The following is a 57,671-nucleotide window of genomic DNA, read 5'->3' on the forward strand; positions in this document are numbered from 1 at the left end:
ATTCTCTTTCCCGTTTTCACAACCTGCTCATTCAGCTCAAAAATGGGATTTAACATTAACCGCAACGAAGCGCGGCGTGTTTCAAATTGAACAGTTCGAATGTGTATTGAAAGACCCTTTTCACTTGTTAACTGTACATTTACCTGTTTTTGATAAATTACGAACTGAAATAATTGTATACCCTTCTCTTAAAGAAGTAGCTGGTTTGCAAGAACTTCAGCAACTTTTAACTGGGTCCTATCGAACGAATTTTTCTTTTTACAATGATGAAACATCTATTATCGGTGTGAAACGATATGAACGTGAATCATTCCGCTCTATACATTGGAAAGCATCTGCTAAAATGCAGGAATTACAAGCGAAACAGTATGAACCTGTAAAAAATTATAGTTGGACGATTTGTCTTTCTTTAGCTGCTGATCGCGGGTTTGGTTGGAGAGATAATGTAGAAGAACTTATTTCATATGCAACATACATTTGCCAATACGCAACAAAGCATCAAATTCCATTCGAATTGTTTATTAGTCTATTAGCAGAAGGCGGTGCATTACATGTACCGTTAAATGAAGGTCAAATGCAATACGCAAAAGCTTTAGAAGAATTAGCGCGTATTTCAGATGATAGTACGTTACTTCCGAAACAAGGATTCCTTCATTATGTAATGAAAAAAAGAGAGCGATCATCAACTATGATCTTTCTCGGTTTGCCCAAAAAGGAACTCCCTCTTTTAACACAACCGACATTTGTTATTCATGATGAAGGGATGGTGGAACCAGTTGAAAACTTGGCTATATCACATTCATGATTTCATTCTGCTCCTCCTGCTTTCATTATTAACAGAAAGAGATGAACTAATTGGCATTGCTATATTTTTAACAACAGGCTATATAGGAGTATTTCTTATTCATAAATTTATGAATAAAAAAATGACAGGATTTGTAATACTATTAGTTCTTCAAATAGTTGCTTTCTCTATATTTTTACCTTTTTCTCTATTTGGCACAATCATATTACCACTATTTTTCTTTATCGTACACGCGGTTGGACCAGGATATCCAGTTGAAAAATCATTAGGCGGTATTGTATGGTTTGTTGTTTCAGCAATATTTTATGCACCCTTTCCGCCGTTATGGAAATTATTAATGTTAGCCTTACACTTAATGATTACATTTTGGCTTACTGGTGCAAATCGAAAACAACAACTATTACGTTTTGCTTCTATCATTACAATTGGCATAATGAGTATATTAATTATTCAAGTATTCCCTTTCATTAGGCTTATGTTTGGTTTTATAACGGAAGTAATCGCATTAGGCGTCGGCTATGCTTTAATGCCATTAATTAAAGCAGCGGAATTAAAAGATACTGAAGGTGTTTGGGCAAATAAAGGACATCTCTTAAAACCACAAATTGAAGACGGGAAAAAACTTCCTGATTTTGACCCAATACTCATAAATAGCGTTACAATACTAGTCTGTACAGTCATTGCTATTTATGTCGTAAGGAAAATAATAAAAAATCGAAAACAATTAAGTTTACCAAATATACCTATCTTCGAATCTACTATCATTACTGATAAAGAAGGAATGAATCAAAAACGTTTTAAACGAAACAAACCACCACATAATGAAATACGAAAAGAAATCTTCAAACTAGAAAGTAAGTTATCCCCTCCTTTAAACCGGGAACGAGGAGAAACAGTTGAAGCTTGGCTAGAGAGAATTAATGATGATGAAGGTGTAGATATAGAGAGGCATATTATTATAGATGCGTATAATACAGTACGTTATTCAAACGAAGAAAACACTGTACTTCTAAATGAATTTAAAGAAGAGATTCATAAACTTTATGCGTATCAGAAGAGTTTGAAGAAGCGGAGAAAATAATGTATACAAAAATCCTCCTATTAATTTAGGAGGATTTTTGCTCTATAATTCCACGTTACTTTTTAAAACTTAAGCATTCTTCCCTGCTTCAATTTCTAAAGATTCTTCATGCCACCAAAGTGTTTCTTCAGGATCTTCTTTAGAGATTAGGTGTGCTTCTTTTTTCGTTTCTACTGTAGGATACGAACCTTTTAGTGCACGTCCTGATGTTGTAACGAATAGTACACTAAATGCAATTAATCCAATAATACTTACACCTGTTAAATAAAATGCCGGTGCGAGCGGATTACCAGTCGCATGAACTAAGTATGAACATACGAGCGGTGTTGTTCCACCGAATATCGATACAGAAATATTAAAGGAGATCGAAAGTGCTCGATAACGCACATCGGTGAAAAAGAGCGATGGTAATAATGAAGGTAATGTTCCTTCATATACACTTAGGAAGAAACCTAATACGAAAATACCTGCAAATATAGCCGCAATATGTCCGTTACCTATTAGTAAAAATGCCGGAATGGAACATACTGTTAAACCAAGTAAACCAATTTGCACTACGCGTTTATTACCAACTTTATCACTTAATTTACCGAAATAAAGTGCCAGTGGAATCATAAGTGCCATCGTAATTGAAATAATTAATAAGCCAGTTGTTTCTTTGACTTTAAGTACTTGAGTTAGATAAGAAGGAATATATGATAGGATCATATAGTTTGTAATGTTAAAGAAGGCAACAATTACTGTGCTTAATAAGAAGTCTTTTTTGTGATATTTTAATATATCCATAAATGAAAATTGTTCGTTGTCTTCAGATTCCTCTTGTGCTTTTTCCATCTCTTCAAAGATGGGAGATTCATCTAAATGACGTCGTAAATATAAACCGACCAAACCAATTGGTGCAGCTATTAAGAAAGGAATACGCCATCCCCAGCTGAGCATTTGCTCATCTGTTAACAATAACGTCAAAATGGTAACAATTACCGAAGCAGCAATGTAACCTGAGAGTGTTCCAATTTCAAGACCACTACCGAGTATACCACGCTTTTTATCTGGAGAAGATTCTGCGATATAAACCATTGCTCCTGAATATTCGCCGCCTGTAGAGAAGCCTTGAATCATTCGGGCAACTAAAAGTAGTATTGGTGCCCATACACCAATTTGTTCATAGGTTGGTAGTAATGCGATGAATAATGTAGAAAGTGCCATTAAAATAATAGTTGTGCTTAAAACAATCTTTCGGCCATACTTATCTCCTATTCTACCAAAGAAAATACCTCCGATTGGTCGAACGAGAAAGGCCGCTGCAAATGTACCAAATGTAAGTACAAGTTGCAAACCACTATTATCCACACCTGAGAAGAATATTTGACTTAAAATAACCGCTAAATACGCGTATAATCCAAAGTCAAACCACTCCATTGCATTCCCAATGCCAGTAGCAACCACTGCTTTCCTAGCTTGTTTAGAATTGACAATATTAACGTCTTGAGGTTCAAAGTTTAAATCATTATTTTGTTGCATATAGTAAAACAGCTCCTTATTTAATTTAACTTCTTTAAGCACACCTTCTCTTACTAGAATAAATTCAATACGAAGCACTTAAGGAAAAGCAACGTCTCCTTATCTGTTATTATTGTTTCACATAATTAATTATTTGTCCAATAAGATGCTTCCTTAGTTAAGTAATTAAGTATTTTAAAAAGCTGAAGAAGGCGCTGTATGAGTGCCTTCTTCAGCTTTTTATTTTAATACGTAAATTTATTTTTCCACCACCATTTTCTTCCTGCGCGAATTAAAAATAAGGTACTTTTTATATTTGTAGTTTCATAAAGATTTTTAAACATTTGCTATAGCTGCCACACTATGAATAGCGGATATAAATTTGTTAATAAACGCATCAATTTCCTTTTCTGTAATAATATACGGCGGTAGCAAACGAATAATATTCCCTTGTGTAACATCTACTAACATCCCTTTATCCATTAATGCTGATTGTAATTTCTTCACATTGTCATTCGTATCATTCACACTAATACCAAACATCATCCCTGCATGGCGTACTTCCTTAATATAATAAGAGTTTTCTATTTGAATTTCTTGCAGTTTGTCATTTAAATATAGTGACGTTTCATAAGCTTCTTGCATTAATCCATCATCAAGTAATGTATTTAATACCGTTAAACCAAGAGCTGTTCCCATTGATGAATGTGCAAATGTCGTCCCATGATCTCCTGGTGAAAATACATCACATAACTTTTCACCTACAATGATTCCTCCAAGCGGTATCCCGCCTCCTGCTCCTTTACCAATTTGAATAATATCCGGTGTAATATTGAAATTTTGATAAGCAAATAGCTTTCCAGTTCTGCCCATTCCACTTTGTACTTCATCGACAATAAGAAGTACATTATACTTTTCACACAGAAGCTGAACTCCTTCCAAATATTCACTTGATAAAGGATAGATCCCCCCGCTGCCTAAAACAGGCTCAAGCATAATTGCAATAGGCTTTTCATTTATGATTGTTTCTTCTAATTGTTCTATATTTTCACGTTCCACTTCATATACAGGAATAGATGTTTTAGGAAAATTTTGATATACATTTTCTTGTCTCGTAAAATGAAGTGCCCCTAACGTACGACCGTGAAAACTATCTTTCAGCACAACAACTCCATCACGTTCTTCATTCGTAATAGATCTATACTTATCAATTAATTTTAAAGTCGTTTCTGTCGCCTCCGTACCTGAGTTTGTGTAGAAGACCTTACCATTTCCTAAAGTATTATCAACTAATTTCTTTGCATACTCAATCGCAACCGGGTTTAAAAAATGAAATGGCAGATGCAATGATTTCGTAACTTGCTCCATTGTCGTTTGCACGATTTTAGGATGATTGTACCCTAATACGTTTACTCCTACACCAGAAAACAAGTCTAAATACTCCTTACCATCCACATCATACAGTTTACAACCTTCTCCTCTTTCTATCGCAACCTCCGTACGACAATACGTAGTCATCATATATTCTTTATCTAATTGAAACCAATCCGACATGATAAATTCCTCCTAATTTTTCCCCTGGTTTTAATTTCTATTAACAAAAACTATTTATATAGATACGCTTTAAAGTTTCATTTTAAGTATTTCTTTCACGATATTCATTTTTTCATAATTCCCTCTATTGCAACAGGTCCACTACATGTGCGTTTTTTTCATCTAGCGGTATGTTTCTAATTTGAACTTTGTATGTAATACATAATCATCGCTAAAAAATCATATTTAGTAACAATCGACGAAAAAAATTTGGAGGCTATATTAATGAATGAAAAACATGATATACAGAGGCAATCTTTATTAGAAGCAGACTTTGATAAAAATCGAGAACCTAATGAGCCCGCTAAACTTCACTCTCAAACAGTTGGTTCACGTGGACCTGTTCTAAAGCAAGATAGTGTACTGCACGAAGCGTTACAAGAATTTATTCATGAAAAAATTTTAGAAAGACCTGTTCATGTAAAAGGATATGGTGCATTCGGTTACTTTCAAACGATTTATCCGATGTCTCAACATACAAAGTTGAACTTTTTACAAAATTCTAATGAGAAAGTTCCTGTTATGGTACGATTTTCATTCGCTGTTAGTACGAAAGGAACACCTGATACTTCTAGAAATGTACGCGGTTTTGCGACAAAATTTTATACAAATGATGGTGTTTTTGATCTTTTATGTAACCACATTCCTGTCTTTTCTGTTCGTGATCCGATGCGTTTCCCTGAAACTATTAAAGCACTCTTACCTTCACCTAAAAACAACTTAATAGACCCGAATAGTTTTTGGAACTTTGTCGCTAGAGCACCCGAATCCATTCATTTTGTTGTCCGTTTATTCTCCGATACTGGTACGGCAAAAAGTTTTCGTCACATATCAGGACATAGTGTAAATACGTACGTTTGGAGAAATGCTGAAGGTCATCGAAAGTACGTAAAGTATCATTGGTATCCATTTGAAGGTGTACAATACATTAATAGTGCGGAAGCAAATAAACTCGCTGCCGAAAACCCTGATTATAGCGGGAAAGATTTATATGATGCAATTGCAAATGGTAAACCAGTGGAATATGGATTATATGTCCAACTCATGGATCCGAAAGATGAAGCGCATCTTTCATATGATCCTTTAGATGATACAAAAGTATGGGATGAAAAGACTTATCCTCTAATACCAGTCGGTAAAATGATATTAAATAAAAATCCTGAAAATTATATGGAGCAAGTAGAAAAAGTAGCTTTCTCCCCTTCTAATTTACTAGACGGTGCAGAACTATCAGATGATAAAATGTTGCAAGGTCGCGCTAATATTTATAGTGATTCACAAAGAAGAAGAATTGGTCCTGAATTTCGTAAATTAACAATTAACCAACAGCAAAATTGGACACCTGCTAATCAAATAACAAGCGGTGACGGAAGATATGTTGAAGGTAAACTTGAAAGGACTTCTATAACTAAGCAAGATGACTTTGGGCAGGCTGGTGAATTTTATGCTGAGTTAAAACCGATAGAAAAAGAACATCTTGCTGAGAACTTAGCTAGTGATTTGAAAGTTATATCGGATGATATTAGAAAGGTAGTTTTGGCGTATTTCGATAAGGTTTCAACAGATTTAAAAAATAGAATTGAGAAAGAGATGAAAAAACATTAAGAAGACTAAAATGATCGTTTAATCTTGAAACGTGAGTTCCAAAGTTTGAATGCATCCATATATTTCATAACTAATTGTACCTTTCTTTTTTAAAGCCCTTACAGTCGTATTTTTCAAATTATAAGTACATTTATCAGTAAGTAATTTGCTATATACAACATTCCGAATGTTAAAAATCCCAAAAAAAGAAGGAAAGTATATATAATACTTCCCTTCTTTTTCAGCGAATAAAAATAACATCATTTCATATTATGATACTCATTTCTCTTTTTCAAATAATCCTTTTCACATTGTAACGGCCTGTATTCTACTATCTTCCCTGGCTTCCTTTTCGTTTCTGTAACGATCCATTCCCCTTTTTCAAGTTCAAGATGTTTTATAACATTTGTATCGTCTATTTCTTTATAAAGTAAAAATGCTTCAAGCGGCTTTACAAACAACCTAGGCTCTCCTCTATATCCACCGCTTTCAAAAGCTCTAGTTAACGAATTATAATACGTATCCTTTTCCCGACCACCATACATTAAGTGTGCAGCTTCTAAATCTTTTTTACTTACTTCCCAAAAGCCATTTTCATCAAAATTTAAATGAAACGTAGTTTTAATGTCCTTCATTATATGTTCCACATACTTATCATCACGCATTTTACTTTTTTCTAGACAATCCGGAGATAACCTTGGTGCATCTGATTCAGAATGTACAATATGTTGAATTGATACACAAAAAACGAATACGCTTAAAACATACAATAATTTTTTCATATTTACGTATCACCTCAAATAATTTAGATACTATATTATTTGAGGCTTAGGATATTCTTATGCTAGGAATGAAAAAATCCTATAAAATAGACTTTTTATAGGATCTTTCCTTTTAATATTGCTTTATCAAATTCACCGGTGGAGCAACTACCTTACTACTTTTCACATCATATAATCCTATAGGCGTTACTCGTATAAACGGCAAGTGCGTCGCAGAAAAGAACAAAATCGTAAATGCTGGGTCGTTATAGGCGTAGCCTCTCTCTTGCAGTAAATTCACCATCTTTTTCTCTTCCTGTATTAAATCACTCATCTTTACATCAGACATAATCCCGAGTAACGGTAATGCAATTTCATGTAACACTTCATTATTTTCAGCTATCACCATTCCCCCGCCGAGTTCTTTTACTCTATGAAAAGCTGTAAGCATATCTTCTTTACTCTTTCCAATAAGAATGATGTCACCTGTGCCGGAATAAGAGCTTGCAAGACCACCTAACGCTTTCGCAAAACCTTTCACAACTGTATTCACCCGCCAAGTACCATCACGCGCAATCATCATTAGGAAACACTCATCATGGTCAATGGACAGTTCATCGCTATGTAAGTCAATTTCACTTACATATGGTTTTGTTATAACGTTATTCAATACGTATATACCCGTTTTATTAGAAAAAAGCATATCCTCTTTTTCTATGGTCCAGTCTAATGATAATGGAGTTACTTTGAACTTACTCCACTCTATAAGTAATGATTCATGTTTGTTTACTCCGTCACGCTTCACCCATTGTCCCTTTGCAATTACACTAATTGGAACCGGGTTTTCTTTACTTTCTAAAATATTAATATTCGCAATTCTACCTGTCGCAATTGAACCATGTAAATGCTCCATATTATAATAGCTAGCAATATTATAACTGGCCATATTATATGCATCTATAACTGGTATCCCTTGTTCGATTGCTATTTCTATCATTCTATTCGTCATTCCATTTTCATAAAATGACGGATGTGAACCATCTGTTGTGAAAATGAATCTATCAAATTGCTCAATTCCTAGTTCCAGTAATTCTTTTAGTAAAACTTCTAAATCCGGTCTAATTGAAGAATTTCTAAGAGAAACGGTGTAACCTTGCATAAGGCGAGCTAACGCTTCCTGCCCTGTCATCGCTTCATGATCGCAATCCGTACCTAATAACTTTAACTTTGCTAAAGTCGTTTCAGACGCTCCAGGAAAATGACCTTCTACTTTCTTCCGTAATCGTTTTGTTTCCTGTACCCAATTTAACATTTCCTCATCGCCATGTAATAGTTTTGGCCATGCTGTTAACTCGCCGCCTTGAAGAATCGCTTCCTGCTTTAACCACTCTATTATTTCTTCACTATTAAATAAAGATTCTCCGTTTTGCAGCTCAGTCTGTCCATCAAAACGGCACCACCAATACATACTTGCAGGAATCTTTTTAAATTCATCTAATAAACGAAATGCTTCTTCACGCTGTAATGTGAAAAATAGAGTTAAATTATCATTGATTAATGTAGTTGTACCATATTGCATCACATGATTCGCTAAAGTCTCTGGATTATATAATTGATATGGATGTGCATGCGGTTCTATGTAGCCAGGTACCACATACTTTCCTTCACAATCAATAACTTCACAATGGGTAACTTGCTCTGGCAGTTTTTCTCCTACATATACAATGCGGTCATCATATACCCAAATATTTGCCACTGTCCAATCACGCAAGTATGAATTTAAATACGTTGCGTTCTTTAATACAATGTGCGGACTTCTCTTACCATCTAATACTTCAACATGTTCTCGTAATTGTTTATTACTCCAATTAAAATGATTTTGTCTCAATGTACTCAACTCCAAATCTATTAACTTTTATATTGGTTAAAATGAGAAATAGTTAATCAACTAAAGTATTTTCCATTCATAACTCCCCTGTATACATCCCTATAACCTTTATTATATTTAATAGTTGTAAAAATAACAATTTTCAGAACTAACAACGTGCCTCTTTGCTCCAATATAAAAAGGATGTCATGCAACGACATCCTTTTTGTTTTTTACTAAGCTAATAGATATACAATTATTTTAGCTCGGTGTTGATGTGGTAGTCCCCTTTTGAATCGGTAAGTTTTTTGAAGCTATGCTTACAATAATAGTCATTACGATATTAATAAATAAGGCTATTGCTCCTGTACTAATGTCATTAATAGTGTGTGGGACTGTTGGAAAGAAGGTTGCGATTTTTATATTGAAAATCGTAGCATACAATACAACGAGCACTCCCGTAATGATTCCAGTCATTGCGCCATATTTATTTATATAATTTTTTTGGGAAAAACTAAGGAATAAAGCAGGTGCCAATTGTGCGATAAGACTGTATGACATAATATTTAACAGTGCAAGTGCTGTTCCACCAAATATGGTGAAGATTAAAGCAGTCAGAGAAAGGATAATGATGAATAGTTTTGAGGCTACTAATTGTTGTTTTTCAGTAGCTTTTGGAAAAACAACATTGTAAATCCCTTTTGTTAATCCAACAGATGCAGACATTAACATAACAGAAGCTGGTACTAAAGCTGTTAATAAACCAGCTGCTCCAACTATTCCAACCACCCAAGGATCAAATGTTTGAATAGTCAATCTTAAAAGAGAAAGATCCCCATCAGCTCCTTGTAAACCAGGTATTTTTACGATAGCTGAAAAGCCAATAAAGAAAACAAACAGTAATAATATCGTGTATAAAGGTAGAGTAATTGCATTTTTGCGAAGTGCTTTTTCACCATTTGCTGAAAAGACCACAGTGAAAGAAGTCGGTAATAAATAAAAAGATATTGCATTTAAAAGGATTGTAGAGATAAACCACGGTACACTTAGTCCCTGATCGGCTAACGTTAACAATTCCGGTTTTACAGCCTCAACAGACTTAAACATTTGCTCAATTCCACCAAAATAATGGATAGGGATGTATAGGCCTAAAAAAATAACTACTCCCAAAATCATAATATCTTTAATTACAGCTGTCCAAGCTGAGCCGTGAATACCAGAGAATATTACATATGTTGTAATAACTATTGCACCTATAATACTTGCAACTATTGGTGAAATAGCTCCAAAAGAAGCCTCTGAAACAATGATTCCTAATCCTTTCATTTGTATACAAATATATGGTATAAGTGCTAAACTTCCTACAATAGCTACTATAACCCCCATTGCACGACTATCGTATTTAGATGCGAAATAGTCAGGTTGTGAAATAATACCATGTTCTTTACCGTATCTCCAAATTTTAGGTGCAATCCAATAAGATATTATATATGCTAGAAATATATATGTGGGCACATAATATGCAGCCGCACCCTTGGAATACGCCCAACCACTTCCGCCTAGAAAAGTAAAAGTCGTATAAACCTCTCCAGCTATTAATAGGAATATGAATAAGGTTCCAAAGCCTCTGCCACCAACTGAAAATTGCTGCAAATTCATCTTTTTTCCTCTTCTTGCTGCTATCCCTAAATAAAGAGATAGGATTAAGAAAATAAAAATAATAAATAATGATATATTCATTCTGCCTCACTCCCTTTATTATCAGGATCAAGCTTATAAACAATTGTTAAAATAATTGAGGAGAGTACCATCCAAAAAACAATCCAAAATAAAAGAAAAGGCATTCCTAATACGTAAGGCTCAATTTTATTTACAAATGGCAAGAATCCAACACATCCTATAAAAGGAATTAAGAGTAAGAGTTTAATATATTTCAAAATATGCTCAACCTCCTATTTCATAGTTTGAATTTTTATGGATTAAGAGCCAATATCATAAAAAGATATATTAATATATAAATCCTCTTTAATTTTCTAGCATCTAAATCCCTGATGTGCAAAATAAAGCGAAACTTTAATCAACGTTTTTTTCCATCCCCTACTAATTATTAGCCCGCAAATAGCGGGCTAATGGTAACGAATAATACGAGGTAATATCATTGCAATACCTCATTTTTTCCTAAATCTAATTTTTCACCATTAAATCATTCTCCTTTTGATAGACAATTTCTCCATCAATAATCGTTGTCTCCACTTTCAAATCCTTAATACGGTCTGGTTTAGCTTTTAAAATACTTTCATTTAAAATAACGAAATCAGCTAATTTCCCTACCTCTAGGCTCCCTTTTATATCCTCTTCAAAACTTGCATAAGCGCCATTCCATGTGTAAAGTTTAATAGCTTCTAGTACACTAATGGATTGGTTCGTACCAATTTCGGCTCCAAATTGGCTCTTTCTATTAACTGCAGTATGAATTCCTAATAAAGGATTATAATCAGTAACCGGTGCATCTGAACTACCTGCTGCAATAATACCTTTATCTATATAATCACGAGCAGCGTACATATAATTAACACGTTCACCATAATTGTGAGCATATATCTCGCCATATTCATATGGAAATGGTGGATTTGGAATAGGAATGACTTCAAGTTGTTTCATTCTTTCTTGTAAATCTGGGGTTGAAACTCCTGCATGCTCGATTCGATGACGATGATTTTTCCTTGGTGCTTCATTTAACGCTCTTTCTATGCAATTTAAATACATTTCAATGGCTTTATCACCTTGAGCATGTACTGTAACTTGATAGCCTTTTTTATGGGCTTCACCTAGAACTTTATATATTTCTTCCTCACTATAATAAAGAATCCCGAAATTGTTAGGATCGCTGGAGTAAGGTTCTCGAGTTGCAATCGTTGGACCAGAGCTACTCCCATCTAAAAATATTTTGGCCGGCCCAACTCTAAATCTCTCATCCCCTGTACCGGTTACTATCCCTGCATTCATCATTTTATTTACAAATTTATCCGATTCATTAATGGTACCAATTATTGCATATATCCGAACACCGATGTCTTTGGTTTTTATAGCTGTTTGTAACAAACGATAACAATTAGAATCAAAAGTAGCTGCTTCATGAATACTCGTGATTCCCCCTGAAATGAAATGATCCGACGCAATTTTAACAGCTTTCATAAGTTCAGCGTCTGTATAGCTTGCTACATCATTCATCTTCATATTTGCAGCTTCAAATAATTTCCCTGTAATTTCCCCCTTCTCATTTTTTTCAATTACTCCACCTTGAGGGTTCGGTGTCTTTTCGTCATATCCAGCCTTCTCTAGTGCCGATGTGTTTACGATACAAATATGTCCACATGTACGAGAAATGATGATTGGATGCTCCGTTGAAATGGCATCTAGCTCAGCAATCGTTGGATATCGCTTCTCCTTTATGGTGGTTTCATTAAACCCCCAAGCTCTTATCCACTCACCCTTTGGAGTTTCCGACGCTTTTTTCTTAAGCTCGTTCAACACAGCTGCAACAGAGTCGATGTGACTTTCTTTACAACTGATATTCAACTGAAACACCCCATATAAAACCAGGTGTGTGTGTGCATCAATAAATCCAGGAAGAAGAGATTTGCCTGCTAAGTCAATGACTTCAGTCTTCTCCCCAATGAATTTATTCATTTCTAAATTTGACCCGACCCCAATTATTCGATTATCCTTTATTGCTACAGATTCCACTATTGAGTTTTGTCTGTCCGATGTAATAACTTCACCATTGATAAATACTAGATTTGCATTCATACATACACCATCCTTTTTATATAAGTACAAATTGAAAAATTGGCATAAAATCCGCCTTTTTAGGTGGGAGAGAAAATCCGGTCATTCATAGAAGCAGTCAGATCCTTTTCCCTGCCCCATGCCAAGTGAAAACAAAGTGAGAAAACGAGTGCAGATCACCTTTTGTTCTTCATAACCGTGACTTGTATGTCCGTATATATTTAGTGATTTTATCTATCATCCTATTAATTGTAATAATGTATCATTAAACAACTTTACTAGGATAAGCTGTTTTTCTCTGTTAGTAAAAATGACGATCCCCTATCATTCCAATACAAGGGGACATTCCTATTAAATACCTCCCTCTATAAATTAATAATTCCGCACTGTACACTTTTACATTGCAAAAATCATGCCATCAATTTGGAATGAAAATACGAAAAATAGACAGAAAATTATAAAAAATAACTTTAAATCTAGCTATTGTGAGATATAATGAATTAAATTCGTTTCAATAGATTCATAAACGGTTCATTCTTTTCACTAATTCCCATCTACTTTGAACCACTTCCGGTTCAAAGTAGATGCATTCATAGGAGGATTCAAGCCATGTCCGACATTCCTGTCCAAATTGAAACCAAATATCTTTTAAAAATTCTTGATAGTCTTGAAAGCGGGATGAATATTGTTGACAAAAACGGAACGATTATGTGGGTAAACCAAGCATGTTGTAAGCTTTTTAACAAAAACAAGGAAGATTTGATTGGCAGGAATATTTTCGTTCTGAAAAAAGAGGGTGCGTTCACTCCATCCGTAATCGAAATGGCTTTACAAAATGGAAGTACTGTCACCACTGTGCAAGAAATTATCGGTGGTAATAAGATGACAGTAACAGGGGACATTATTTTGGATGAACAGGAAAACCCCATTTATTTTGTAGCACATGGTCATGATATAAGTAATTGGATGGATAATATCTCCAAACTAAAATGGGAAGAATTAGCCCCCGTATTGAATCGGTATTTACTAGAAATAAAGAAAATGAATACCCGGTATATTCTCATAAAGGATGAACAGTCCTTTATCGGGCATAGCAAAGTACATAATTTGCTTGCTGAAATCTTGGAAAGAGTGGCAAATGTTCATTCAACTGTGCTTATTAACGGAGAAACAGGAGTTGGAAAAAACGTAGTTGCAAAGCGTATTCATGAGTTGAGCGAACGAAACAGTCAACCCTTTGTCCACTTAAATTGTGCAGCAATTCCCGATACACTTCTCGAATCTGAATTGTTCGGCTACCATAAAGGAGCCTTTACAGGTGCTAATTCAAAAGGAAAAACAGGGCTCGTCAAAACAGCCGAAAAAGGAACGCTTTTTTTGGATGAAATTAGTGAACTTCCGCTACATCTACAGCCCAAGCTCCTTCAATTACTGCAGGACAAGACCTATATGCCTATTGGCGGTTCACAATTAGTAAAGGCTGATATTCGCATTATTGCAGCAACAAACCGCAAAATCGAGGAAATGGTAAAAGAGGGAAAATTCCGGGCCGACCTATATTATCGCCTTCATGTTTTACCAGTAAATATTCCGCCGTTACGCGAGCGACGTGAAGATATTTTTCCGCTAATCCATTTCTATTTACAAAAGTATAACCAGATATTCAACCAGACGCGTACCTTCTCAAAGCAAACGATAGATGTTTTTCAACGTTACCAGTGGCCAGGAAATATACGAGAGTTGGAAAACACTATTGAGCAGCTCGTTATTATGGCTAAAAAAGAAGAAATCTCGATTCATGATTTACCAGATCGCTTTCACTCAGTAAGCATGGCAGAAGAAGCTTTAGAATCTCTGAAAAAAGGCAACAACTTAAGCGAGATTATCGAAAATATGGAAAAAACAATTATTGAACAGGCAATTAAGGAAAATAAGACTACACGTAAAACTGCAAAAGTTCTTGGAATTACTCAAACTTCACTGATCCGTCGGTTAAAGAAATACAATATCCGCAATGAAAAAGAATAGCATTTTTATTGTAGGGGGATTAATTTTTTCTTAATTTGATGGCAATATGGCGGTACCCCTGCCCATAAAATTAAGATTTTGAAGTCTGTCCAAAATTACTTCTCCCTTTCTAACAAGATTACGATTTTATTACGAACTTATAATTTATTTAATTAGTTAATTTCTGCATATGATTCCATTCAAAGATACAAAATATTTAAGTAACTATTTATAATTACATTGTTTTTATATCTAAATTCACAAAGGAGCTACATAACATGGATGAAAAAAGTCTATTAAGTCAACAACTGGATCACGTGTCATCAGATGCTCTAAATACTCCTAGTAAAGCTCAAGAACAGATGGAAGAAATAACCAATTCAGACAATACCAATGTTAAAAAGAAAAGCATTACTCAAGATTTACATGGCGTGGACTTACCAATTTCAGACGTATATAGAACAACGAACAAAAAGTAAATTTCAAAGGGAAAGCTCTTAAGAACGAGTGAACTTAATTCTTTTCCCTTTTCCTATTCAAATAACTATTTTGTTAAAGTTTAATTGGTCCGCTATGATAGATTACTTCTAAATATTCACAGGTCCTCTTTGTCATTTAAAAAGAGGACCTGCTATTCGTAGCAAACCCTCTTTTGTTAACCTGAAACTTAATAAAAAATACTTTCTTCAAATCATTTTTGAATGAATTCCAACAAAAAGGATATTTCCGTTTTACTTTCATTCGCTATCAAGCATATACAGTCTCATACGAAATCGATTAAAAATTCGTACCATCCTTTGACCTACATTGGATAATAAGACTGTGATGGATAATACGATTGTAATGGGTAATCAGGCTGTAATGAATAATACGACTGTGATGGATTATGGATTCCCTGCATTTGCTGTGCTTGAAATGCTTGTTGCTGTGCTTGTATAGCATGATGAACAGCTTGAATAGTACTTTGTGCAGGCCCCGTCCCCCCTAAAGGACGCATTTGCTTCTCATTGTAAAACCAATTGCGAAACATTCTTTATTCACCTCACCCCTGCAGATATTTTTGTCTTTCACCTTTCATACTATGAATATTGAATTAAGATGGATAATACATGAAACATTACACCTTGTAATTCCTAAATCTCTTTCTTTCAATTATTTTAATTTAATCCACTTTCCCATTCCCCTCTATCCACTTCATTGTTTTTTCCACATCTAATTCCGTATACGTCTTTTCACCATATCGAACAGACTCATATATCGGAATAATATCTCTCGTTCTGCATATTCTCTTTAACCATTGTTGCATCGTTTCATAGGATCTTCTCTGTTCATGAAATGGTAAAGTTCTTTCCCATTCAACTAACGTTTTCCTTATCGTATCTGTAGGTAGCGTCTGCTCTAACTGATGCATCACTTTCTGGTTCTTTTCGGTTCTTACCGTATATTCTTTCGTTACCGATTGTTTCTCCTGTTCTATTTCTGATTTCATTAACTTTTTCCTAACTGATTTATAAAGAAAATATGTAATTACCGCTGCAATAACTACATAAAAAACTACAGTAATCCATGAATTTGAAAGAAAAGAAAATACGTCTCCCCATGAATTATCCTTTTTAAAACCTTTAAATTTTTTACCCGTTGGCGTCCTATCCCTATTTTCTCCTACTTTTGTATCTTCTAAAGGTCTTCCATAATCTTCATTATTTTCGTTGTTTTCGTTGTTTATTGTTTCTTTATAAATTTTTTCAGATTTCTTTTCACTAAAAAAACGCTCTTTTACTATATTTTGTACATATACCACACCTTGTGATAACGATATTGCACTAATCGCAAAGAAAAGTATGATTAAAGCTCTTATACTCCAAAACTTCACTTTCATATGCCGCGCTTTATTAACCATGACATAAGTCCCTTCTTATTCTTTAATTACAATCCATTTATTCGTTCTACTGTATTTCTTTGGTGAAGTGCCAAGAATTAAAGGAACCGCATCCAGTTCCTTAAGGCGAAAGCCTGCTGTGTAAAAATAAGAAGAAGAAACAGGAGTATCTTGATCTGATATAGAAGCGAGTACTTTTAATACATTTTGCAAATGCTTCCGATTATCACCATTCTTTATATGCAACAAGCCGTTATCTTTCACGCTATTAATCCATAATTCAAATGAACAATTTTGCATGAGTAGTTGCTTACATATGCCAGCTGTTAGTTCAATTAGTTCTTCTGTATCATTACGTAAAGAAACGCCGCTTTTATTTTGTAAATTAAGATAAATTGCATATTTATCTGATTGTGTTCGTTCGTATTTTTTAGCTGTTATTGTCCCTGTTTTCGCTGTTGCACTCCAGTGGATGGAACGAAAATCTTCATTTTCATAAGATTTCACGCCCATTACTTTCGTTTCATCATACAGCGGAGACGACATTGCTTTTCGAAATCCACGGGACCATTCTTGTAATTCAGGTACTTGTATTTTCGGTATAGCTGGTAAAACTAAATAGGACGGCGTATCAACGTGACTATATGTTATATGGTTCGTTATAAATCCAAAAGGATCCGTAATAACAATTTCAACCTCTTCCCATTTCGCGATGCCTCTTTTTAACGCTACAGCTTGTAAATCAAATGAAACCGTCTCTCCTCCTTTTATATTGAAATTCAAATAATAATTTGAACCTGTACTATGATTTTTGTTTAATTCATCATGATTCCAAGTTAACTTATTTTCACATTTAAATCGAAATACGATATTGAAAATAGGAAATATCGAGTTGTTTGAAATTTTTATTTTGCACATATTTGTTTCATCTATAAAAACATTCGAATTCCCTTGATTGTATTCCCATTCAACACGAGACACTCTACGTATGTATCTATGCGTGGCTCCTGTTAACATTAAATATAAAAATACGAGAGATAAAATGAGTAGATTACTTGAAAATATACATAAAATAACGGCTACAACTGATATAACGCCTATTAGGAAAGGATCCGCTAAGGGTGTATACACAAGCTGTTGTTTCATCATACATTCTCCACTGGCACATGAATCGTATGAAGAATTTCTTTTATAATTTGTTCTTTTGTCGTTTTCATCTCCCCTTCAATCGTTAACGTTAAACGATGTGCACAAACGGATGCGGCAAGTGTCTTTATATCATCTGGTGTACAATAATCTCTTTCATTTAATATTGCCCGTGCTTGAATCGCTCTCATAAATGCCAACGTACCTCGCGGGCTTACACCGATTTCAATTAATTCATGCTTACGGGTTGCTTCAATCATTTCAAGAAGATAATCTTGCACATCGTTCCCTACTAACACTTCCCTTGCACGCTTTTGCACCGTAATAATTTCTTCACTTGAAATAATAGAATGTAACGTTTCTAACGGATCATTCATTTGGAAACGATTCATCATTTCCTTTTCTGCTTCTCTCGTAGGGTAACCTTGGCGTATAGTAAGTAAAAAACGGTCTAACTGTGCATCTGGTAGTGGAAATGTGCCAGCCGATTCAAGAGGGTTTTGCGTTGCAATAACTAAAAAAGGCTCTGGTAATGAGTGTGTCTGTTTCGCAATCGTAACAGTACGTTCTTCCATAACTTCAAGTAACGAAGATTGCGTTCTCGGTACAGCTCGATTAATTTCATCAACTAATACTATATTTGCAAAAATAGGTCCTAGCCTCGTTTTAAAATCCGATTCCTTCACATCAAAATATTCGAGACCAATAACATCTCCAGGCAAAGTATCAGCTGTGAATTGAATTCTTTGGAACTTCGCGTCCACACTTTTAGCCAAACTTTTCGCTAATGTTGTTTTTCCCGTCCCAGGTACATCTTCTAATAAAATATGTCCCCTTGCTATAAGAGCTATTGCTGCGAGTTCAATCGACTCATCTTTTCCTATAATGACCTTTGAAATATTGTTAGTGATTTTCTTTAATATGTTCATATATTTCACTACCACCTTTAAATATTTTTAAAATTAAGAATATTTCTTCCGAATTATAACACATTACGTTAGAAGTAAATATATTCCTATCAAAATAAAAAAGATGACCTCAAGCCTACGCTAAAGTCATCTTTTTCTACCTTACTATTTTACTAACTCTCCACTATAAACCTTTATATCAAGCGGAGCAGTTAAAAACTGTGCTGCCTTACTAACGAAAGATGTGAAGTGTTCACTCGTATTATGAGCCGCAACTGCTGCTTCATCTTTCCATACCTCTACCATCGTATAAACACTTTCTTTTTCTGTATCTTTATATAAATCATAAGATACATTTCCGCTTTCTTCTCTTGAACCATGAAGTAGTGGCTGAATTTCTTCTAAAAATGATTGTTGTTTTGCTGGATTTACTTGAAATATTGCGTGAATAATAATCATGGTGTTTCCCCTCTCATATTCCACTTATTTCTGTATAATTACTTCCACTCAGCAACTTTTTCAACTGGAAGACGTACTGATTGATAACCAGTGTCTGCTGCTTTTCCGATTGAAATTAACATAACTGGTACGTAACGTTCTTTATCTAATCCGAACGCTTCTGCGATTTGGTCTTTTTCAAATCCACCAATTGGGCAAGTGTCATAACCGTGAGCACGAGCTGCTAGCATAAATTGCATCGCTACAAGACCACCGTCAATTAAAACAGTATCTTTCATTACTTCTGGTGTAACCATAGAGAAGTAACCTGAAAGTTTTTTCATTTGATCTTCTTTTACTTCAGCTGGCATTAAACCACGCTCTACTGCTGTACCGTAAATTTCTTCTGCGTTATCAAAGTTGTTTAAGTCACCAAATACAGCGATCATTGCTGAAGATGTTTCTACTTGAGATTGATTAAATTTCGCAAGTGGCGCAAGTGTTGCTTTTGCTTCGTCACTTTCAATCACTAAGAATCTCCATGGTTGCATGTTTACAGAAGATGGTGCAAGTGTTGCTTCTGTAAGAATTTCAGTCATTTCTTCTTTACTTATTTTTACTGAAGGATCGTATTTACGAATTGAACGGCGTCCTGTTAAAATTTCGTTAAAATCATTTGTTTTTACTGAGTTAGTCATAGTTGTATTCTCCCTTTTTTATAATTCTTTTATATTTTCTTGAATTTGATTTAACATATTTAAAAGATTATCGCGTTCTTCTTCACTTAATCCTTTAAATGCAGATGCTGCAAAACGTTCTTTTTCCTCTTGAAACGCTTGAATTTTATTTCGCCCCTCTTCTGTAAGAGAAACTAACGTAATTCTGTTATCATCTGGATTTTTACGTCTTACAATCATTTCATTTGCCTCAAGCTGCTTTAAATGCCTCGTAATCGCAGCATTATCAATATTCACTTCTTGTTGAAGTGCTTTTTGACTAATTTCACCTACTTCATATAACTGAAGTATGAGTTCTAATCTAGACTGACTCATACCCGTACACCCTTCAAACTTCGAACTTACTTCTTTATTTAGAAAGTGTAATTTATATAAAATAATCGCTTCTTTTGAGCAGGAACTTGTCAAATTATCCCTCCTTTACATCCAAAACAAAAATATTTGATACATCAATAGTTGATATGTCAATTAATATAATCTATATCAATTTAGAATGCAAGCATTTTGTTTTCTTTTTAGTTTTCCAAATTAAGGCGCTTCGTCGCGTTACAAAAAATGTAAATTACACTATAATAGTACTAATTTAAAGAACTGGAGAGTGATTATAATGCGGAAATTCACAAATAGAAATGAGGAAATGAAAATGGACAATGAAATGAGGATATTTATATATGACAACAATAAATATAGGGATTGTCGCGCACGTAGACGCTGGCAAGACGAGTTTGACTGAGCGTATTCTTTATGAAACGAATGTAATTAAAGAAATTGGCCGAGTTGATAGTGGAAGTACGCAAACTGACTCAATGGAATTAGAAAGACAACGCGGAATTACGATTAAAGCATCTGTCGTTTCTTTCTTTATTGATGATATAAAAGTAAATGTCATTGATACACCCGGACACGCTGATTTTATCGCTGAAGTGGAGCGATCATTCCGCGTTTTAGACGGTGTGATTTTAGTTATTTCTGCCGTTGAAGGTGTGCAAGCACAAACAAAGATTTTAATGCGGACATTACAAAAACTAAACATACCGACTATTTTATTTGTTAATAAAATTGATCGTAGCGGCGCAAATACTGAAAAAGTTGTAAAGCAAATAAAAACGATTCTTTCAAATGAAGCATTCCCCTTATACTCTGCTGCGAACGAAGGAACAAAGGAAGCTCGTATTATGGAATATAAATCATATGACGATTGTATAGAGCGATTAGCACCATATAACGAATCATTGCTTGTATCATATGTAAATAACGAAATAATACCGGACGCATTATTAAGAAAAGAACTAGAAAAACAAATACAGCAAGCAAATGTGTATCCTATCTTTTTCGGTTCAGCAATGACAGGGATAGGAGTAACTGAACTACTTGAAAATATTCCAGCTCTACTTCCAGCTAATACATCAGCACCAGATGAACTATTATCCGGTGTTGTTTTTAAAATTGAACGTGAACCTTCCGGAGAAAAAATTGCTTATGTAAGAGTTTTTTCTGGTAGTTTACACGTTAGAAAACATGTGGATATAAAGCGTAGTAAGTCTCTACCACATAAGGAAAAGATTAAAAAAATGTGCATATTTCATAATGGAGATGCCGTTCAAACTTCTACCGTTCCTAGCGGTGACTTTTGTAAAGTGTGGGGACTGAGTGATATTAAAATTGGTGATATTATCGGCGAACGGACGGGTTATATAAAAGATATTCACTTTGCCGAACCGCAAATGGAAGCTGCAATTGATGCCGTACCTAAAGAACGAGTTCATGATTTGTACGCTGCTCTTATGGAACTATGTGAAGAAGATTCTCTCATTAAAGTGTGGAAAGACGATGTTCATAATGAACTATATATTCGCCTTTTCGGTGAAGTACAAAAAGAAGTGATTGAAACAACACTTTATGAGAAGTATAATTTGCAGGTTACTTTCTCAAATACACGAGTTGTATGTATTGAGAAACCAATTGGCATAGGGAATTCCGTTGAAGTAATGGGTGAAAAAGCGAATCCATTTTACGCAACAGTCGGGTTCAAAGTCGAGCGTGGTCAACTTAACTCTGGCATAACGTATAACTTAGGTGTTGAGCTCGGATCACTATAAAGCGATTGAAGATACAGTATTTCAAACGTTAAAACAAGGATTATACGGATGGGAAGTTGCGGATATTATTGTCACGTTAACACATACCGGCTATGCAAGTCCTGTCACAACAGCGAGTGACTTTAGAAACTTAGCACCGCTCGTTTTAATGGATGCTTTAAAACAAGCTGAAACATGTGTATATGAGCCAGTAAATGAGTTTGAATTAACTGTACCGGAGCACGCAATTAGCACCGCAATGTATAAGCTTGCTGCTATTCCAGCAACTTTTGCAGAGCCTATATTAAATAATGATTCTTATCAATTAACAGGATCATTACCTATTGCGAAAACAGAGAATTTTAAACGAATGCTACATTCATTTACAGAAGGAGACGGTATCTTTACAACAAACCCAGCTGGTTTCACAAAGCTGAAGGCTCCCTTCCCTATTCGAAAACGTATTGACTTTAATCCGCTGAATCGGAAGGATTATTTGCTTCATGTGCTGAAGGCTTATTAAAGTAAAAGAGGTGTAATTCGCACCTCTTTTTGCATGTATTGATAGGTTAGTTTGTCCTAACAACTTCTTTAAGTTTTTCTATTACTTTTGCTATAGCTGTAATTGAACTTTCCGTTTCATATTCCCCAATATTCACAGAATGATTTGCGTTTTTGACAACATCAATCTTTAAATTCGTTTTATGTAATTGATCAATTTGATCTGCATTGTATTGGTGATCTTTATCCCCAATTACTAAAAGCCCTTCATGATCACTATGTAAGATGGAATCAAAAATCGTATCAAACGTCAGTAAAGGTGTAAGTAATATCATTTTTGACTGTGAAAATTCTTCTCTCTTCATTACATCATTCGCAATTGGGATTGTTCCGAGTGATTTTCCTAAAAACATAGAATTGCTATAGCGTCCCTTTTTCAACACTTCATTCATTACAGGATTAATATCATTCATCATTATTTTCGTTATTTCTTCCATCGGTTCATTCATTACCTGTTCATCGTAAGAATAATGAATATGCACTACATCTATTTTATGTTCAAGCATTAACATCGTTGCATAATAAAATAACGGTTTATCATAATTGTAACATGATCCTGAAAACATAAAGCAAACCATATGAGAACCTTTTTCGATATGTGTGTAACGGATTACTTTATCTTCTATATGTATTTCCTTTTTAGTCCCCTTCACTGTTTTCCCCTCCGAATACATTTACTTTTGTAAAACGATATGTTCTGTATGAACTGCTATATCCTTTACTTTGTCTTTTATAAATGCTGGCTGTAAGTTATATGCATGTAACTCTTCCACCGGTACCCACTTAAATACATACGTTCTTCCTTCTTCTTCAAGAATGTATTGATCCGCCCCATTCGCGGGTAATTCCTGCAATGCTACTTCATAATAAAAACTAATCTCATGAAACTTTCGCTCAGAAAGTGTAAAGAAATTTTCTACTGACCATATTAATCTCTTCACTTCAATAGGTACGCCTAGTTCTTCTGCAAGCTCCCGTTTTAGCGCATCCTCACTATTTTCTAGCATTTTCACTCTTCCGCCTGGTACATACCAAAAATCTTCACTGTCACCTTGCAATATAAGTATTTTATTACCTTGTTTACAAATTGCTCCAACGCGGTAATTAAAACATGTTTCCTCAACTTTAAACGTAAGATCCATCCGTAATGCCCCCTTATATATTAAATATCGAATTATTACAAAACGATTATGTACGTGCTGTACAAATAAGATTACTAAATTTTTCTATTCTATTCAATTTTTTTAGAATTTTTTGTGATTTTTATGTATCATAGTGTTTCTGTTTGTTCTTATCTTGAATCGTTAGTCCAGAGGGGATGCTGAAACTTGAGATTCTTTTTTTGTTTTAATTTGAGAAAGAATCGTCATAAAAATCCGACTAAATTTGTAGAATTAATAAAATCAAATTAAACAAGGGAGTAAATATGAATTTTAAAAAAAGAATCATTTTTTCATCACTAAGGTATGTGTTTTGGTCAATCGGTTTAGTTATGTATGCCCTTAATAAAGGAGATACGACTCTATCAACAATTTTTATTCTCTTGGGTGTACTCACAATTTATATTGAAGCTTATAAATTAGATCATAGCAAATCACTAAAAAAACACTACAAAGAAGTTATTCCTATAGCTTTTATTCTTTTAATATTCTTTTTACCAATTACACAAACATTAAAGATTTTATTATTCTTGTTACCTCTAGCAATATCATATCTATTTTCATTACAACAAATATTCAAAGAAAAAGAGACTGTGTAACAAGCACAGTTTCTTATGTTCAATCAAGTTTCTACAAGTAATCAAATTGGGTATGTACTTGTATCATGAATCGCTTGGTTGCCTTTCAGTATTTCGAGTAGAATATTCACTTATAAAACGAATTCCTCCATTTTTTCTATTTCATCGTTTCACCCCCATACCCCATCACCATCAAGTTAAGCTTATATAAGTTTAATTTTACGTAGAATTTTTTCTTTTTTCTAAAGATCCAGTGTAAGTTCTTTAAAGATTTGCATACCAAATAAACCCTATCGGGTTTCAATTTTTTGGATTACGCTACATGGTTGTGAGACATAGAAAAGTTGTATACGACGCCTAAGATGTCAAAGACTGTTTTCTTCTCATACCTATGGGATTTTCGCCCGTTTTTTTGTAGAAGATTGAACAAACGAAGTAGTATCTTTGATATCTCTTGGGTATCTTTTTGTAAAGCTTGATAAAGAAGTGAAAAATAATCTTTAATGATATAAATCGCCTTATATTCACTCAACTCTCGTTTCTTCCTGGTGAGGAGTAATTGGCGCATTTGAAACATTGTGGAGGAACAAAGGAGAATACTAATTAACTGCCCGTATAAATGGCACTCTAATCGTTCTAATTTTACAGAATTACAGTGATGAATACGAAAAAATGATTTCCATGTTTTAAAGATAAGTTCAATTTGCCACCGTAAAGAGTAAAAATCGTATACTTGTTCTTTTGGTAGGTATTCCGAAGGGATATTTGTAATATAAAAGTTAATCGCACTAAGCCGTTTACTACGTTCTGTATAGGTAATTTGCTTCTTATGTTCTTTAGATGCTAAATCCTTTTGTCTACGTTTCATTTGCGTTTCAGTTAATTTATACAGAATTAGTCTTGCCGGAAGCTTTTGATACATTCCAATATAAATCTCAGGAATTTCATCTGTTTCACCTGACTGTAATTGGTCAATGAATTGCTCTATATCTAGTTGGATGTATTCAGATTGCTTTTTTATTGTTCCATTTTGAAAGTATTCAGGTTCTCTATTCTTCTGATATATACGAGTATTGAGCTTTAATCGTGAAATAAAATAAGCACCACACTCGTCTATCGTATGTAGATCTCTTAAATCGAAATATCCTAGATCACGTATACATACATCGTGCGGTTGAAGAGACGTTAAGCAAGTAGAACCATAAATTTTATCATTTTGCTTTCCCGAACCTACATGAACATGTAAAAATTGACCACTAAGCAAATCGTACTCTAATTGAATTTTCACACCAGCACTATGACCACTACCTCCTGAACCTTGATATGTAGAAGCAAATTTATCTGGAACCTGAAAATGTGTAGAATCCAATACACGAATACTACGAAAATAGTTTGTATACAAAGTTGGAATCTTGTTTGAGTTGGAGGAATGAAATTGTTGGTTAAGTAAATACGCTAATATTTGTTGTAAAAACTGTACAGCCCGAGAATTAAAGCGTTGATTGAGTCCTTCCGGACTCATGAAAATGCCTGTGTTAGCTTCTAATCGACTACATAATTGTGTCAATGAAGTATGAGCTATATTTTGGCTTAACCAAACACATAAAGCCACTAAGTCTTGTGCACGATATTTACTTTTTCGTTGAACAAATCCTATCTCTCTAGCTAACTGTTCCAAAGCATACGGTGACATATATCGTTGTAGTTCTTTAGAGAACAATTCTAGTTCATCTAAAATCGATAAATTCATAACAAAAACGCCCCCTTTCTGTATATTTCTACAAAAAGAATAGCGTTTTTTTCGTTTTATGGATACAATTTTCTAGCTTGATGGCGATGTGACGCTACCCTTATATTAAATCGCAATAAAAGGTGTTTTATGAATATACTCTTTATTATCAATCTGGCTAATTATAAAATTTGCTATTTCTTTATTTGAAATCATTGCCCCAGGCATATCAATAAGACTTTCTTTGACTGCTCTTACTTCAACACCCTCCTTTACAAAAGGCAGTCTTATTAGTGTCCAATCAAGGTCTTTATTTTTCAAAAGAATATTCAGCTCTTCTCTTTTATCTTTCATCATTTTGGAAAAGAGCACTTCAAACATTTTTGCTCCAATCTTATTTAAAAGACTTTTTTTATCTCCTATAATGTTGAGAGAACCTCCTGTAACGCCAATATATCTCTTAATATCCTTTTCTTTCATTACTTCAAGTATATCTCTGGTAACTTTGCTATATATAGGTGTATCTCTCATAGGTTGACCAAAGCAATTTATAACAATATGACAACCTTCGAGTAGTTGTCTAATTGCATCTACATTCTCCGCAGTACCTGTTACAATCTCAATTTTATCATCGTTATACTTTAATTTTTTAGGATTCCGAACAAGCATACGAATTTGGTAGCCATTTTTTAACGATTCTGAAGCTATATAACGACCTACCTTACCAGTGCCACCAATTACAGCTATTTTATAAGGATTATCCATTCCATCACTCCTAAGAATATATAAATAAACTCAATCCTTCCGAATTAAATTCTAATTTTATAATATTCCCCTTTTTATAATTAATAATATTTATCATTTTTCTTTATATTTTAACATAAATTACCTATTTATTCTGAAGTTTTCTTTTAACGCCTTAAATAACAAAATAGATCGTAACCGAAATGGAAGTGTGACAATAATCATTGTCACATTGTTAAAAGCAATGCTAATTATAATCCTATTTTAGGAGTCCCGCCACGTTATCATCAATCTAGTAATTTGAAGTGTCTCCAAAACAAAAATTTTATTATTTTGCAGTTATTTATAAGAATTCAGCTCATTTTTATCGTTTTGGGGTAACTTGTTTTCTTAAGTTGATGGACATGCCCCATACCCATCAAGCTAAAATTTTATAGTACCCCCCAGAACGAAATTTTGTACTAACTTGTAACAAAATGCTCATTTTTTCGTTTTGAGGTATTTGCATTTCTTAGCTTGATGGTGATGGGGGGTACCCCTACTAGAAAGATTGTCTCCGCGTGAACGTGAAGAACTTGAAAAAATAAAAAAAAAGAAGCAATGAAAGAACCACCGGATTTCTTTGAATATATTCAGTCTACCGAAAAAGATAATAAATGATACATAATGCCTCGAATAGAATATTTATCAAATTGATAACATATGTATCCCTTTCTATTTTTACAGAAATTGTAATATTATAAGTGTATGCATATAGAAGAGGAGGCATAGTTTCTATGAAAAATGTTAAGTTTTATGGGTTGATTCTAGCATTCATCTTGCTACTGGCAGCTTGTAGTAGTAATTCCTTTGAAGATTATACATCAAAAGCTGATAAGAACATTAAGGATAAAAAATATAGCGAAGCTATAAAGAATTATCAAGAGGCTTTGAAGTTGAAGGATGATAAGAAGATTAAAAGTAAGTTAGAACAAACCGAAAATTTAAAGAAAGCGCAAGATGCTTTTGATAAGCATGAAATCGGGAAAGCTATGAATAATGTTCAAAAGGCAAAATGTGATGAAAATAAAGAATTAACAAAGCAAGCAAATGCATTGCAAGGTGAGATTCAACAAGAATTTTTAGCTACATTTAATAAGTTGAACATGAATGATATTACTGGCGATGTAAAAGAAGCCCGTAAATCTTTAGATGATCTTATGGCTTGGATACAACAATCTGACCTATTAAAATCTCAAAAGGATTTTGTTGATACGTTACCTGAAAAAGAAGCAAGTATCTCTAAACTAGAGGAAAGTAAAAAATAAAGAAAAGAGGTTGCCTAAAAGTAACTATTCAGCGACTTTTGAGACAACCTCTTCTTTTTATTATATATTTTTAAGAAAGTTTAGAATAAAATAAAAATACAGTCACCTACCTATTATTCACTAATGAAAAGAAAAGGAGGTAGCGAAATGCAACTGAAGTATGGGAAGCACATTAATATATTATCTATTGTTCTAACTTTGTTCTCTTTTTCCGTAATTGTAAGTTTCTCTACCTGGTTGAGTGGATATTCAATTCCCAATCTTTCTATAATGCTTAAGGTAACAATGTTGAGTGCATTTATTCTTGGAATTATAGGGTTTAGACAAGAGAAAAGCGCACTAGCGATTATCATTATGGGAATATGTGCCTTTGCTCTAGTCGTTCTATATACTTATGCGGTTATAAGTTTTCTTGAGCATTAAACACCATGAAAAAGAAACGNNCGTTTCTTTTTCATGGTGTTGGATGATTATTATAAAATAGCCTCTTCTAATGATTGAGTGCTGAATCCAAGAATTGATTTTTGAGTGTTATTTTCATGATCTTTTACAATGATATATGGAACGCCCTGTACCTTAAAGGATTCAAACTCTTCTTTTCCTTCTGGGGTATTAGGGGTACCGCCCCATCGCTATCAAGCTAAGATAAATTTGTATCCATATAATCAAAAAAACGCTATTCTTTTTGTAGAAATATACAGAAAGGATGGCGTTTTTGATGAATCCTATCATTTCCAATGAACTGAATCTTTTCGCACAAGAGCTACAATACTTTTTATCTCCAATAGTCCTACAAGATATCGCCAAACAAGTTGGTTTTGTACAGCGATCTAGTAAGTATCAAGCAAACGAACTCATTGCCCTTTGCGTATGGCTCAGTCAAGAAATCGCTAGCACATCACTTACACAATTGTGCAGTCAGTTAGAAGCTTCAACTGGGGTACTGATGAGCTCAGAAGGATTGAATCAACGCTTTAACCCAGCAGCTGTCGCATTTCTTCGAGAAGTCTTTACTTCTCTTCTCACACAAAAACTCTGTTCAAATCACTCGCTTTCTGCACAAATGATCTCTACTTTCAATCGTATCCGTATTCTAGATGCGACAGTGTTTCAACTGCCTGATCATTTCGCCACTAACTATCAAGGTTCAGGCGGGAGTAGTAATACGGCAGGCGTGAAAATCCAATTGGAATATGATTTACTTAGTGGTCAATTTCTTAACGTGCAGCTTGGACCAGGAAAGAATAATGATAAAACATACGGTACCATCTGCCTTGAAACCGTAGAGGCGGGTGATTTGTGTTTATGTGATCTTGGTTACTTCGATTTAGGAGACTTGCAAACTATTCATGATAAAAACGCTTACTATATCTCGCGGTTGAAGCTAAATACATGCATTTATATCAAGAACCCTGAGCCAGAATACTTCAACAACAGCACGTTAAAAAAGCAAACAGAATACATCCAGCTTGATATGACACAAATGATGTCGGGTCTAATCCCTGGCGAAACGATAGAAATCCCCGAGGCATACATTGGTCAAAATCAGAAGCTTCCAGCACGTGTCATTATCCATCGTTTAACCGATGATCAAACGCAAACACGCCTGAACAACCAATCGATACGTGAAAAGAAGAAAGGCATTGTCATGAAGGACAAAAGTAAACGTTTAATAGGTATGAATGTATATATTACGAACACGTCTTTAGAAGGAGTACCAACGAACTACGTGCACTCATTGTATTCACTTCGTTGGCAGATTGAAATATTGTTTAAAACGTGGAAGTCATTTTTTGAAATTGATGAATGTAAAAATATTAAAAGAGAACGCCTAGAGTGCCATTTATATGGACAACTCATCGGCATTCTCCTCTGTTCTTCTACGATGTTTCAAATGCGACAGTTTCTGCTTGAAAAGACAAAGCAGGAGCTGAGTGAATACAAAGCGATTTATATGATTAAAGATTACTTTCCGTTACTGTTTCAAGCGATAGCCGTTGGCACAGAAGAAATTTTAAAAATTCTGCATCGTCTTTATCTGCTGCTCAAAAAGAACGGTGGTAAATGTCATCGGTATAAGAAGATGACCGTCTTTGATATTCTAGGGATTGTGTATAAAACGACGGTGAAGCATAGACAATCTGCCTAGCAAAAAAATCACGTTTTAATAGGCTTCTTTAGCATGCCTACTTTTCTATCAATTGCTAGTTTTGAAACAAGGATCGTTTCTTATCTAGTAATTTACTTGGTTAGCTTGATGGGCATGCGTTTCACCCCCTTATTTATATAAACAAGGGGGCTCCTCTAAATTTATTGATACCACTTTTCTAACAATTCCTTCTCCCTCTCGCCTGAAATACCTGCTTTTAATTCCCATTCGTCCAAACTCTTCATCCATTCATACACATCTGTAACTGTATCTTCTAAACTTCTAAAAGTAAGTCCTTCTTTTACGGCACTATCGATACTTATAGAAAATCCACCTTTCCATGGCTTCGTTTCATCTTCTAAAGGAAAAGTTTCTGGAATCCATAAAGGCATTTCTGTCCATGGCTCTACTTTATGTTCCTTCATAAATGATTCATCTATCCAAACGAATTCAGCATCGCTATTCGTAACCTTTTTACACGTGTTTAATAGCTCTTCCATTGTCATTTCATAATTCGGACCTGTTATATTGAATGTGCCTACTTTATTATTTTCTGCCATGTTTAGTCCAAAGCTAGCGACATCTTTTATATCAACGAACTGCACTGGGCGGTCTTTTCTTCCTGGCACTAACACTTTACCGCCCTTTGCTATACGCTGAACCCAGTATGGAAGTCGATCTGTATAATCAAACATTCCCGAAAGAAGTCCTGCCCTTACATGTAAAACACGTCCTGGCCAATACTTCTCTGCTTCTTTTTCACATAATACTTTCAGTGCACCATAATGCTCATAAGGAGATATTTCACCATTCTCTACAGCCTTTATTTGCTCACCCGTTGGTTCAGGTTGTAATATATAGTCTTCTTTTATGTGATGAGGAATCCAATCTTTATATACGGAAAGGCTTGAGATGAATATATAATGCTTTACATTATCTTTTAATACTTCACCAACATTCCTAATATGGTGCGGAGAAAATCCACACGTATCTACGACAACATCCCATTTTCGATTTTCTAAGCTTAATACATCACCATTTCTATCACCGATTAACTGCTCCACTTCAGGAAAAATTTCATTATTCGTTCCGCGGTTAAACAATGTAACTTCATGTCCTCCATTCAAAGCCTCTTCTACAAAAGCCCTTCCTAAAAAACGTGTACCACCTAGTATTAGAATTTTCATGGTTCTCCCCCATTCGTGATTGAAAATCTTTTCTTTTGTTTAACGATTTTTTATTGTAAAAAGTTACTGGTCAACTTGTTTTTTTGGAATAAAATGATATTTCCCAATATGTAGAATTACTATAAATTCTTTTTTTATTATTGAGCTTGCTCTTTAAATAATAAAATGATAACCTTTCATACTGAAGTACATTTTAAAAAAATTATTAAAGAGAGGTGTTTTATGAACAAACGTGTTTATTTACTGACGATTGTTTCTTTTGTCGTCGGCCTAGTAGAGATGATTTTTGGAGGTATTCTCCCTTTAGTCGCAAATGATCTCGGTATTTCCCTAGGCCAAGCTGGGATGTTAATCTCTGTTTTTTCTTTAACTTTCGCCATATCAGGCCCCCTGCTACTTTCTGCTACATCAAAGGTGGAACGAAAGCGGCTAATGCTTTTGACTTTATCTGTAGCGTTGTTTGCCAATATGATAACTGTCTTAAGCACAAGTTACTCCATGCTTTTAGTTACTAGAATTATTTCAGCAATGTGCGCAGCACTTTTAATTTCCCTTTGTTTAACAATCGCATCTACTATTAGTTCAGAAGTGTACCGTGCTCGTGCGATTAGTTTAGTATTAATGGGTGTTAGTGCTTCTCTCGTCTTAGGTGTTCCTTTTGGATTAATGCTCGGTAACGCTTTTGGTTGGCGCGCCCCATTTGTCTTTATTGTCGTTTTAACTGCAATTTCAATTGTATGTATCCAATTATTATTAGGAAAGATGGAACCGAAACGAAGTATATCAATTCACGCACAACTACAAACACTAAGAAACAAAAAAATCATATGCATTCAACTTACGTCTGTTTTATTCTTTGGAGGCCATTTAACGCTTTATGCCTACCTGACGCCTTTCTTACAAAAAACACTCGGTCTTGATGGCAACTGGATAAGCGTAATGTATTTGATTGTCGGTATCGCTGCTATCATCGGCGGAGGTGTAGGTGGATTGTTGTCAGATCGTATAGGTCCTAAAAAAACGATTATTACTGTAATTCCCGTATTTGCAGTATCCATTTCCATTCTTCCTTTTACAACATTTAACGCAGCACTTTTCCTTATCGTTATGATAGTTTGGAGTATGCTGAGCTGGGCACTTCAACCAGCTATTCAAAGCTATTTAATCGTATCTGCACCTGATACATCGGACATTCAGCAAAGTCTAAACAACTCAGCTGTCCATGTAGGAATGGCGTTTGGCTCGACAATTGGTGGTATTACAATTGAACGTCTCGGTATTGAAGCGAATGCTGTAATAGGTGGCATGCTAGTAATAATGGCTTTATTTGCTGGTCTTGCTTCCATGCAAAAGAAAAAACAAAAAGTGAATACAAAATCAAAAGTAATTTAAACTTATTATGAGGCTTACAGCAGGCATTGGAGTTCAGATTTGTTATCTCCAGTGGATGTCAATGAGCACAAGAGCAAACCGTTCTTGTACTGATTAACATTGGCTGTACGAAATGCCTCAATACATTACAATATCCTCTTGTTGGATCATTTTGATTCAATGGTTTGTGTAAGTGGCTATAAACATGAAATTTCTCCCTTTCTGAAGACTAATAGTATTAACCTCTCAAGTTAATTAACTTACTATTCAAAAAAACTATATGTGACTTTTTTCTAAAATTATAGATTCCTTCTCACAAACAATCGCTTCTCCCTAGTTCTTATTATCCGGACCTTTAACTCCGCACGACTTCTCCATCAACTAACTCAATAATTCTATTACACTGATTCGCTACTTCAATATCATGCGTTACAATGATAATCGTTCTACCTTCTTCATTCAGTTGTAATAGAAGATTCATAATTTCTTCTCCCGTTTTCCTGTCTAAATTTCCAGTCGGTTCGTCGGCCAAAATTAATTCTGGTTCGCCTACTAACGCTCTTGCGATAGCTACCCGCTGTTGCTGTCCACCTGATAGTTCGTCCGGTGTTTTATGCATTTGTTCTTTTAACCCTACTTTTTCTAAATAGAACTTCGCCTTATTTTCTCTTTCACGTTGCTTTAGCTTTCTATATGTGAGTGGTAATGCTACATTATCAAGTACAGTATGTTCTTTTAACAACGCAAAGTATTGAAAAACAAATCCAATCATTTCATTTCTTGTTTTATGAACTTTATTAGCTCTTATTTCATTTAATGGTTTTCCATTTAACGTATATTCTCCCTCATTTGGCATATCAATTAACCCTATAACATTTAATAGGGTACTTTTTCCTGAGCCTGATCGCCCCATTACAGCGATGATTTCACCTTTGTTTATCGTTAAATTTATACCATTTAACGCGAACGTTTTGTGATTCTTGTTACTATACACCTTTTTAATATCTTTTAGCACAATCAAACTCATTATTCCATCCCTCCTATTAATGTTTTCGGTTCGAGTTTTCTAATAAATAAGAAGACAATGAGATTTGAAACTATGATAATTAGTAGTAAGAATAGGAATACAAATAATAAAATAGGCATATTTAAATTCACCTCTAGTACAGACGCCGTATCAAAGTCCTTCGAACCTTGTAGATGAGCCTCATATCTCCATAAAAAGTACACTAGGGATAAAAACATACCAACTATCGCAATACATATGTTTTCTAAAACAATTTGAATGAACATCCCTAACTTACTTTCTCCAAGAACCATCTTAATACCAAATTCCCTCTTTCTCATCATGATGGAAACAATTGTCGTTACGACAATTCCAGCTATTATAAATAAAGTAAATAGACTTCCTACTATAAGTTCGATATTTTCCGTATCCATACTACTAGTAACAGCTTCATTTATTTCTCCTCCTAAATTTTTTAAGTATAACGTAGCGTCGCTTCCCTTCAGTTGAATCATTTCTTGTAGTTTGATTACATCTGCATCTTTTTTTAAAGTCATAATTGTACTATAATGTAATCTTGAAAACATTATTTCATAATGTTCATATCTATCAATTGGCATGGGTGATAACATAGCCTTGTCTAATTTCTGGTATATATTCGCTCCGTTACCATCTATAATGAATTTATTTTCCGGCAAAAATCCAATTATTGTATATTGATTATTGATTGTATCCCCTATTTGAAAATATTTCTTAAAGTAAGGACCTACCAAAACATTCGTTTTCTCTTCACTATTTTTTTGGAAGTCTTGATACGAAAAGCCTGTTCCAGTTTTTATAGGTATGTTCAGTAATTTATAATAATCTTCATCTATTGTAATTATACGAATAGTAGGGCTTTTATCGCGAAAAGTTTTATTTTTCAATTCGTCTAACATACTTTCTTGGAGCGGTCTATCGCTTGATTCTAGTTCGATTATTATCTCTTCGTATGTACCATACGAAATCACATCTTTATTTTGTTGCATTTTTTTATAAATTTCTTCGACTTGTCCTTTATTAAATTGCTCTTCCTTCAACCTATCAGTAGTCATATCATCATAAGTGATGAAATATGTACTTTCTAAATCTAGCAACGAGTTGGAACTGTTTCCAAGATAGTAAAAATTATAAAGTGTATTAATTGAAAGGGTTATTGCCGCTAATCCAAACGTGAATTGTATTAAGAGAAATATAGAAATGAGCAATCTATTTTTCAGGGCCATAAGAGCACTTTTTATTCTCATCTTATTTACTCCTTTAACGCTTTAGCAGATTCAATTTTAAGTATTTTTAAAAATGGTATTACAGCAGTGATGAACGAAATAGACAAGGAAATTACTACACTCATCATAACTTTGAAAACATCTATACGAATGGTAAAACCCATTGAATGTACTATACTGTTGCTCATTGTACTTAAAATCCATTGAATACATAAGGCACAAACTGCTGCAGAGATTGCACATATGAATAATTGGCTAAATATAAATACAAAAAGATTCAAATTGCTTGCTCCCAACGCTTTTCTTAAGGAAACACTCTTCCTCTTCGTATAAATCCAAAAATAACTCACAATTATGCAGTTCATGACAGCTATAAAAAGCAGTCTATACGGAAGAGTAAGTTGTGCTCTCATAGCTTTACTTGAACTTTTTTCTTTCTCATAATTCTCTTTTTCATTTATCACTTTCGCATTTGTATCAGTTCTATTTTGCTTAACATACCGAATAAATGTATCTATTTCTTGTTTAGGATTTTTGTTAGATCTTACTATCATTTCAAATGTATTTTCATTTTGCATACGTCGTTTTATCTCATCAGGCATGTCACTTAAGCCGACAAAAACATTGTTATTATATGCATATCCAGTATTCGCTGCGCTCACGCCTTTAACTCTATATTCTCCACTAAACAGTTTTATTGTTTCAGATTCTTTATAAATCCTCTTTCCGACAATTACACTATTTTCTTCCCCCTCTTTCATTCGAGAACCTTTTATTAATGGAGGAGACCAATTCGTATTTATAAGACCAACCATCGTTACGTCACCTATGCCTGGGAGTCTAATTCTCATATCATTTGTAATAACACTTGCGTTCTTAAAACTAGTTTCTGTTAACTCTTGAATTGCTTTGAAATCCAATTCCCCAAAACTAGTAAGCTGAATGGAATAGTAATATTTAAAATAACCATTTTTGTACTCATAAAATTTTTCATGGTAATAATCTCGAATCGACATCGCTATAAGTATGGGCAGAATTGTTAAAGTAAATCCAATAAATAACATAATGAATATTTTTTTGTTCACCGCTATTTCTTTTAATAGTAGCCTCATATTCCCTCCGCATTAAAAAAATAGTGAAATAGATATTCCTTCCATTTGCCACTGTTTTTATTAGACATAAATAACCTTTTCCTTTTCCTACGCAATTACTGAGCGAACCTAATTCATCGAGATACATTAAGGAAATTAACTAATGATGTTTGAATTAAAGTTTTCATATGTACAGAAACATTTAGTATTTACATTATACTTTGAAAAACGCACCATAAAATTAGAGATGGAAAATTTTACATTACCAAAACATAATTTACATTCAATTAATAACAAACCTCTATTCCCCATGTCTATCCATTACTCTATAGCGTAAAGTCATCCAATCTATGAAAATGCTTCTTTAAACGGACAATGCTCCTGCCAAATTGACAGGAGCATTGCTTTTTCAAAACTTATTTACTTTTATATACTCGAGTTAAAATTAATACGAAGTCCAGCCGCCGTCTACAGAAATCACTTGTCCGTTTACGAAACTAGCTTCGTCTGAGCCTAAAAAGATAGCCAGTTGTGCAACTTCTTCTGGTTGTCCAGCACGTGGATTAATTGCCATACCTAATGCTTGGCGGCTCGCACCAAATTCGCTCACATTCGTCATTGTAGAAGCAATGTTTGTTATGACTGCTCCAGGAGCGATACCGTTACAACGGATGTTGTTGTTCGCATACATAAAGGCTGTGTTTTTTGTTAGACCAACGACTGCATGTTTAGATGCTGTGTAAACAGCACCAGCACGTGCACCGTATAATCCACCTGCAGAAATATTATTGACGATCGTACCGTGTCCTTGTTCCAAGAATAGATTCACTGCAATACGCATTGTTTTCATTACAGATACTGTATTCACAGAGAAAACCTTTTCCCAGCGTTCGTCTGAAACTTCACCAACAGGCTCCATTCCATCCATGATACCTGCATTATTAACAAGAATATCTAATTTCCCGTAAGCTTGTTTTGTTTCATCGAAAAGGCGTTGAATATCTTCATCAGAGGTAACGTTTGTTTGAATAGCAATGGCCTCTGCACCTGTAGCTTTAATTCCTTGTACTACATGTTGAGCCCCTTCTAAGTTTAAGTCTGATACAACGACTTTTGCTCCTTCTTTTGCATAACCTTCTGCAATTGCTTTCCCCATGCCTGACGCAGCACCAGTGACAATTGCTACTTTACCTTTTAATCTCATCTGAAACGACCCCCTTTATCTTTTATTGTACAGTTGTTCAATAAAAATTATAATAATATAAAAGAACGCTTACAATGAGCAAAAAAGTGATAAATGTTCAATAATTAACACATCGTAAGAAATGTGTTCAATAAGAGGTGAAAAAAATGATGCGTACTGATATGCGTATTGTGAAAACAAAAGAGGCGTTACATAACGCATTGTTAGAATTATTAAACGAAAAAACTTTAGAAGTCATCTCCATCTCGGAAATTTGCAGAAAGGCAAAAATAAATCGTGGTACATTTTACTTGCATTATAAACAAGTAGAAGATTTATTTGAGGAGTATTTTAAAGAAATTACAGCAGATTTGTCACGTTCTTATCAAGAACCTTATCGCTACGTATCAGTATTGAAAACTAGTAAATTAGATCCTTCTACAATTCGGATTTTTCATCATATCGAAAAATATAAATCATTCTACAGAATTGTTTTTTCTAAAAAGGTTCCCTTAATGTACTATTATTTATTTTTTGAGGAAATAAAGCATTTGTTACTTCAAGATAAAGAGGCTTTGCTTAAAGAAGGAGTGAACCATTCACTTTATTGTTCCTACCAAGCGAATGCGATTATTGGCATCATTATTGAATGGTATCAAAATGATTTTTCTTATAGTACAAGTTATTTAAATGATCAACTTGTTCAATTTTTAAATATCGGAGTAGACGGTTAATTTAATACAAAGTTGTACTGTTTATAAAAAAGATGTACCGAAACTAACTACACTCTGTTTCGGCACTAACTGGGCAGAATAACTCAATTAGAAAACTATCTCCATATGAAATATCAGTAAACTTAAAGTAACTCCAAAATATACAATAAAAGTTGATTTTGGAGTTGTTTTTTGTTTAATTCACTTTTCTTTGGCACTCTGCATCTAGACGGTAAATCTGTTGACCACGGTAAAACTTTATTAATTTCTTCTTTATTGTATAAATCAATATTGGGAGTGTTTCAAACAAATAAAGAAGATAATAATATAGAGAACAAAACAAGTATAACTAACCCTTTTATTCTCATTTTCATAAAAACAAACATATTAATCTTTTTAATAAGGAAGTATGTACTCTTTAATTAACTCCCATCTATCCTTAGCTTCCGGTATAACTTCAGACGCGATTACCACGACCAACTCCCTCTCCGGTACACAGCAAATCACATTCCCACCATCTCCCATTGCACTGTATGAAAAGACCCCATTTTCTTCTCGTAACCACCATAAGTAACCATATCGATTCTCGTTCATTTCCGTTGATTCTTTTACCCACGATTTTGAAAGAATTTGTTTTCCATTATAACTACCTTCGTTTAAATATAAACGCCCAAACTTAGCCATATCTCTAGCTGTTAATGTAAGTCCCCAACCGCCTGTTGAAATACCTTTCGGATCGTGAACCCATCCTTTCACATCTTTTCCGAATAAGTCATCGAATCCAAATGCTTTCATATTATAGTTTGGAATTTCTCTCATACCAAGTGGCTGAAATAAGTATTCATTTGCAAATTCACGCGCACTTTTCCTTGTTGCGCTCGTAATAATTGCTGATAGTAAATGTGCTCCTGCGGATGAATATTTAAAAGGTCCAATTCCCCCGCCTTGTCCAATCCTATTTAATGTATACTTTACCCAATCCTGTTGTGTACATAATTCTTCTAACGGTTCCTGCCAGTCTGCATAAGGATATGGAGCTGTCATTGTTAGAAGGTGGCGCACTGTTATTTCAGATGAATTAACGTTATATTTAGGAAAAAATTCTATTACTCTTTGATCAACACTTTTTATATATCCTTTATCTATACATATTCCAATTAAAGCTGATATAACGGTCTTTGTAACTGACGCTACATGAAATACATCATCTTGACTGTATTCATTATAATATTGTTCAAAAACAACATTACCTTTTTGCATTACTAACATACCATTAATATTTTTATATTCTTCTTTTATAACGGAATCTAATTTTTCAACAGTTTTCATCCTTCTTCCCCCTTAACCTACGATTAAAAAGGTTCGATTGGTACATATATATCAACTATATGTTTCTTTTCTGGGTGCTGCCTTGGATCATTTTTATACAATTCAAAAGGATATGAATCTCTCGGTTTATATCCGCTATTTGGTAACCACTCACCGTATAAAAAATCCCATGCCCCTTTATATTCATCTTGACGTATTTCAAAATGACCTACTGCATACCTTCCTGAAGGTATTACCATAATTCCAATGTCTCTCGTTCCTACTGAGGCTTCATCCGGAATTGTTATGCATAAACTTGTTCTTAAATGATAGTCTTCTGTAAACTCATGATGATCATGATAAATGGTTAATACTTTCGTATCCTCGAATACATGATAATTTTGTTTCGCTGCGTAATGAAATAATTTCTCGATCATTTTTGGAAAAGCTATAGCTAACTCTTTATATGTACCTACATGTCTTATGTATGCGACGTTTACATTGTCCGCTGTTACAATTTCGACCTCTCCTCGAACCTTCTTACATTCATTGTATTGAGAAGTTCCGCTTGCGTCTTTGCAATTCTTGCTATTGTGATTTCTATAGTTGGACGGACTTACACCGTAATAATTTTTAAATGTCCGGGAGAAAACTGCTGAATCAGTGAATCCGAAGTGATACGCAATGTCTGTAATCGTCATATCCGGCCGGTATGTAAGTAAGTGGGTTGCCCTTTCTAGCTTTAGGCGATTCACATACCGAGATAACGGCTCATTCATCATCCCTTTAAAAATTCTATGAAAATGATACTTTGAAAATCCTGCTACATCGGCTAGCTCTTCAATTGAAAGTGAATCATTTATCTGTGATTCTATATAATCTTGCACTTTATAAATGCGTCGTAAGTACTCATTTCTACTTTGAGAATTCTCCATATCTATGCCTCCTCGCAACAAAAAGGTCCGTACTAGAATACTTTTAAGGTGGCTTTCTATTAGTAATAGGTTATGTAATATTTTGACGTTAAACCGATATAATTCAAGTTGCGTTCGATATAATTTCATTTATTCTTGTAATCTGCCCAATAGAAGAAAAATAAACTTTAACTTAATGAGTACTCCATAACGAAATTTTTAACTTTTCACTATTATTTATAAGAATTCGGCTCGTTTCTTTCTTTTTAGGGAACAATCTATTTTTTAAGTTGATGGTAATGTGGCTTTACCATGATTTAAAGAAATAACTATTTTTTTATAGCCCTACGTAAGTTAATAACATTGTTTGGATTTAGCTCCCATTGTCTCATAAGTTCTTTTTGTCTTGTTTTTAAGTCTTCAAATGGTTCTTCCACCATTTCGATTTTATTAAATTTCCCCTCAAAAACTGAAGCGTTTTTTATCTTTTTATATCCACCAAAACCTAAGTCATCATTTAGCAACCAGACCACTCTCTGAATTTTTGCGAATAAAATACCACCTGTACACATTGGACATGGTTCCAACGTGCTATAAATAGTAAACTTCTCATTTTTTATTTTCGCATCAAACATTGCTTGCCCTGCATTGCGAATAGCGTCTATCTCTGCGTGAGCTGTTATGTCTTTTTGTGAATGCACTCTATTTCTTCCCCTTGCAATAACATTATAATTTCCATCAACAATAACTGCTCCTACTGGATATGTATTTTCTTTTAATGCCTTTTCTGCTTCTTCCAATGCCATCTCTAAAAAATATCTATCTCTCTCAAAATCCATATAAATCCCCTCTTTTTTAAATAAAATTATTTTGTGGAAATTCCTTTCGGTGATTACACGAACTTTTATCAAGCTAATAAAATTCTCCTAAAATAAAAAAGTACGCCATTCTTTCTGTAGAAACATAAGAAAGGTTGGCGCTTTTGATATTGGCTTAAGTACAGCCCCTTTATTTACACATTTTTTAAAAACAACACTCTACTCCCGCCGTTCCCATCATAATTTGTATGTACGGATACGCCTTCCACCTCGTCATCCCCAGCCTCAATTCGAAAGCCAATTTCTTGATGAAATAGTATCGAATTTTTATTAACTGGTGATGTGATTGCTTTTACAACTTTACGATTGTTTGCACGAGCGACATCAAAGAAATAAGAATATAATGTCGATGCGATTCCTTTTCTTCTATACTTCGGATTGACACCGATAAAGTGAACGTATGCTTCTTCTTTATATGTTTGCGAAAAGAATCCGCATAAAAAACCTAGCGTTTCTCCCTCTTCTTCAATGATAAAACTCGTTTCTTGAAAGTGAACGAAGAATAATTTTGGCAACATATGAGCCATCTCTCTCCCGCCCCACCAATCATTTAAAACAGAATGAATCTTTACATAATCTTCCCCTTGCATGTTTCTTACTCGCATGTATTTCTTCCTCTCACTCACTTCATTTTTTCATATATTTTAATGACCGTTTCTACTAATAGGACGAATACCCAAATCCCGCAAAATATGAGAACCGACTGGAATATCGAACCTAATATAGCAAAACCTATTAAACCTAATTCTGATCCTGACATTGATATTTCACCAAATTCTGGACCAGATATAAATGGACCAGCAGAAAAGGTCATTAAAATTGATCCTATTAAATAAATAACACTCATTATTTTTAATATTTTTATAGAAAGATACGAAGTTTGTTCTTCTTCCACTTGTGATAATTCGATCTCTCCGCTCGCAATTCCTTTTTGAAAACAATCCTCACACAAAAATTCTTCCTTAATTTTTTTACCACCATGCAATGTACCTGTTATTTCTTTACATCTTGAACAATTTCGATTTATCATTTTGGTATCACTCCCATCCCATAAGATTATACTTATATAATCCTACTTTTACCTTAATATCCCTTTTATGTATTTTATAGAGAAATGAGGTGTTTTATGATGTCTAAACTTACTTTTGGTTATAAAAAGCCTACTGAGCAGTATATATTACGACCTAGTTGCTATGCGGTGATTTTTCATTCATCTACTTCAAACATTGCTGTTATTCAAAAAGGAGATCGATTCTTTTTACCTGGTGGTGGTATGGAAGATAACGAAATGAAAGAAGAATGTTTACATCGTGAACTACTAGAGGAATTAGGATGGGCAATCGAAATGGATCAATATATCGGTAATGCAGCACGATATTTTTATGCGGAAAAGGAAGATACATATTATTTAAACGATGGGTTCTTTTACATTGCAAACATGATACATCAGAAAACTGAAAACTGTGAGGAGGATCATGTTTTAAGGTGGATCTCTCCATTACGTGCTTTAGAGCTTTTCATTCATGATCATCAAAAATGGGCTGTTGAACAAGCGATTTTATTACAAAAACAAAAGGATCTCCTTCTATATGAAAGAGATCCTTTTTACCTTTAGCTTGCTTTTTCCAAATTGAGGGCAGGCTTTTTGATTCCGCCTTTTTTTACTATATATAAACCGATGAAGATAATAAGACCGCCAACTAATTGCATCATATTGATTTCCTCTCCGATTGTTACAGCTGCAAAGATAACTGCGAACAATGGTACGAGATACATATAAACCATTACTTTCGTTGAGCCGATTTTACTAATACCGACATACCACATGGCTAGTCCGAAGATTGTCGCAAAGACGATTGAATATGCTAGTGAACCCCAGCTTAGCATGTCTACTGGCCACGTTAATGTATTTACGTTGAATAGACAGTATATAACGAGAGGTACAATTCCAATTAAAGTAGACCATGATGTGACTCTCATTGCGGAGTATTTTGTAATGAGCGGTTGCGCTAAAATTGGATACCATCCCCACGCAATTGCCGCGACTAATCCAATTACATTTCCGAGCCATGCATACTCGTAAGTAGCCCCTCCTGTATGTCCTGTTAATAAAACGAATGCTGCACCAATAAATGCTACTATCGAACCAATTTGCACTTTCATCGAAAAACGTTCTTGTTTGTGTAATACTGCTAATATCCCTGTAAATATAGGTGACATCGCAATTAATAATGAGGCGTTCGTTGCTGAAGTATATTTTACAGATAACATAAACATCGTTTGATACATCGTCGTGCCAACGATCCCTACTGCTAATAATCGTAACCAATCTTTTCTTTCAATACGTAATGATCGTTCCATAATAAAAGTAATAAGTAATAATACCGGTGATGCTACTAAAAATCGTAAACTATTAAATTGAATGGATGACATAAATGCCACGCCATACTTTCCAATTGTATAATTTGCTCCCCATACTAATGCGACTGATACTAGAAGCCATTCCATTTGCCATCGTTTCATCCGAATCTCCCCTTCCCTATTTAGCATAGTAAAATTGGCTGGATATAACACCGTCCAATTGGCTGTTTTTTTACCCAGCCAATTTGTTATACTTGATGTATATAAGAGATGCGGAGGCGTTTGTATGGAATGGAAGCTAGATAACGACAGTAAAATCCCCATTTATCAGCAAGTTGTTGACTTTATTGAAAGACGTATTACATACGGAGAGCTTCCTCCTGGTAGCTTCCTCCCCTCAGAACGGAAATTAGCTACGCAGTTAAATGTAAACCGAAGTACGGTAACGACTGCTTATAATGAACTACGTGCTATGGGGATTGTTGAAAGTACGACCGGTAAAGGTACACGTGTGAGTACACATATGTGGGGCGTTTCTCCGACATTAACGCCGAACTGGAGAGGTTTCGTAGAAGGTGGTACTTTTTTGCCAAACTTACCATTACTTCGCCACATTCGGGCAGAGGTACAACAAAATGAAAATATTATAGATTTCGCTAATGGAGAGCTCGGTTGTAACCTCTATCCTCACGATCAACTACAAACGATTTTACGAGAACAACCGTTAACGCAGTCATTAAGTTACGATCATCCGCAAGGGTACCTCCCGCTAAGACAAGCGGTTGTAAAATATATGAAGGAATATTTAAAAGTTGAAGCGACTGAACAATCCATTATGATTACATCTGGCGCCCAACAAGCACTCCACCTTATCGTGCAATGTTTATTAAATCCAGGTGATGCAGTTGCTTTCGAAAGTCCTTCACACTGTTATTCATTACCGTTATTCCAATCAGCGGGTATTCGTATTTTCCCATTACCTGTTGATGAACACGGTATTAATCCGAATGATGTGCAAGAATTATATAGAAAGCACCGTATTAAAATGATCTTTTTAAACCCAAATTTCCAAAACCCTACGGGAACGATGCTGCATCCAAATCGTAGAAAAAAACTGTTATCACTTTGTGCTGACTTACGAATTGCGATTGTTGAAGATGATCCGTCTAGTTTACTTACGTTAGAAAATAAACAACCTTGCCCTACTTTGAAATCGATTGATGAAAACGGAACAGTTATTTATGTACATTCCTTATCCAAAATGATCGCGCCTGGTTTACGAATTGGTTGGCTTGTCGCTCCCCAGTCTGTCGTAGAGCGATTATCCGATGCACGGCATCAAATGGAATTAGGAATGAGCATATTCCCGCAGTGGCTTATGCAACAATTTTTCGAAACTGTACCATTTCAGTCGCATATCGTACCGCTGCGAAAACAACTAGCAGAAAAAAGAGACATTATCGTCCGCGCTCTAAACGAGCATCTTCATGATAAAATCTCTTTTTCAAAACCGACTGGTGGTATTTACATATGGGGAAAATTAAACGAACCGATAAACGAAAAACAACTCATTATGCAAAGCTTAAAGCAAGAAATCGCCTTTATGCCAGGTAGCATTTTTGGCGCGAAAGATGGTTATATTCGATTATCTTACGGGAAGGTAAATATGGATCAAATCGAGGAAGGTATTGCTCGTTTGCGTGAAGCTATTTTGGTTTGTGAAAAATAGCATTAGGTAAAGAGATCTTGTTTGACAAAAGATAAATCTACCATTATTATCAAGTCGAACCTATTTATCCCGCTATTTGTGGGCAGTAAAACTCCCACTAATTCAAGTTTCACTTTATAGGAGTGATAAAAATGAAAATTTACGTTGATGCAGATGCATGTCCTGTAAAAGATGTTATAATCTTTGAAGCTACGAAGGGGGAAATTCCTGTTACCCTCGTTACTAGCTTTTCTCATTATTCTAATGCAGAGCAGCCCGCAGGTGTGGAAACAATTTATGTTGATTCCGGAGCAGATGCTGCAGATTATCGGATTATGCAGTTAGCAAAAAAAGAAGATTTAATCGTAACACAAGATTATGGTCTTGCTTCTCTCGCTTTAGCAAAAGGCTGTATCGTTCTACACCATAAAGGCTATAAGTATACGAATGAAAACATTGACCAACTATTACAAACACGTTATTTAAGTGCAATGGTTCGAAAAAGCGGAAAACGCACAAAGGGGCCAAAACCATTTACAGCAGAAGATAAAGAGAAATTTAGAGAGCTCTTTAAAAGTGTAATTGCACTTTAGAAATGAACCTTCTATTTGTAGGGAAAGCTTTGCAAAAAAGAAGAGAATATCCGAATGAACATTCTCTTCTTGAGGTTTACCCGTTTAAAAAGACGGTAAGTTATCTAAGTTATTTTCCTTTATACCATCAGGCTCACTACGTATAATATCCCTACCATACTTATGAAATACATCCACATGAGCTAACTTCCCTAATTTTGCTTCATTAAGAGCAGTAATATAATCTAGCTCTCTCCCGCTACTTGTTTTAAAAGCAATTAAATCCCCATCATCATTTTTACGAACAGCAACAATTTGTTCTACTCCTGCATCGACTTCATGAGCTACTTCCAAATGGGCTTGCTCTTCTCCTTTATGTAAATAATCATTGTAAACTTTTTGAAAGTCTTTTTTCTCCATAAAAAATCACCTCCAACACATTTTATTAGTATGGTTGGGAGGTAGTGGTTTTATGTAATTTCATTTATTACAAGTATTGAATCATATATTCTAATCCGAAGACTTTTTTAATACCTACGCAATTTCTTCAAAGTCTCCAATATATCATCTGTAAAGGTCGTACTACCCTCTTTCTCTAAAACTCTGAAATATAAACTTCTTAAGAAGGATCTAACATTTTGTACTAAAATATCATGCTGAGGATGCGGGATATCTTCAACAATTGCTATACTGTGTAACCAGTTGCTCCATTCTTCTTCAGTTAAAAGATTTTGATCCCGTAACGACATAATTGGCTTTACTAGTCTCTCATCCTCAAAGTGTATGTATACGTAGTCATTTAAACGAACCTTTTGACGAACCGCAGCTAGAATCGCATATGAAAACTCGCGATTTCGTATCGTACGCGCCAAAGCATCTAGCGCATCTGCCGCATGTGCCGTAGAATGTGCCCAACCTTTTCCTTCTATGTAACCTCTTACGTCTTCTTCTAAATAGACATATTCCAGCACTTGTTCTGCCACACTGTATAGTTGTTCTTCAGATAACAGCGGTTCTCTTTCATGAACAGATAAAATAAGTGGTGGAATTAATACGGAGAACGCACGTTTAAAAACAGAGTCTGTTCCCTTTTCACCAATTTTATAAAATAAATAATCAGGACTAATCGCTTGTAACATTAATCCTCGTAATTCTTTTTGTCTAAATACATCATTTGTAATCCATGTGTGAAGCGTACTATAAATCAAGTCATCACGCAGTTCCGCATCTGGTGATCCGATATAATCTAACATCCACTGTGCATATGGATATGCGTCTACATCTTCTGGTACAGCATAATTATTATTTTTAATTTGTTGTAATTCTTCTTTTAACTCTAGTACTTCATTCATTAGATGTTCTGTCCCCTTTTTATGTTTTTAACTTGCCTTTTTTCCTTATCCCCTGGAAATTACTTCGTAAAATTAATTTCATTATACGAGAATTATAACAATAAATATAAGGTTATACATATATTTATGATTACGCATTTACTTTCTTTCATGAAATATCACTTCTGGATTTTCTAAATCACTATTCTGAAATACAACATCCGCACACTCTTTCGGATTATGCTCGTCTATATACATTTTACAGGCTGCATGATACCTGTTTAAAAACATCTTCTCTGCTAGTTCATTTGCAAATATTGTTTTTCCTGACGCTGTAATACCACTTACTCCAACTCTCATTGGGTGCGCTAAGTGTAACGTTAAAATATGATCTGTAATTTCTTCAATAATTTGTTTTCGGTTCATGATATCTCCTCCCACAATTAGTTTACATAATATAATTACATTAAATAAATCATGGCACTATTCGTCGGTAAATCGATATCCTATGTCGAATCGTTAATATATTTTTATTGATTTACATTCTCCTTACTTCCCCTTAAACCCTCGATACAAAGCAGTCCGTAACTCTTGTTTATATTCCTCAATTTCTGGCATATCGAGTTCTTCTGCTAGTCTGATAGCTAATTCAATATCATACGGTACACGTACGAGTTGAATGGAAAAGCTCGCTTCTTCTTTTTCATTGTAAGTTCCTTCAAAGATTAAATAGGAAGCTTGTGTAATTTCAAGAGGATTTCCTACGCTACCAGCATTACATAACGTTTTACCTCTGAAATTTTGAACATACGCTTGGTGAACATCACCGTAGCAAACGACATCTGGTTTTCTTTCTCCTTCTATATTCTCTGTGAGATCACTATTTTCGAACATGCTAACACGTTCTTCTATTGCAGCGTGTGGTTGAATTCTTTCATACAAACTTCTCGGTGAAGCGTGGAACATACGAATGAGTTTCCCGCTCATAAAAAACTCGATTGAAAATGGTAAACTTCTTAAATACTCATTTTGTTCCTCTGATAATTGTTTTTGATGCCATTTCAGCGCTTCAAACTCAGTCGGTTTTGTAATGAAATCATCCCAGTTTCCCATTACGACTCCTTCACATTCTTTACGAACGATTTCAATTACTTCGCTGGAATGAGGGCCTTTTCCTACTAAATCACCAAGGCAAATAATGCGCTCAATACCTCTTAATTTAATATCTTGTAGCACAGATTCTAAAGCAGGAATATTACCATGAATATCTGAAATTACCGCTATTTTATCCACATGAACCCCTCCGTTATTTATTGTTTATTATATCCACATGTTGTGATTGATACCAACTCGGAACATAGGACAAAAATGATTATGATCTTCTAACATTCAGTTCAATCTCTCTATCAATATATGTACAAACTACCTAACACTTCATGTTCTCGTTTATTTTCCCCTTTAAACTCCACTGCAAAAGGATATTCGCCCTGATTCTTCAGGCATTCTAGCACTAATCCTTCCCCAATCGGTTCACAAAACTGTACATGAATATCACCAAACACTACACTTTGACACTCAGCATTCCACTCTTCATTTTGTATGACTGAACTTGCAGTTAGCTCCATTACTTCTTTCCATTTCTGCACCGTTTCTCTCACATTTTTCACTGCGTAATGAATCGTTTCGATTTGTTGTACTTTGTTTTTATGTTCAGCAATCGTCCCTGTTTTACGTAAATCAATTCTTCTTTCTTCGTCCGTTTCATTCCACTGTATAAAGAAAGGTAATTTCGGTCCGCTTTCTTCCTGCTTTACAAATAACATTTTCCATTCTAAAAGGCGTCCATCTTTTCTCATACGTTTCCCTTCAAATGGCCCTATTGTATGTAAACCGTGCTTACTAAACTTTTTTGCTAATTCTTCAATGGCATCTGTTCGAATTGCGATTTGTAGCATTCCTTCTCCATTTTGTAATTTCACGACCGTTTCCTGCACTAATGGATTTTCTGCTTCTTTCGCTTTTTCTTCATGTTGAACGGCTAAAAACTCTATATATGATAAATCAAAATAACATAAACTATTCCAAGTACCCCAGTTTGTATGCTCTCCGCCTAATGCAGTATGAAATCCACGCTCCTGCATTTGTTTTGCCGCTTCCTCCGGTGTACAACGCACTGCGTGAACAAGATGATCAAATGCTAACATTGTCTTTCTCCCCTTTCTCTCCATCCTTTTATTGTATATTTTATTTTTCTTTCATTCAATTCAAAAAAATTTAAAACCTAGTTGATTTATACGATTAATATGTATTATAATAAAACAAATTTCATTATTGCTGATTGGAAAAACCAAAGGCACTTTTCTCATATGAGGAAAGTGCCTTTTTCATTTATCCCGCATTAACGGGCAGTAAGACCCCCACCTAAAAATACAGCGAAAGCAAAGAAGTTAGGTGGAGATCAACTGCCCGTAAATGCCCGATTGGTTCAACTAATAATCAGTGGGGGATAACAAAACCCCCACTGATTATAGTTTCACTTTATTATTACAGGGGGAATATTTATGCAGAAATTAATTGTATTTGCTATTATTGGATTTTTCGCTCAATTGATTGATGGAGCACTTGGAATGGCGTATGGTGTAACGTCTACCTCACTATTATTAATGTTTGGTATCGCACCAGCTGTAGCTTCCGCATCTGTTCACTTAGCTGAAGTCGTTACAACCGCGGCTTCTGGCGCATCTCACATCAAATTTGGAAACGTTGATAAATATACCGTTTCCAGGCTCACATTACCAGGGGCCATTGGCGCATTTGTTGGGGCATGTTTTTTAAGTAATTTACCTGGCGATGTGATTAAACCGTACATTTCAATATTTTTATTCACTTTAGGGGTTTATATTTTATTACGATTCATTATTCAAAAACAAATTGTCCCTTCCAATAAACGCATGTCTGCCAAACAGCTTGTACCGCTCGGTTTATTCGCTGGATTCGTCGATTCAACTGGCGGCGGCGGCTGGGGCCCAATTACAACACCTGTACTTCTGGCAAGAGGAAATGAAGCAAGAAAAGTTATTGGATCTGTAGATACGAGTGAATTTCCTGTTTCACTTGCTGCAACGATTGGCTTTTTCATTTCACTTGGCTGGGAGCAAGTAAGCTGGGTTTGGGTATTCGCCTTAATGCTTGGCGGGATTATCGCTGCTCCAATTGCTGCATGGTTAGTACGCATCGTTCCACCTCATTTACTTGGCGTATTAGTTGGTGGCCTTATTATCTTTACGAATATACGTACACTACTTACAACATTTAAAGTGGATCCAACTATTATTTCACTTTCTTACGTTGCAGTTGGTCTTGTCGTTATTATTTCTATCTTCATTGCTGTCCGTAATCATTCCAATCGTTCTAACGCATCGACAGTTGGGTATCCGACAGATCAAAAACAGATACAATCGTAATTATGAAAAAATACCGCCCGATTCGTTTCGAGCGGTATTTTTATTTTTCTATTTCCCAATTAATCATCGTTTCTGTAGTATTTACTCTCTTCATATGTAATTTCTCTAATACGCGAATCGAACTATAATTATCCAGAAGTGTCTCTGCAATGATCGTTTCTACTTCTCCTGTCTGAAAAGCCCAATTTATTAGTTCTCCTACAGCTTCTGTAGCAAACCCTTGATTCCAATATTTCTCAATAAATCCGTAGCCAATTTCTACTGTATGATTCTCGTTCGGTTTCCCTTTAAACCCTATATCACCTAGTACGATGTCATCTTCCTTTCGAATTACATACCACGCGCCCCAGGGTAATAAAGCTGCATCTTGTTTTACATTTTCCACATGCCCTAAAATATGCGGACCGCTATCATATCCTTCCTCTTCAGCAACGCGAAGCTTCTCTTCTGTACACGGTACTATATATAGCCTTTCTGTTTCTAATTTCATGTTAATTTCCCCTTTTTTGATTAAACGTTAATCTAATTATAACAAAAAATATGACTTTATAGTGAATGTCGAATTATATTTTCTGAATTTTCTTTTTTATTTTAAAGGGTTTTTCAGTATTTTTTGCGAAACATTTGTATAACAATTTTTTCTTTGCTTATCGTTACATAAAAGTAGGTTCGGGTGGAGTTTTGCAAACGTTTCCTAAACAATAACCGATATTTTTTGACTTTTCCTAACAAAATTCCTTGCAATATATTCAGAAAATCATTACAATTGCCATATATTAAAAATCTTAGCAATATATAAATCCTCATCAGTCCGATGAGGTAGAGGTTGCGACTTTTAAAAGTAGAACGGACGAGACACAGAGAATGTCACCGACTCCGTTTGAAAGGAAAAGTTGCCGAAGTTTATATTTCTTCTCTGGAACTATAAGCTGGGGCTGTCTCCGAAAGGAACAGAACTGTCACGTTTACAACATTACCGTGTAAACGTGGGGTGCTATCTTAACGGAAGGGTATGATGGGGTGGTTATTTGTGAAACGTTCCGCCAAATTCCTTTGGCGGTTTTTTGTACTTTTCTCCCCCCGCTCCTTCCTATCTTACAAGAAAAGGAGTGTTGAACATGAATAGCGCAACGAATCAAACTACCTCTGAAACGCAAACTACAAATGGAAAAGGTGAATTAAGACGCGGTCTAAAATCAAGACACCTTACGATGATTTCCCTTGGTGGTACAATTGGTACCGGATTATTTCTTGCCAGCGGTGGTGTCATCCATGCAGCTGGTCCTGGCGGTGCACTAGTTGCATATGCCGCAATTGGAATTATGGTTTATTTTTTAATGACAAGCTTAGCAGAGCTCGCAGCATACATGCCTGTTACTGGATCTTTTAGCACGTATGCAACAAAATTTGTTGATCCATCACTTGGCTTTGCACTTGGATGGAACTATTGGTATAACTGGGCAATTACGATAGCGGCTGAACTCGCAGCTGTATCGTTAATTATGAAATTTTGGTTTCCAGATACACCTTCACTCATTTGGAGTGGCCTTTGTTTAGCTATTATTTTCCTTTTAAACTACTTATCTGTTAAAGGGTTTGGTGAATCTGAATATTGGTTCGCACTTATTAAAGTCGTTACTATTATTATCTTTTTAATTGTCGGTTTTATGATGATCTTCGGAATTATGGGTGGTGAATCTGTTGGATTTAAAAACTTCACTGTTGCAGATGCACCATTTAACGGCGGTATTATGGCAATTATCGGTGTATTTATGGCCGCTGGATTCTCATTCCAAGGAACTGAGTTATTAGGAGTAGCTGCTGGTGAAACTGCTGATCCAGAGCGCAATATTCCAAAAGCAATTCGTTCAATCTTTTGGCGTATTCTTTTATTCTATATCCTTGCGATTCTCGTTATCGGTTTATTAATTCCTTACACAACTGAAAGCCTTGCCGCAAGTGATGTAACAGTAAGTCCATTTACACTTATTTTTGAAAAAGCTGGTGTTGCCTTTGCTGCTTCTGTTATGAACGCTGTTATTTTAACTGCCGTACTATCTGCTGGTAACTCTGGTATGTATGCATCAACTCGTATGCTTTGGGATTTAGCTCGCCAAGGCAAAGCACCTAAGTTTCTTGGTAAATTAGATAGCCGCGGTGTACCTGTTAACGCATTAATCCTAACGTCGATCGTTGGTAGTATTGCTTTCATCGCTTCCTTATTCGGTGACGGTGTTGTATACATTTGGTTATTAAACGCATCTGGAATGTCTGGCTTTATCGCATGGGTCGGAATTGCAATTAGTCATTATCGCTTCCGTAAAGCATATGTCGCACAAGGTAAAGATTTAAAAGACTTACCATATAGAGCAAAATGGTTCCCATTCGGTCCAATCTTTGCATTTGTACTTTGTGTCATTGTCATTTTAGGACAAAACTATGGCGCATTTATGGGAGAATCAATCGATTGGAACGGTGTACTCGTTTCTTACATCGGTTTACCACTCTTCATAGTACTATGGTTAGGATATAAATTTACTAAGAAAACGAAAGTGATTCCTCTTGATAAATGTGAATTGAAATAGCATGAAACGAGCAAACATATACTGTTTGCTCGTTTTACTTTGCAATGCTTCTCCCTTCCCTATTTCTTATGTTTTTGCCATAATGAAATGAGAAATAAAAATAAAGGTTGGGATTACATGAACATTCGTATTACTGATGAAGCAAAAGCAGCTATACATAGACTAGAACGTGAAGGCAAAAAAATTATTCGTATAAGAGGCACAATGACAAACTCTTGTAGCATTTTCGTTGATGTGGATTTAATTTGGGATACATATAATATGGATGATGTTGTATATGAAGATACAGATCTTATCGTACAAATGGATTCATTTACGAAAGACTACACTGGTGATACGGTGAAACTTGATTATAAGACGACAGGTTTTAGCATTACGACTCCGAGTGAGACTTTGGTTTATGGATTGTCGGTTAAAAAATAAAACTTGTTTTCAACTGACCACTGAGGTGAAAATATGGGTAAATATGTTCCGTTAAAATTTTTATTTAATGAAGAACTAGCAGAAAAAATGGCTGATTCTATTTGCAAACATGATCCTAATTTCTCTAAAAGAAACTTTGTATCTTCCGTCACATGTAAAGTTGAAAATTTAGAGCTAAAACAACGTGTAGAAGTAATAGCAGATGAATTACACAATGCATTACAAAAAGATTTTAATGAAGCAATACATATATTACTAAAAACATTGGGACCAGAAAATACAACAGAAGTAGGCACATTTACAAACGGATATATGTACATGCCTATTGCAAAATACGTTGAAAAATACGGACTTAACGATTTTCAATCCTCATTCAACGCAATGTATGAAATAACAAAAAGGAATACTGCTGAGTATGCCATTCGGCCTTTTCTTGAAACATACCATAAAGACACACTAGACATATTACAACAGTGGATACGTGACGAAAATAGCCATGTTAGGAGATTAGTTTCAGAAGGTACAAGACCAAGACTTCCTTGGGCTAAAAAAATGGGAGCCCTGAAAGGTGATTTTAATAACAATCTAACACTTCTTGAACCATTAATGAATGATCCTTCTAAATACGTTCAAAAATCAGTAGCCAATCATATTAACGATATTACGAAAGAAGATACAGAACTCGTTTTTCAATGGTTACAACAATTACGTGATAAACAGCACCCTGTTAACCCTTGGATTATAAAACACGGGTTAAGAACGGTGATAAAAAATGGTACTTTACCAGAAGGTTTTTCTTTTTAAGTATTTTAAACAAAAACGCTTATACTTCAAAAATGAAGTATAAGCGTTTTTTCTCTTTCAAACATTATCCCTGCCTTAAAACATTTTGAAACATTTTTGGCTTATTTCGTTCAAAACTCTCTATTAGTTCCCTACCAAATATGGTTATGCTCTTCTCCCAAGGATGGCCTAAATACCCCCACTTAAAGTCCTTATGAATAAAGAAATAGTAATCTCCATTCGGAATGATTGGTATGATCCACTCATCAAATTCATTTCTTTCAAACTCTAAGTGTGGATTTACCCAATAGCATTCATGTTGCCAATCTAATGCCATAATATATTCATTTGATGCTGTATTTTCTTTAAAGACTTGTAGTACTTTCTCTTCAAGTTCATCATATACATCTAAATCTACCGATTCTCCGAAGTAATGAGAAATATTATATGTTACAAAAGGACTTGGCAGCTGAAATGATGGAAATGTAGAAACACTTGGAGAAAACTCTAGCTCACTATATACCCTTTCCCAAATTCGATTGTCCTCTTTGTCTGTAAACTCAATCTAATTCTTCATTAAATATCTACCTTCCCTTTATATTTCAAAGGAATTTCACTCGAAAATCCCGAATATATAAATAACCATTCTCACAAGGAGCAAACTTATATGAATCTATTCAAACACGAAACGTAAAACCGCTTCATTTCAATAAGAGGTCCTCCTTCTTTCTTTCCTCTTCATATCATTCATTTACAAAATAGGAGGACAAAATTATGAAACGGGATCCATTATTTCTAACTTTATTAGAAAGCGCAAATACAAACTTTAGTGGCTGGGATTTTTCTTTCATTTCAAAAACTGGCCGAATGAATAGCGAACTTTTATCCTGGTCGTACGGTAGTACCACTTTCCAGCTTATGCAGCGTGCAAAATCCACGCTAGATATGGGTACTGGAGGCGGAGAGTTTTTGTCTATGTTACAACCGTTCCCATCAACTATATTCGCTACTGAGGGCTACGCTCCGAACGTGCCAATCGCTCGAAAGAAATTGGAGCCTTTAGGGGTTACTGTTATAGAGGTGACCGATGATACTACTTTACCATTTCAAAATGGTCAATTTGATTTAATTGTGAATCAACATGAATCCTACGCTGCTTCTGAGGTAAATAGAATACTTTCTCCTAATGGGATATTTCTTACACAGCAAGTTGGCGGTCTTGATTGCGCTGAACTTAACGAACAGTTTGATACACCGCTAAATAGCGAATTTGCAAGTTGGTCACTCGAAACTGCATGTAGTGAGTTAGAGGGAAATGGATTTACTATTTTAGAAGCAAAAGAAGAGTTCCCTTTCCAACGTTTTTATGACATTGGCGCCATCGTCTATTATTTAAAAGCGATTCCATGGCAAATTCCTGATTTTACTGTAGAAAAGTATTTTGAGGAATTATATCGTATACATGAAAGGATCTTGCAAAAAGGATATTTTGATGTGAAGCAACATCGATTTATGATTAAAGCGATTCGTAACTAACAATGTAGCACACGCAAACAAAAAAGAGATGGATATGCCATCTCTTTTTTCTCAAGATTTCTATTATAAATAAGAAGCATATAACAGTAAATTTGGTCATTTACGCCTTGCAATAGCATCCGCTAATACAATAAGTTGCTCGTGTGTTATCTTTCCGGCTACCTTTTCTTTTATAACTTTTTCCATTTCTTTTGTAACAGTCATGCCTTCTATTTCTAGACTCGCTTTAGCTGCCTCGAAAGCTTTATTTAGTTCTTCCTCGTTTTTAAATACCATAATTTGAGTTCCCCCTTCAAACATTTTCTCTTAGATTTCTATTTACTCTTTCACCATAAGAAAAGTAATATCTTCCCACTTCTTTTCTAATTGTAATACAGTCTTTTCCATGCTGGCTCCTGTTAATAGATCATACCCTTCAATTTCAGCTACAAGTTGTTTCGTTTTACTCTTCGAATTCATATCTTTGTATAGGATATATATTTTATTCTCCTGTACTTGTATATCATATATCCCTTTATCTTCTCTTATGATTTTTGTATTTTTATCACTTTGCAGTGAGTATGTACGTATGATATTCAAGTTCTCATCTAACTCTTTCACTTTTTCGTCCTGATCTAAAATATACACCTTATTATCACTCACCTGAACTAGAACAGGGATAAATTGCTTTTCATCTAATATCGTTTCTTTTTCTACTACTTTAGTTTTCGGGTTTATCATCATTAATTTAGATGGTAACTTTTGATTTACATTGTCACTTAGTGCCAGTAATAATTTATCCTTATACTTTTGAAAAATTACCTTTTGAGTAGTTGATGCGAAATACACGTTTTCATTAGGAATTTCAAATTCGTTTGTTTTTTCATTTGTATTTAAATCTATTTCTGAAATAAATACTTGATCTAACGTTTGTGAAAATGCGTATATGTTATTTTCAATAACATGCGCTCCTTGAATCGTTCCCTTCAGTTCTACACTTTCTTGCCTTTTTTCATTCTCTTTCCAATATACGAGTTCACTTGTATATCCCTTCTTTTCATCTACCAATCCAACATTCACATCATAATATACATATCCTTGTTCTGCGTGTATAAAATATGCTCCTGCATTTACATCTTGTAATTCTTTAGGTCTATTTATCTCTTGTACCTTACCTGTCTTATTAATTGCATAATGCTTGTTATTTCTACTTGATGAAAAGTAGTACCCCTTTTCGTCTTTTGCATTACTCATCATACCCTGGCCATCCACTTCCATTTTACTAATCTCATTTCCTTTCTTATCATATGCATATATGTAACCTCCATCTTTCATTGCATTTGAATAAGATACGAGATAATCTGCTTGTTGAATGTTTTGGAACTCTTTATCATTTTTAGAACAAGCTACAAAAAGAAACATAGTACATATGACGATTATGCCCAATGAAGTGTATTTCTGAAGCATACAATCACCCCACATATATAATGAGAGCAATCGACGTATGCTTGCCGATTGCTCTATAAAATATATTATCTATTAGAGTGAAAAAGTGATTTTTTCACTTGTCTTTTTCTATTGAGAAACGAGTTGTTTTTCATATCGTTTGTTC

The 57,671-nt window shown here is 34.7% G+C and carries 58 protein-coding genes, 2 pseudogenes and 1 riboswitch (2 of these 61 cut by a window edge); of the genes and pseudogenes, 20 read left to right on the plus strand and 40 right to left on the minus strand.

Annotated elements, in window-relative coordinates:
* Together COI75_RS25930 and COI75_RS25935 are read left to right on the plus strand one after the other, a co-directional pair.
* A protein-coding gene (locus tag COI75_RS25930; RefSeq protein WP_001014411.1) for a DUF58 domain-containing protein crosses the window boundary here: on the plus strand, positions 1-805 show its 3' portion. The gene continues 362 nt to the left of window position 1, outside the view; the window shows 805 of its 1,167 coding nt (coding positions 363-1,167); its start codon lies beyond the left edge, outside the window; its stop codon occupies positions 803-805.
* A complete protein-coding gene (locus COI75_RS25935; protein WP_000860474.1) occupies positions 777-1,886 on the plus strand; it encodes a DUF4018 domain-containing protein in 1,110 nt (369 codons plus the stop codon). Before COI75_RS25930 ends, COI75_RS25935 begins: the two co-directional genes overlap by 29 nt.
* A 69-nt stretch (positions 1,887-1,955) precedes the next feature.
* On the opposite strand, the gene COI75_RS25940 is transcribed toward COI75_RS25935, so the two are convergent.
* Together COI75_RS25940 and COI75_RS25945 are read right to left on the minus strand one after the other, a co-directional pair.
* Positions 1,956-3,407, minus strand: a complete 1,452-nt coding sequence (locus COI75_RS25940) for an MFS transporter (protein WP_002095560.1) — start codon at positions 3,405-3,407, stop codon at positions 1,956-1,958.
* Positions 3,408-3,722: 315 nt separating this feature from the next.
* On the minus strand, positions 3,723-4,940 hold the full coding sequence (locus COI75_RS25945) for an aspartate aminotransferase family protein (RefSeq protein ID WP_001286508.1): 1,218 nt from the start codon (positions 4,938-4,940) through the stop codon (positions 3,723-3,725).
* A gap of 264 nt (positions 4,941-5,204) precedes the next feature.
* Here COI75_RS25945 and COI75_RS25950 point away from each other — a divergent pair, with 264 nt between their 5' ends.
* Positions 5,205-6,584, plus strand: a complete 1,380-nt coding sequence (locus COI75_RS25950) for a catalase (protein ID WP_001003071.1) — start codon at positions 5,205-5,207, stop codon at positions 6,582-6,584.
* A 239-nt stretch (positions 6,585-6,823) separates the two neighbouring features.
* Here COI75_RS25950 and COI75_RS25960 read toward each other — a convergent pair whose 3' ends face one another.
* The 5 genes from COI75_RS25960 to COI75_RS25980 form a co-directional block, all read right to left on the minus strand.
* Positions 6,824-7,345, minus strand: coding sequence for a hypothetical protein (locus COI75_RS25960; RefSeq protein WP_000735749.1), 522 nt, complete (start codon positions 7,343-7,345; stop codon positions 6,824-6,826).
* Between the two features lie 112 nt (positions 7,346-7,457).
* Positions 7,458-9,212, minus strand: coding sequence for an adenine deaminase C-terminal domain-containing protein (locus COI75_RS25965; RefSeq protein WP_001249607.1), 1,755 nt, complete (start codon positions 9,210-9,212; stop codon positions 7,458-7,460).
* A gap of 240 nt (positions 9,213-9,452) precedes the next feature.
* Positions 9,453-10,931 carry a sodium:solute symporter family protein gene (locus COI75_RS25970; protein ID WP_001027116.1) on the minus strand — a complete coding sequence of 493 codons (1,479 nt, stop codon included), beginning with the start codon at positions 10,929-10,931 and terminating at the stop codon, positions 9,453-9,455.
* Entirely contained in the window at positions 10,928-11,128 is a 201-nt protein-coding gene (locus tag COI75_RS25975; RefSeq protein WP_000874078.1) for a DUF3311 domain-containing protein, read from the minus strand. The genes COI75_RS25970 and COI75_RS25975 overlap by 4 nt, the downstream gene beginning before the upstream one ends.
* A 247-nt stretch (positions 11,129-11,375) precedes the next feature.
* On the minus strand, positions 11,376-13,001 hold the full coding sequence (locus tag COI75_RS25980; protein ID WP_000993308.1) for an amidohydrolase: 1,626 nt from the start codon (positions 12,999-13,001) through the stop codon (positions 11,376-11,378).
* 588 nt (positions 13,002-13,589) lie between these two features.
* Here COI75_RS25980 and COI75_RS25985 point away from each other — a divergent pair.
* Both COI75_RS25985 and COI75_RS25990 read left to right on the plus strand, forming a co-directional pair.
* Positions 13,590-15,008 (plus strand): sigma-54 interaction domain-containing protein, encoded by a 1,419-nt coding sequence (locus COI75_RS25985; RefSeq protein WP_001280233.1) that lies wholly within the window; start codon positions 13,590-13,592, stop codon positions 15,006-15,008.
* 257 nt (positions 15,009-15,265) lie between these two features.
* On the plus strand, positions 15,266-15,466 hold the full coding sequence (locus COI75_RS25990) for a hypothetical protein (protein ID WP_000343756.1): 201 nt from the start codon (positions 15,266-15,268) through the stop codon (positions 15,464-15,466).
* A gap of 323 nt (positions 15,467-15,789) precedes the next feature.
* Here COI75_RS25990 and COI75_RS25995 read toward each other — a convergent pair whose 3' ends face one another.
* The 7 genes from COI75_RS25995 to COI75_RS26025 form a co-directional block, all read right to left on the minus strand.
* A complete protein-coding gene (locus COI75_RS25995; protein ID WP_098380666.1) occupies positions 15,790-16,017 on the minus strand; it encodes a DUF3947 family protein in 228 nt (75 codons plus the stop codon).
* 132 nt (positions 16,018-16,149) lie between these two features.
* On the minus strand, positions 16,150-16,887 hold the full coding sequence (locus COI75_RS26000) for a hypothetical protein (protein WP_000247295.1): 738 nt from the start codon (positions 16,885-16,887) through the stop codon (positions 16,150-16,152).
* 15 nt (positions 16,888-16,902) lie between these two features.
* Positions 16,903-18,012 (minus strand): DUF58 domain-containing protein, encoded by a 1,110-nt coding sequence (locus COI75_RS26005; RefSeq protein ID WP_000813309.1) that lies wholly within the window; start codon positions 18,010-18,012, stop codon positions 16,903-16,905.
* Positions 18,012-18,941 (minus strand): AAA family ATPase, encoded by a 930-nt coding sequence (locus COI75_RS26010; protein ID WP_001023370.1) that lies wholly within the window; start codon positions 18,939-18,941, stop codon positions 18,012-18,014. The genes COI75_RS26005 and COI75_RS26010 overlap by 1 nt, the downstream gene beginning before the upstream one ends.
* Positions 18,942-19,085: 144 nt before the next feature.
* On the minus strand, positions 19,086-19,379 hold the full coding sequence (locus COI75_RS26015) for a putative quinol monooxygenase (protein ID WP_000583835.1): 294 nt from the start codon (positions 19,377-19,379) through the stop codon (positions 19,086-19,088).
* Between the two features lie 38 nt (positions 19,380-19,417).
* Complete coding sequence (locus COI75_RS26020; RefSeq protein WP_000185379.1) at positions 19,418-20,056, minus strand: nitroreductase family protein; 639 nt, start codon at positions 20,054-20,056, stop codon at positions 19,418-19,420.
* Between the two features lie 18 nt (positions 20,057-20,074).
* Positions 20,075-20,503: a MarR family winged helix-turn-helix transcriptional regulator gene (locus tag COI75_RS26025; protein WP_000204173.1), complete on the minus strand. Its 429-nt coding sequence runs from the start codon at positions 20,501-20,503 to the stop codon at positions 20,075-20,077.
* A gap of 263 nt (positions 20,504-20,766) precedes the next feature.
* Between COI75_RS26025 and COI75_RS26035 the strand changes: the two are divergent.
* Positions 20,767-22,696 (plus strand): annotated as a pseudogene (locus tag COI75_RS26035) (GTP-binding protein).
* A 46-nt stretch (positions 22,697-22,742) separates the two neighbouring features.
* Here COI75_RS26035 and COI75_RS26040 read toward each other — a convergent pair.
* Entirely contained in the window at positions 22,743-23,408 is a 666-nt protein-coding gene (locus tag COI75_RS26040) for an alpha/beta hydrolase (RefSeq protein WP_141535153.1), read from the minus strand.
* Positions 23,409-23,876, minus strand: coding sequence for an NUDIX hydrolase (locus COI75_RS26045; protein WP_000366253.1), 468 nt, complete (start codon positions 23,874-23,876; stop codon positions 23,409-23,411). It lies immediately after the preceding gene.
* A gap of 284 nt (positions 23,877-24,160) precedes the next feature.
* On the opposite strand from COI75_RS26045, the gene COI75_RS26050 reads away from it, so the two are divergent.
* Complete coding sequence (locus COI75_RS26050) at positions 24,161-24,493, plus strand: hypothetical protein (protein ID WP_001009638.1); 333 nt, start codon at positions 24,161-24,163, stop codon at positions 24,491-24,493.
* 292 nt (positions 24,494-24,785) lie between these two features.
* Here the strand turns inward: COI75_RS26050 and COI75_RS26055 are convergent, their stop codons facing one another.
* On the minus strand, positions 24,786-26,222 hold the full coding sequence (locus COI75_RS26055) for an IS4 family transposase (protein ID WP_001053915.1): 1,437 nt from the start codon (positions 26,220-26,222) through the stop codon (positions 24,786-24,788).
* 105 nt (positions 26,223-26,327) lie between these two features.
* Positions 26,328-26,966 (minus strand): NAD(P)-dependent oxidoreductase, encoded by a 639-nt coding sequence (locus tag COI75_RS26060; RefSeq protein WP_000369880.1) that lies wholly within the window; start codon positions 26,964-26,966, stop codon positions 26,328-26,330.
* Between the two features lie 755 nt (positions 26,967-27,721).
* Between COI75_RS26060 and COI75_RS27530 the strand changes: the two genes are divergently transcribed.
* The 3 genes from COI75_RS27530 (at position 27,722) to COI75_RS26080 (ending at position 30,401) form a co-directional block, all read left to right on the plus strand.
* Entirely contained in the window at positions 27,722-28,252 is a 531-nt protein-coding gene (locus tag COI75_RS27530) for a hypothetical protein (RefSeq protein ID WP_000800119.1), read from the plus strand.
* A 147-nt stretch (positions 28,253-28,399) separates the two neighbouring features.
* A complete protein-coding gene (locus tag COI75_RS26070; protein ID WP_001176331.1) occupies positions 28,400-28,675 on the plus strand; it encodes a hypothetical protein in 276 nt (91 codons plus the stop codon).
* 295 nt (positions 28,676-28,970) lie between these two features.
* Complete coding sequence (locus COI75_RS26080) at positions 28,971-30,401, plus strand: IS4 family transposase (RefSeq protein ID WP_001068144.1); 1,431 nt, start codon at positions 28,971-28,973, stop codon at positions 30,399-30,401.
* Positions 30,402-30,562: 161 nt separating this feature from the next.
* Here the strand turns inward: COI75_RS26080 and COI75_RS26085 are convergent, their stop codons facing one another.
* On the minus strand, positions 30,563-31,588 hold the full coding sequence (locus COI75_RS26085) for an SDR family oxidoreductase (protein ID WP_000697713.1): 1,026 nt from the start codon (positions 31,586-31,588) through the stop codon (positions 30,563-30,565).
* Between the two features lie 222 nt (positions 31,589-31,810).
* Here COI75_RS26085 and COI75_RS26090 point away from each other — a divergent pair, with 222 nt between their 5' ends.
* Positions 31,811-32,980 carry an MFS transporter gene (locus tag COI75_RS26090; RefSeq protein WP_001042897.1) on the plus strand — a complete coding sequence of 390 codons (1,170 nt, stop codon included), beginning with the start codon at positions 31,811-31,813 and terminating at the stop codon, positions 32,978-32,980.
* A gap of 334 nt (positions 32,981-33,314) precedes the next feature.
* On the opposite strand, the gene COI75_RS26095 is transcribed toward COI75_RS26090, so the two are convergent.
* The 4 genes from COI75_RS26095 to COI75_RS26110 all read right to left on the minus strand — a co-directional run bounded on the left by COI75_RS26095 (position 33,315) and on the right by COI75_RS26110 (position 37,525).
* Complete coding sequence (locus tag COI75_RS26095) at positions 33,315-33,986, minus strand: ABC transporter ATP-binding protein (protein ID WP_097807640.1); 672 nt, start codon at positions 33,984-33,986, stop codon at positions 33,315-33,317.
* Complete coding sequence (locus COI75_RS26100; RefSeq protein ID WP_001220736.1) at positions 33,986-35,251, minus strand: ABC transporter permease; 1,266 nt, start codon at positions 35,249-35,251, stop codon at positions 33,986-33,988. Before COI75_RS26100 ends, COI75_RS26095 begins: the two co-directional genes overlap by 1 nt.
* Before the next feature lie 5 nt (positions 35,252-35,256).
* Entirely contained in the window at positions 35,257-36,342 is a 1,086-nt protein-coding gene (locus COI75_RS26105; RefSeq protein WP_001238002.1) for an FtsX-like permease family protein, read from the minus strand.
* Between the two features lie 424 nt (positions 36,343-36,766).
* The gene (locus tag COI75_RS26110; RefSeq protein ID WP_001237292.1) at positions 36,767-37,525 is read right to left on the minus strand and encodes an SDR family oxidoreductase; all 759 of its coding nucleotides are present in this window, start codon (positions 37,523-37,525) and stop codon (positions 36,767-36,769) included.
* Between the two features lie 146 nt (positions 37,526-37,671).
* Between COI75_RS26110 and COI75_RS26115 the strand changes: the two genes are divergently transcribed.
* Positions 37,672-38,238 carry a TetR/AcrR family transcriptional regulator gene (locus COI75_RS26115; protein ID WP_000986419.1) on the plus strand — a complete coding sequence of 189 codons (567 nt, stop codon included), beginning with the start codon at positions 37,672-37,674 and terminating at the stop codon, positions 38,236-38,238.
* A 122-nt stretch (positions 38,239-38,360) separates the two neighbouring features.
* Here COI75_RS26115 and COI75_RS27845 read toward each other — a convergent pair.
* The 6 genes and pseudogenes from COI75_RS27845 to COI75_RS26145 all read right to left on the minus strand — a co-directional run.
* A pseudogene (locus COI75_RS27845) lies at positions 38,361-38,551 on the minus strand (hypothetical protein); the annotation flags it as partial.
* Positions 38,552-38,613: 62 nt separating this feature from the next.
* Positions 38,614-39,546: a serine hydrolase domain-containing protein gene (locus tag COI75_RS26125; RefSeq protein ID WP_098380673.1), complete on the minus strand. Its 933-nt coding sequence runs from the start codon at positions 39,544-39,546 to the stop codon at positions 38,614-38,616.
* 23 nt (positions 39,547-39,569) lie between these two features.
* Positions 39,570-40,460: an AraC family transcriptional regulator gene (locus COI75_RS26130; RefSeq protein WP_000431811.1), complete on the minus strand. Its 891-nt coding sequence runs from the start codon at positions 40,458-40,460 to the stop codon at positions 39,570-39,572.
* Positions 40,461-40,768: 308 nt separating this feature from the next.
* Entirely contained in the window at positions 40,769-41,278 is a 510-nt protein-coding gene (locus COI75_RS26135; protein WP_000345236.1) for a nucleoside deaminase, read from the minus strand.
* Positions 41,279-41,451: 173 nt separating this feature from the next.
* Positions 41,452-41,922, minus strand: a complete 471-nt coding sequence (locus tag COI75_RS26140) for a GNAT family N-acetyltransferase (RefSeq protein ID WP_001266073.1) — start codon at positions 41,920-41,922, stop codon at positions 41,452-41,454.
* A gap of 17 nt (positions 41,923-41,939) precedes the next feature.
* Complete coding sequence (locus COI75_RS26145; RefSeq protein WP_098380674.1) at positions 41,940-42,347, minus strand: DUF3980 domain-containing protein; 408 nt, start codon at positions 42,345-42,347, stop codon at positions 41,940-41,942.
* Between the two features lie 96 nt (positions 42,348-42,443).
* On the opposite strand from COI75_RS26145, the gene COI75_RS26150 reads away from it, so the two are divergent.
* On the plus strand, positions 42,444-42,932 hold the full coding sequence (locus tag COI75_RS26150) for an NUDIX hydrolase (protein ID WP_002095553.1): 489 nt from the start codon (positions 42,444-42,446) through the stop codon (positions 42,930-42,932).
* Here the strand turns inward: COI75_RS26150 and COI75_RS26155 are convergent.
* Positions 42,929-43,840 carry a DMT family transporter gene (locus tag COI75_RS26155; RefSeq protein WP_000832939.1) on the minus strand — a complete coding sequence of 304 codons (912 nt, stop codon included), beginning with the start codon at positions 43,838-43,840 and terminating at the stop codon, positions 42,929-42,931. The genes COI75_RS26150 and COI75_RS26155 overlap by 4 nt on opposite strands.
* Before the next feature lie 124 nt (positions 43,841-43,964).
* On the opposite strand from COI75_RS26155, the gene COI75_RS26160 reads away from it, so the two are divergent.
* Both COI75_RS26160 and COI75_RS26165 read left to right on the plus strand, forming a co-directional pair.
* Positions 43,965-45,407: a MocR-like pyridoxine biosynthesis transcription factor PdxR gene (locus COI75_RS26160; RefSeq protein WP_000454910.1), complete on the plus strand. Its 1,443-nt coding sequence runs from the start codon at positions 43,965-43,967 to the stop codon at positions 45,405-45,407.
* A 131-nt stretch (positions 45,408-45,538) separates the two neighbouring features.
* Positions 45,539-45,979, plus strand: a complete 441-nt coding sequence (locus COI75_RS26165; protein ID WP_000708759.1) for a YaiI/YqxD family protein — start codon at positions 45,539-45,541, stop codon at positions 45,977-45,979.
* An 84-nt stretch (positions 45,980-46,063) separates the two neighbouring features.
* On the opposite strand, the gene COI75_RS26170 is transcribed toward COI75_RS26165, so the two are convergent.
* The 5 genes from COI75_RS26170 to COI75_RS26190 all read right to left on the minus strand — a co-directional run bounded on the left by COI75_RS26170 (position 46,064) and on the right by COI75_RS26190 (position 49,493).
* Positions 46,064-46,378 carry a DUF3892 domain-containing protein gene (locus tag COI75_RS26170; RefSeq protein WP_000412050.1) on the minus strand — a complete coding sequence of 105 codons (315 nt, stop codon included), beginning with the start codon at positions 46,376-46,378 and terminating at the stop codon, positions 46,064-46,066.
* Positions 46,379-46,485: 107 nt separating this feature from the next.
* The gene (locus COI75_RS26175) at positions 46,486-47,310 is read right to left on the minus strand and encodes a DUF2785 domain-containing protein (RefSeq protein WP_001006703.1); all 825 of its coding nucleotides are present in this window, start codon (positions 47,308-47,310) and stop codon (positions 46,486-46,488) included.
* Positions 47,311-47,448: 138 nt separating this feature from the next.
* Positions 47,449-47,715 carry a hypothetical protein gene (locus COI75_RS26180; RefSeq protein WP_001080481.1) on the minus strand — a complete coding sequence of 89 codons (267 nt, stop codon included), beginning with the start codon at positions 47,713-47,715 and terminating at the stop codon, positions 47,449-47,451.
* A gap of 123 nt (positions 47,716-47,838) precedes the next feature.
* Positions 47,839-48,582, minus strand: coding sequence for a metallophosphoesterase family protein (locus tag COI75_RS26185; RefSeq protein ID WP_000357644.1), 744 nt, complete (start codon positions 48,580-48,582; stop codon positions 47,839-47,841).
* Positions 48,583-48,695: 113 nt separating this feature from the next.
* Positions 48,696-49,493 (minus strand): VOC family protein, encoded by a 798-nt coding sequence (locus COI75_RS26190; RefSeq protein ID WP_000879131.1) that lies wholly within the window; start codon positions 49,491-49,493, stop codon positions 48,696-48,698.
* A 357-nt stretch (positions 49,494-49,850) separates the two neighbouring features.
* Between COI75_RS26190 and COI75_RS26200 the strand changes: the two genes are divergently transcribed.
* Positions 49,851-50,753: a sulfite exporter TauE/SafE family protein gene (locus COI75_RS26200; RefSeq protein ID WP_001170735.1), complete on the plus strand. Its 903-nt coding sequence runs from the start codon at positions 49,851-49,853 to the stop codon at positions 50,751-50,753.
* Positions 50,754-50,793: 40 nt separating this feature from the next.
* On the opposite strand, the gene COI75_RS26205 is transcribed toward COI75_RS26200, so the two are convergent.
* Complete coding sequence (locus COI75_RS26205) at positions 50,794-51,243, minus strand: GNAT family N-acetyltransferase (RefSeq protein WP_000764592.1); 450 nt, start codon at positions 51,241-51,243, stop codon at positions 50,794-50,796.
* Between the two features lie 322 nt (positions 51,244-51,565).
* Positions 51,566-51,758, plus strand: a riboswitch (Lysine riboswitch).
* Between the two features lie 113 nt (positions 51,759-51,871).
* On the opposite strand from COI75_RS26205, the gene COI75_RS26210 reads away from it, so the two are divergent.
* The 3 genes from COI75_RS26210 to COI75_RS26220 all read left to right on the plus strand — a co-directional run bounded on the left by COI75_RS26210 (position 51,872) and on the right by COI75_RS26220 (position 54,565).
* Entirely contained in the window at positions 51,872-53,338 is a 1,467-nt protein-coding gene (locus COI75_RS26210; RefSeq protein WP_001083401.1) for an amino acid permease, read from the plus strand.
* Between the two features lie 117 nt (positions 53,339-53,455).
* The gene (locus COI75_RS26215; RefSeq protein WP_001026193.1) at positions 53,456-53,761 is read left to right on the plus strand and encodes an iron-sulfur cluster biosynthesis family protein; all 306 of its coding nucleotides are present in this window, start codon (positions 53,456-53,458) and stop codon (positions 53,759-53,761) included.
* A 33-nt stretch (positions 53,762-53,794) separates the two neighbouring features.
* On the plus strand, positions 53,795-54,565 hold the full coding sequence (locus tag COI75_RS26220) for a DNA alkylation repair protein (protein ID WP_000521704.1): 771 nt from the start codon (positions 53,795-53,797) through the stop codon (positions 54,563-54,565).
* Between the two features lie 64 nt (positions 54,566-54,629).
* Here the strand turns inward: COI75_RS26220 and COI75_RS26225 are convergent, their stop codons facing one another.
* Positions 54,630-55,109 carry a DUF2716 domain-containing protein gene (locus COI75_RS26225; RefSeq protein WP_232288631.1) on the minus strand — a complete coding sequence of 160 codons (480 nt, stop codon included), beginning with the start codon at positions 55,107-55,109 and terminating at the stop codon, positions 54,630-54,632.
* A gap of 209 nt (positions 55,110-55,318) precedes the next feature.
* Between COI75_RS26225 and COI75_RS26230 the strand changes: the two genes are divergently transcribed.
* Positions 55,319-56,080 carry a class I SAM-dependent methyltransferase gene (locus tag COI75_RS26230; RefSeq protein ID WP_000817604.1) on the plus strand — a complete coding sequence of 254 codons (762 nt, stop codon included), beginning with the start codon at positions 55,319-55,321 and terminating at the stop codon, positions 56,078-56,080.
* 96 nt (positions 56,081-56,176) lie between these two features.
* Here the strand turns inward: COI75_RS26230 and COI75_RS26235 are convergent, their stop codons facing one another.
* The 3 genes from COI75_RS26235 to COI75_RS26245 form a co-directional block, all read right to left on the minus strand.
* Positions 56,177-56,356 (minus strand): antitoxin VbhA family protein, encoded by a 180-nt coding sequence (locus tag COI75_RS26235; protein WP_000231414.1) that lies wholly within the window; start codon positions 56,354-56,356, stop codon positions 56,177-56,179.
* Between the two features lie 42 nt (positions 56,357-56,398).
* Positions 56,399-57,526 (minus strand): hypothetical protein, encoded by a 1,128-nt coding sequence (locus tag COI75_RS26240; RefSeq protein ID WP_000939658.1) that lies wholly within the window; start codon positions 57,524-57,526, stop codon positions 56,399-56,401.
* Between the two features lie 108 nt (positions 57,527-57,634).
* Positions 57,635-57,671, minus strand: the final stretch of a protein-coding gene (locus COI75_RS26245; protein WP_000280195.1) for an NUDIX hydrolase. Its footprint extends 488 nt past the window's final position; 37 of the gene's 525 nt are visible here — the last part of the coding sequence; its start codon lies off the right edge, out of view — the gene reads right to left on this strand; its stop codon occupies positions 57,635-57,637.

Origin of the sequence: Bacillus cereus (genome assembly GCF_002564555.1) — a bacterium.
Taxonomy (GTDB): domain Bacteria; phylum Bacillota; class Bacilli; order Bacillales; family Bacillaceae_G; genus Bacillus_A; species Bacillus_A cereus_K.

What these genes read in the sequence shown, in the direction of transcription:
- COI75_RS25940 (WP_002095560.1), bottom strand. Translation starts at nt 3,407, where the DNA reads ATGCAACAAAATAATGATTTAAACTTTGAACCTCAAGACGTTAATATT.
- COI75_RS25945 (WP_001286508.1), bottom strand. Translation starts at nt 4,940, where the DNA reads ATGTCGGATTGGTTTCAATTAGATAAAGAATATATGATGACTACGTAT.
- COI75_RS25950 (WP_001003071.1), top strand. Translation starts at nt 5,205, where the DNA reads ATGAATGAAAAACATGATATACAGAGGCAATCTTTATTAGAAGCAGAC.
- COI75_RS25960 (WP_000735749.1), bottom strand. Translation starts at nt 7,345, where the DNA reads ATGAAAAAATTATTGTATGTTTTAAGCGTATTCGTTTTTTGTGTATCA.
- COI75_RS25970 (WP_001027116.1), bottom strand. Translation starts at nt 10,931, where the DNA reads ATGAATATATCATTATTTATTATTTTTATTTTCTTAATCCTATCTCTT.
- COI75_RS25980 (WP_000993308.1), bottom strand. Translation starts at nt 13,001, where the DNA reads ATGAATGCAAATCTAGTATTTATCAATGGTGAAGTTATTACATCGGAC.
- COI75_RS25985 (WP_001280233.1), top strand. Translation starts at nt 13,590, where the DNA reads ATGTCCGACATTCCTGTCCAAATTGAAACCAAATATCTTTTAAAAATT.
- COI75_RS25990 (WP_000343756.1), top strand. Translation starts at nt 15,266, where the DNA reads ATGGATGAAAAAAGTCTATTAAGTCAACAACTGGATCACGTGTCATCA.
- COI75_RS25995 (WP_098380666.1), bottom strand. Translation starts at nt 16,017, where the DNA reads ATGTTTCGCAATTGGTTTTACAATGAGAAGCAAATGCGTCCTTTAGGG.
- COI75_RS26000 (WP_000247295.1), bottom strand. Translation starts at nt 16,887, where the DNA reads ATGGTTAATAAAGCGCGGCATATGAAAGTGAAGTTTTGGAGTATAAGA.
- COI75_RS26005 (WP_000813309.1), bottom strand. Translation starts at nt 18,012, where the DNA reads ATGAAACAACAGCTTGTGTATACACCCTTAGCGGATCCTTTCCTAATA.
- COI75_RS26010 (WP_001023370.1), bottom strand. Translation starts at nt 18,941, where the DNA reads ATGAACATATTAAAGAAAATCACTAACAATATTTCAAAGGTCATTATA.
- COI75_RS26015 (WP_000583835.1), bottom strand. Translation starts at nt 19,379, where the DNA reads ATGATTATTATTCACGCAATATTTCAAGTAAATCCAGCAAAACAACAA.
- COI75_RS26020 (WP_000185379.1), bottom strand. Translation starts at nt 20,056, where the DNA reads ATGACTAACTCAGTAAAAACAAATGATTTTAACGAAATTTTAACAGGA.
- COI75_RS26040 (WP_141535153.1), bottom strand. Translation starts at nt 23,408, where the DNA reads ATGTATTCGGAGGGGAAAACAGTGAAGGGGACTAAAAAGGAAATACAT.
- COI75_RS26045 (WP_000366253.1), bottom strand. Translation starts at nt 23,876, where the DNA reads ATGGATCTTACGTTTAAAGTTGAGGAAACATGTTTTAATTACCGCGTT.
- COI75_RS26050 (WP_001009638.1), top strand. Translation starts at nt 24,161, where the DNA reads ATGAATTTTAAAAAAAGAATCATTTTTTCATCACTAAGGTATGTGTTT.
- COI75_RS26055 (WP_001053915.1), bottom strand. Translation starts at nt 26,222, where the DNA reads ATGAATTTATCGATTTTAGATGAACTAGAATTGTTCTCTAAAGAACTA.
- COI75_RS26060 (WP_000369880.1), bottom strand. Translation starts at nt 26,966, where the DNA reads ATGGATAATCCTTATAAAATAGCTGTAATTGGTGGCACTGGTAAGGTA.
- COI75_RS27530 (WP_000800119.1), top strand. Translation starts at nt 27,722, where the DNA reads ATGAAAAATGTTAAGTTTTATGGGTTGATTCTAGCATTCATCTTGCTA.
- COI75_RS26070 (WP_001176331.1), top strand. Translation starts at nt 28,400, where the DNA reads ATGCAACTGAAGTATGGGAAGCACATTAATATATTATCTATTGTTCTA.
- COI75_RS26080 (WP_001068144.1), top strand. Translation starts at nt 28,971, where the DNA reads ATGAATCCTATCATTTCCAATGAACTGAATCTTTTCGCACAAGAGCTA.
- COI75_RS26085 (WP_000697713.1), bottom strand. Translation starts at nt 31,588, where the DNA reads ATGAAAATTCTAATACTAGGTGGTACACGTTTTTTAGGAAGGGCTTTT.
- COI75_RS26090 (WP_001042897.1), top strand. Translation starts at nt 31,811, where the DNA reads ATGAACAAACGTGTTTATTTACTGACGATTGTTTCTTTTGTCGTCGGC.
- COI75_RS26095 (WP_097807640.1), bottom strand. Translation starts at nt 33,986, where the DNA reads ATGAGTTTGATTGTGCTAAAAGATATTAAAAAGGTGTATAGTAACAAG.
- COI75_RS26100 (WP_001220736.1), bottom strand. Translation starts at nt 35,251, where the DNA reads ATGAGAATAAAAAGTGCTCTTATGGCCCTGAAAAATAGATTGCTCATT.
- COI75_RS26105 (WP_001238002.1), bottom strand. Translation starts at nt 36,342, where the DNA reads ATGAGGCTACTATTAAAAGAAATAGCGGTGAACAAAAAAATATTCATT.
- COI75_RS26110 (WP_001237292.1), bottom strand. Translation starts at nt 37,525, where the DNA reads ATGAGATTAAAAGGTAAAGTAGCAATTGTCACTGGTGCTGCGTCAGGC.
- COI75_RS26115 (WP_000986419.1), top strand. Translation starts at nt 37,672, where the DNA reads ATGATGCGTACTGATATGCGTATTGTGAAAACAAAAGAGGCGTTACAT.
- COI75_RS26125 (WP_098380673.1), bottom strand. Translation starts at nt 39,546, where the DNA reads ATGAAAACTGTTGAAAAATTAGATTCCGTTATAAAAGAAGAATATAAA.
- COI75_RS26130 (WP_000431811.1), bottom strand. Translation starts at nt 40,460, where the DNA reads ATGGAGAATTCTCAAAGTAGAAATGAGTACTTACGACGCATTTATAAA.
- COI75_RS26135 (WP_000345236.1), bottom strand. Translation starts at nt 41,278, where the DNA reads ATGGATTTTGAGAGAGATAGATATTTTTTAGAGATGGCATTGGAAGAA.
- COI75_RS26140 (WP_001266073.1), bottom strand. Translation starts at nt 41,922, where the DNA reads ATGCGAGTAAGAAACATGCAAGGGGAAGATTATGTAAAGATTCATTCT.
- COI75_RS26145 (WP_098380674.1), bottom strand. Translation starts at nt 42,347, where the DNA reads ATGATAAATCGAAATTGTTCAAGATGTAAAGAAATAACAGGTACATTG.
- COI75_RS26150 (WP_002095553.1), top strand. Translation starts at nt 42,444, where the DNA reads ATGATGTCTAAACTTACTTTTGGTTATAAAAAGCCTACTGAGCAGTAT.
- COI75_RS26155 (WP_000832939.1), bottom strand. Translation starts at nt 43,840, where the DNA reads ATGAAACGATGGCAAATGGAATGGCTTCTAGTATCAGTCGCATTAGTA.
- COI75_RS26160 (WP_000454910.1), top strand. Translation starts at nt 43,965, where the DNA reads ATGGAATGGAAGCTAGATAACGACAGTAAAATCCCCATTTATCAGCAA.
- COI75_RS26165 (WP_000708759.1), top strand. Translation starts at nt 45,539, where the DNA reads ATGAAAATTTACGTTGATGCAGATGCATGTCCTGTAAAAGATGTTATA.
- COI75_RS26170 (WP_000412050.1), bottom strand. Translation starts at nt 46,378, where the DNA reads ATGGAGAAAAAAGACTTTCAAAAAGTTTACAATGATTATTTACATAAA.
- COI75_RS26175 (WP_001006703.1), bottom strand. Translation starts at nt 47,310, where the DNA reads ATGAATGAAGTACTAGAGTTAAAAGAAGAATTACAACAAATTAAAAAT.
- COI75_RS26180 (WP_001080481.1), bottom strand. Translation starts at nt 47,715, where the DNA reads ATGAACCGAAAACAAATTATTGAAGAAATTACAGATCATATTTTAACG.
- COI75_RS26190 (WP_000879131.1), bottom strand. Translation starts at nt 49,493, where the DNA reads ATGTTAGCATTTGATCATCTTGTTCACGCAGTGCGTTGTACACCGGAG.
- COI75_RS26200 (WP_001170735.1), top strand. Translation starts at nt 49,851, where the DNA reads ATGCAGAAATTAATTGTATTTGCTATTATTGGATTTTTCGCTCAATTG.
- COI75_RS26205 (WP_000764592.1), bottom strand. Translation starts at nt 51,243, where the DNA reads ATGAAATTAGAAACAGAAAGGCTATATATAGTACCGTGTACAGAAGAG.
- COI75_RS26210 (WP_001083401.1), top strand. Translation starts at nt 51,872, where the DNA reads ATGAATAGCGCAACGAATCAAACTACCTCTGAAACGCAAACTACAAAT.
- COI75_RS26215 (WP_001026193.1), top strand. Translation starts at nt 53,456, where the DNA reads ATGAACATTCGTATTACTGATGAAGCAAAAGCAGCTATACATAGACTA.
- COI75_RS26220 (WP_000521704.1), top strand. Translation starts at nt 53,795, where the DNA reads ATGGGTAAATATGTTCCGTTAAAATTTTTATTTAATGAAGAACTAGCA.
- COI75_RS26230 (WP_000817604.1), top strand. Translation starts at nt 55,319, where the DNA reads ATGAAACGGGATCCATTATTTCTAACTTTATTAGAAAGCGCAAATACA.
- COI75_RS26235 (WP_000231414.1), bottom strand. Translation starts at nt 56,356, where the DNA reads ATGGTATTTAAAAACGAGGAAGAACTAAATAAAGCTTTCGAGGCAGCT.
- COI75_RS26240 (WP_000939658.1), bottom strand. Translation starts at nt 57,526, where the DNA reads ATGCTTCAGAAATACACTTCATTGGGCATAATCGTCATATGTACTATG.